Annotated in this window: 34 protein-coding genes and 1 pseudogene (1 of these 35 only partly in view); 16 read left to right on the top strand and 19 right to left on the bottom strand. The window is 69.5% G+C overall.

Features of this window, described 5'->3' with window-relative positions; all coding sequences use genetic code 11:
• On the top strand, positions 1-1593 hold a 1593-nt coding region (locus VFZ09_RS09565), incomplete at its 5' end, for a hypothetical protein (RefSeq protein ID WP_329727201.1).
• Positions 1590-2930: a hypothetical protein gene (locus VFZ09_RS09560; protein ID WP_329727200.1), complete on the top strand. Its 1341-nt coding sequence runs from the start codon at positions 1590-1592 to the stop codon at positions 2928-2930. The genes VFZ09_RS09565 and VFZ09_RS09560, both read left to right, overlap by 4 nt.
• 86 nt (positions 2931-3016) lie before the next feature.
• Here VFZ09_RS09560 and VFZ09_RS09555 read toward each other — a convergent pair whose 3' ends face one another.
• Genes VFZ09_RS09555 through metG form a run of 3 tightly spaced genes read right to left on the bottom strand, consistent with a single transcriptional unit; the run spans position 3017 to position 6899 of the window.
• The gene (locus tag VFZ09_RS09555; protein ID WP_329727199.1) at positions 3017-3808 is read right to left on the bottom strand and encodes a TatD family hydrolase; all 792 of its coding nucleotides are present in this window, start codon (positions 3806-3808) and stop codon (positions 3017-3019) included.
• Positions 3805-4785, bottom strand: a complete 981-nt coding sequence (locus VFZ09_RS09550; RefSeq protein WP_329727198.1) for a HEAT repeat domain-containing protein — start codon at positions 4783-4785, stop codon at positions 3805-3807. Before VFZ09_RS09550 ends, VFZ09_RS09555 begins: the two co-directional genes overlap by 4 nt.
• Before the next feature lie 2 nt (positions 4786-4787).
• Positions 4788-6899: a methionine--tRNA ligase gene (gene metG, locus VFZ09_RS09545; RefSeq protein WP_329727197.1), complete on the bottom strand. Its 2112-nt coding sequence runs from the start codon at positions 6897-6899 to the stop codon at positions 4788-4790.
• A gap of 115 nt (positions 6900-7014) precedes the next feature.
• On the opposite strand from metG, the gene VFZ09_RS09540 reads away from it, so the two are divergent.
• The 4 genes from VFZ09_RS09540 (at position 7015) to VFZ09_RS09525 (ending at position 9890) form a co-directional block, all read left to right on the top strand.
• Positions 7015-7809: an NRDE family protein gene (locus VFZ09_RS09540; protein ID WP_329727196.1), complete on the top strand. Its 795-nt coding sequence runs from the start codon at positions 7015-7017 to the stop codon at positions 7807-7809.
• Between the two features lie 90 nt (positions 7810-7899).
• Positions 7900-8442 (top strand): hypothetical protein, encoded by a 543-nt coding sequence (locus tag VFZ09_RS09535; protein ID WP_329727195.1) that lies wholly within the window; start codon positions 7900-7902, stop codon positions 8440-8442.
• A gap of 9 nt (positions 8443-8451) precedes the next feature.
• Positions 8452-9381 carry a DUF2381 family protein gene (locus VFZ09_RS09530; RefSeq protein WP_329727194.1) on the top strand — a complete coding sequence of 310 codons (930 nt, stop codon included), beginning with the start codon at positions 8452-8454 and terminating at the stop codon, positions 9379-9381.
• Positions 9382-9392: 11 nt separating this feature from the next.
• Positions 9393-9890 carry a serine/threonine protein kinase gene (locus VFZ09_RS09525; protein WP_329727193.1) on the top strand — a complete coding sequence of 166 codons (498 nt, stop codon included), beginning with the start codon at positions 9393-9395 and terminating at the stop codon, positions 9888-9890.
• A 166-nt stretch (positions 9891-10056) separates the two neighbouring features.
• On the opposite strand, the gene VFZ09_RS09520 is transcribed toward VFZ09_RS09525, so the two are convergent.
• The 3 genes from VFZ09_RS09520 to VFZ09_RS09510 form a co-directional block, all read right to left on the bottom strand.
• Positions 10057-11304, bottom strand: a complete 1248-nt coding sequence (locus tag VFZ09_RS09520; RefSeq protein WP_329727192.1) for a PLP-dependent aspartate aminotransferase family protein — start codon at positions 11302-11304, stop codon at positions 10057-10059.
• Between the two features lie 128 nt (positions 11305-11432).
• Positions 11433-12629 carry a sensor histidine kinase gene (locus tag VFZ09_RS09515; RefSeq protein ID WP_329727191.1) on the bottom strand — a complete coding sequence of 399 codons (1197 nt, stop codon included), beginning with the start codon at positions 12627-12629 and terminating at the stop codon, positions 11433-11435.
• Between the two features lie 25 nt (positions 12630-12654).
• Positions 12655-13512 (bottom strand): alpha/beta hydrolase, encoded by an 858-nt coding sequence (locus VFZ09_RS09510; protein WP_329727190.1) that lies wholly within the window; start codon positions 13510-13512, stop codon positions 12655-12657.
• Positions 13513-13678: 166 nt separating this feature from the next.
• Between VFZ09_RS09510 and VFZ09_RS09505 the strand changes: the two genes are divergently transcribed.
• Positions 13679-14233, top strand: a complete 555-nt coding sequence (locus VFZ09_RS09505) for an Lrp/AsnC family transcriptional regulator (RefSeq protein ID WP_329727189.1) — start codon at positions 13679-13681, stop codon at positions 14231-14233.
• On the opposite strand, the gene holA is transcribed toward VFZ09_RS09505, so the two are convergent.
• The 3 genes from holA to VFZ09_RS09490 form a co-directional block, all read right to left on the bottom strand.
• Positions 14193-15509 (bottom strand): DNA polymerase III subunit delta, encoded by a 1317-nt coding sequence (gene holA, locus VFZ09_RS09500; RefSeq protein ID WP_329727188.1) that lies wholly within the window; start codon positions 15507-15509, stop codon positions 14193-14195. The two genes, VFZ09_RS09505 and holA, sit on opposite strands and share 41 nt — an antisense overlap.
• Positions 15506-16534, bottom strand: coding sequence for a DNA polymerase III subunit delta' (gene holB / locus VFZ09_RS09495; RefSeq protein ID WP_329727187.1), 1029 nt, complete (start codon positions 16532-16534; stop codon positions 15506-15508). The genes holA and holB overlap by 4 nt, the downstream gene beginning before the upstream one ends.
• A 157-nt stretch (positions 16535-16691) precedes the next feature.
• Positions 16692-17621: a TIGR02757 family protein gene (locus VFZ09_RS09490; RefSeq protein ID WP_329727186.1), complete on the bottom strand. Its 930-nt coding sequence runs from the start codon at positions 17619-17621 to the stop codon at positions 16692-16694.
• A 250-nt stretch (positions 17622-17871) separates the two neighbouring features.
• Here VFZ09_RS09490 and VFZ09_RS09485 point away from each other — a divergent pair, with 250 nt between their 5' ends.
• A complete protein-coding gene (locus VFZ09_RS09485) occupies positions 17872-19836 on the top strand; it encodes a hypothetical protein (protein WP_329727185.1) in 1965 nt (654 codons plus the stop codon).
• Between the two features lie 96 nt (positions 19837-19932).
• Here the strand turns inward: VFZ09_RS09485 and VFZ09_RS09480 are convergent, their stop codons facing one another.
• From VFZ09_RS09480 to VFZ09_RS09465, 4 genes and pseudogenes are all read right to left on the bottom strand, one after another.
• Positions 19933-20958, bottom strand: coding sequence for a ribonuclease T2 family protein (locus VFZ09_RS09480; RefSeq protein ID WP_329727184.1), 1026 nt, complete (start codon positions 20956-20958; stop codon positions 19933-19935).
• A 218-nt stretch (positions 20959-21176) separates the two neighbouring features.
• Positions 21177-22178, bottom strand: a pseudogene (locus VFZ09_RS09475) (glycoside hydrolase family 6 protein); the annotation flags it as partial.
• Entirely contained in the window at positions 22179-23798 is a 1620-nt protein-coding gene (locus VFZ09_RS09470; RefSeq protein ID WP_414640685.1) for a mucoidy inhibitor MuiA family protein, read from the bottom strand.
• 1 nt (position 23799) lies between these two features.
• The gene (locus VFZ09_RS09465; protein WP_329727183.1) at positions 23800-26010 is read right to left on the bottom strand and encodes a DUF4139 domain-containing protein; all 2211 of its coding nucleotides are present in this window, start codon (positions 26008-26010) and stop codon (positions 23800-23802) included.
• Positions 26011-26141: 131 nt separating this feature from the next.
• Here VFZ09_RS09465 and VFZ09_RS09460 point away from each other — a divergent pair, with 131 nt between their 5' ends.
• Positions 26142-27905, top strand: a complete 1764-nt coding sequence (locus VFZ09_RS09460) for an NAD-binding protein (RefSeq protein WP_329727182.1) — start codon at positions 26142-26144, stop codon at positions 27903-27905.
• A gap of 66 nt (positions 27906-27971) precedes the next feature.
• Here VFZ09_RS09460 and VFZ09_RS09455 read toward each other — a convergent pair whose 3' ends face one another.
• Both VFZ09_RS09455 and VFZ09_RS09450 read right to left on the bottom strand, forming a co-directional pair.
• Entirely contained in the window at positions 27972-28439 is a 468-nt protein-coding gene (locus tag VFZ09_RS09455) for a MogA/MoaB family molybdenum cofactor biosynthesis protein (protein WP_047862654.1), read from the bottom strand.
• 172 nt (positions 28440-28611) lie between these two features.
• Positions 28612-28929 carry a Rieske (2Fe-2S) protein gene (locus VFZ09_RS09450; RefSeq protein ID WP_329727181.1) on the bottom strand — a complete coding sequence of 106 codons (318 nt, stop codon included), beginning with the start codon at positions 28927-28929 and terminating at the stop codon, positions 28612-28614.
• A gap of 126 nt (positions 28930-29055) precedes the next feature.
• Between VFZ09_RS09450 and polX the strand changes: the two genes are divergently transcribed.
• Positions 29056-30813, top strand: a complete 1758-nt coding sequence (gene polX, locus VFZ09_RS09445) for a DNA polymerase/3'-5' exonuclease PolX (protein ID WP_414640686.1) — start codon at positions 29056-29058, stop codon at positions 30811-30813.
• Between the two features lie 25 nt (positions 30814-30838).
• Here polX and VFZ09_RS09440 read toward each other — a convergent pair whose 3' ends face one another.
• Positions 30839-31549 carry an immunity 52 family protein gene (locus VFZ09_RS09440; RefSeq protein ID WP_329727179.1) on the bottom strand — a complete coding sequence of 237 codons (711 nt, stop codon included), beginning with the start codon at positions 31547-31549 and terminating at the stop codon, positions 30839-30841.
• A gap of 15 nt (positions 31550-31564) precedes the next feature.
• Positions 31565-33298, bottom strand: coding sequence for a Tox-REase-5 domain-containing protein (locus tag VFZ09_RS09435; RefSeq protein WP_329727178.1), 1734 nt, complete (start codon positions 33296-33298; stop codon positions 31565-31567).
• 254 nt (positions 33299-33552) lie between these two features.
• On the opposite strand from VFZ09_RS09435, the gene VFZ09_RS09430 reads away from it, so the two are divergent.
• Positions 33553-34155, top strand: coding sequence for a serine protease (locus tag VFZ09_RS09430; RefSeq protein ID WP_329727177.1), 603 nt, complete (start codon positions 33553-33555; stop codon positions 34153-34155).
• A complete protein-coding gene (gene mrtX / locus VFZ09_RS09425) occupies positions 34152-34874 on the top strand; it encodes a myxosortase MrtX (protein WP_329727176.1) in 723 nt (240 codons plus the stop codon). The genes VFZ09_RS09430 and mrtX overlap by 4 nt, the downstream gene beginning before the upstream one ends.
• A gap of 8 nt (positions 34875-34882) precedes the next feature.
• Here mrtX and VFZ09_RS09420 read toward each other — a convergent pair whose 3' ends face one another.
• The gene (locus VFZ09_RS09420) at positions 34883-35722 is read right to left on the bottom strand and encodes a class II glutamine amidotransferase (RefSeq protein ID WP_329727175.1); all 840 of its coding nucleotides are present in this window, start codon (positions 35720-35722) and stop codon (positions 34883-34885) included.
• Between the two features lie 213 nt (positions 35723-35935).
• Between VFZ09_RS09420 and dnaK the strand changes: the two genes are divergently transcribed.
• The 3 genes from dnaK to VFZ09_RS09405 all read left to right on the top strand — a co-directional run bounded on the left by dnaK (position 35936) and on the right by VFZ09_RS09405 (position 39895).
• Positions 35936-37552 (top strand): molecular chaperone DnaK, encoded by a 1617-nt coding sequence (dnaK, locus tag VFZ09_RS09415; RefSeq protein WP_329727174.1) that lies wholly within the window; start codon positions 35936-35938, stop codon positions 37550-37552.
• Positions 37553-38113: 561 nt separating this feature from the next.
• Positions 38114-39121: a J domain-containing protein gene (locus VFZ09_RS09410; protein ID WP_329727173.1), complete on the top strand. Its 1008-nt coding sequence runs from the start codon at positions 38114-38116 to the stop codon at positions 39119-39121.
• Between the two features lie 18 nt (positions 39122-39139).
• Positions 39140-39895: a CvpA family protein gene (locus VFZ09_RS09405; protein WP_329727172.1), complete on the top strand. Its 756-nt coding sequence runs from the start codon at positions 39140-39142 to the stop codon at positions 39893-39895.
• A gap of 12 nt (positions 39896-39907) precedes the next feature.
• Here VFZ09_RS09405 and clpX read toward each other — a convergent pair whose 3' ends face one another.
• The gene (gene clpX / locus VFZ09_RS09400) at positions 39908-40981 is read right to left on the bottom strand and encodes an ATP-dependent Clp protease ATP-binding subunit ClpX (RefSeq protein ID WP_329727171.1); all 1074 of its coding nucleotides are present in this window, start codon (positions 40979-40981) and stop codon (positions 39908-39910) included.
• A 223-nt stretch (positions 40982-41204) separates the two neighbouring features.
• Between clpX and speA the strand changes: the two genes are divergently transcribed.
• Positions 41205-42493 carry the 5' portion of a biosynthetic arginine decarboxylase gene (gene speA / locus VFZ09_RS09395; RefSeq protein WP_329727170.1) on the top strand. Its footprint extends 724 nt past the window's final position, so 1289 of the gene's 2013 nt are visible here — the first part of the coding sequence; it begins with the start codon at positions 41205-41207; its stop codon lies beyond the right edge, outside the window.

Genomic DNA, 42493 nt, shown 5'->3' with positions numbered 1-42493 from the left:
GAGTTGGAGGCGCGGGGCCTGAAGCTCTCGGCCCGTCCGGACAGGGACTTCCAATCCGGAGACCTGCTGCGGGGGGCAGGCCGCGCCGTCTCCGGCCTGCTCACCCACGAGCAGGAGAAGAACGCCTGGTACACCCACTACTCCCGGCAACGGGGCCAGCTCCCACCCTCATACCAGCAGGACCTCGACGAGGTGGAACAGGAGGCGGCGAAACAGCACTACTCGGCAGGCAACGTGCTGCTGGGCAGCGTGGACAATGTCACCTTCGGCGTGCCGCTGGGCTTCTACTACCTCGCGGCGGGGACGGGCCACGGGCTGTCCTCGCTGACTCAGGGCGAATACGAGCAGGCCATGCGCGAGCTGACGCCCGTCGCGCTGCTGGCAACCCTGTATGTGGGTGGCAAGGGCGTGCGCACCCTCTACGAGGCCCGGGGAGGAGGAGCCGGACTCCAGCGGGGACTCGAGACGGTGCGGGTGCGAGTGAGTCTCCTCGCGGAGAGGACGCGGGAACTGCAAGCACGGCTGGGCGCGGGCGTGGAGGGCATGCGGGAGCTGGCCCGCTACATACGAGCCAGACGTGAGGCGGGACGCTTCGTGGCCGTGGGAGGGGTGGACGCCGCGCTGGCGCTGTACGAAGCGCGGGGAAACGTGGCCAGGGCCCGGCCGCTCATGTCCAGGGCCAGGCCGGGGGCCTCGGGCTCCCCGCCCGTGAAGAGTGGTGAGGGGGCCAGCGCCGGGAAGGCCACCGCCGCGGCGGATGACGCCGCACGCCCCTCTCCGAAACAGGCCCCTGTCGCGGAGGGGCAGGGCACCCTGGCCTCGCTGGTGGATGACGGGGTGGGCCACACGCGGGAGGTGGTGGAGGCGAAGCTGGCGGCGGCGGAGCTCGAGGCCACGGGCCCGCGCCTGCCCAAGGACGTGAAGGTGCTGGAGCAGCACCGCCCCGCCCTCGAAGCCCCACCGCCCGAGGCCCAGGGCAGCCCGCGCTGGCGCGAGTACGTGGAGTACTACAACGAGCGCTTCAAGGAGGTGGAGAGTGGCACGGCCGCCGAGGGCCCCCTGAAGTGGGCGCCTTACGAGCAGTTGCGCGGGTGGTTTGCCCGGGGGCTGGCCTTCGAGCGCGACATGGTGAGGCTGCTGAAAGCGGACGCGGAGAAGCCGCGGGCCCAGCGCAGCCTCCTCGGGGATTTCGACAGGCCTCGCATCGAAATCCAGGTGGGCGTGAGGAAGCCGGGCACCGGCCTGCGCTTCGCGGATGTGCTCGTCGTTGAAGAAGGCGCGCTCGGGGGAGGGCCGCGGCGCGTGGAGTCGTTCAGCTTCAAGAGCCGAAATCTCTCGCTGTTGGACGAAGGAGCCCTGAGACGTCAGGTGATTGAGGACGCGAAGGAAGCTCTGCAGAAGTACGGCGGGAGTCTGGATATCCGCCGGGATTCCCTCCAACGTCCTTTCGGTGCGGCTGGCGAGGTTCCCGTTCAGCGGGTGCGCCTCATCTACGAGGGCGGCGACCTCAAACCCATCAATGTAAACGAGTTGAAGAGAGCCGTGAACGCGGCCAAGGCAGCCGTTCCGGGAGTCGAGGTGTTGTTCCAATGAAGCGACTGAGTGTGCACGACTTGAAGCCGGAGGATCGCCTTCGACTCACTTTCGACGGTGCCTTCGACCAGCAGGTTGCACTGGAAAGAGAGCTGGAGCCCTTTCTCCAAGCGCTTGAAAGGTACGCCGCCGGGTGGATGCCGGACGTCGCTGAAGGCAAGCGCCGACGCAAATACACCCGCGCTGCAATCTGGACGGCCCTAGAGGAGGGTCGTGACGATGTGTTCACGAGCCTAGGGTTCTATCGCACGAAGTGGCCCGCGCTGGACATGACCCTCTGGCTCTGGCTCCCTCCCCGACATCCCAAACTGGACATTACGGTCAACGTGCAGCCGCTTTCTTTCTTCGCCGAGGAGGAGCGCTGTGGCCAATTTGTCGAGATGGTGCGCGCGTGGGCCTTGCGTTACCCGGTCACCCATGCGGCGGCACACAGCAGTGATGACATGGAATTGACAGGCTCTCCCAATTTCGGTCGCGACGACGAGACTGAATACAGAGACGGGTACGACAAAATCTACGAGGTGTCCTGGCTCAACGTCTTCGGACCCAAACTGGTGGAGACGGTTGGCCGCGAGCGCATGTTGTCCACTCCAGCCCACCGGGTGGACGAACTGCCCAACGGCTCCATCCTCCTGGTGACGTGGCCAACAGTGGCGGATTTCGCCAGCGAGGAGGCACGGCTCGCACAGGCCCGCGCTCACGCCCACCTCCGGCCGGACCTCGACTTCGACACCATTCTGAGCACCTTGCATGAGCGCAGTGCCATGCTCGCCCCCGTGGAACCCCGCTTCCCGCCGGACCTGGCTCCGCTGCTCTCCCGTGTGGTGGACCGCGCCCCCAGCTACGAGCGCCAGCGCAGAATCGCTGAACTCAACGCGTGGCGACCACCCGAGCCCGAGGAGTGGCTCCCGGTAGATGCCGCCCTGCCTTCGGACGTAGAGAATGTAGAGCGCGCTCTCCAGCAGTACAGACTCTACGCCGAGCACCTCGTGGCCCTACTTCACTCGGAGGTGCCCTCAATCTTCGAGGCGACACCCGAGTCCCTCTCGGATGCCGACTTCTACTTCTGGCGGGAGGAGTTCCCGAAAAGTCGCCTTCGGGAGGCCATCGACGAGCACGCGGTGCCCGCCATTGGTGCGTACCTGGGTGAAGTGCTGGTGCGCAACCTTGACGGCAGGTGGATACCGCGCCAGAAGCTTGATGAGGCACAGGTACTGGTGGGCAACCGCGTCTGGCTTCCATTCGTCCGAGCCCGTAACTACATGCGCTCTCGACAGTCGCTGTTGGACTGCTCCCTTACGTACCTCTACCGCATGGCGGAGCGGTGCCGGGACTAACGGAGAACTGCACCGAGGCCGCAGCCATCTTCCCGGCTCTGGCTCCATGTGAACCCCGAATTTGGCCCTCCATGGTTGTTACCGCGTCACACCGTGAATCCAAACAATGCCGCCGCGTTGGCCGTGGTCACCTCGGCCACCCGCTCGAGCGTCACGCCCTTCAGCTCGGCGACCTTCTTCGCCGTCTCGACCACGTACGAGGGCTCGTTCTTCTTGCCGCGATACGGGATGGGCGCGAGGTACGGGCTGTCCGTCTCCACCATCAACCGGTCCAGCGGCGCGAAGCGCACCGCGTCCTGCAACGCCTCGGTCTTCTTGTAGGTGACCACGCCCGACAGCGACAGCAGGAATCCCAGGTCCAGGTAGCGCCGCGCCGCCTCGGTGTCCCCCGTGAAGCAGTGGATGACGCCCCGGCTCATGCCCTCCTCCTTCAGGATGGCCTCGCACTCGGGATGCGCGTCCCCGCCCTTCGTCGACTCGCGCACGTGCACCACCAGCGGCTTGCCCAGACGCTTCGCCAGCACGCACTGCCTGCGGAACACCTCCCGCTGCACGTCCCGCGCGGAGTGCTCGTAGTAGTAGTCCAGCCCCGCCTCGCCCACCGCGTGGATCTCCGGCCGGGCACAGGTGCGCTCCAGGTGCTCGAAGTCCGCCTCGGTGGCTCGGGCCGCCTCGTGCGGATGGATGCCGAGCGTCGCCGTGAGGAACTCCGGATGCGCGGCGGCGACCTCCAGCGCGATGCCCCAATCCCCCGGGCCCTGGAACTGGCCGACGATGACCGCGTGCACCAGCCCCGCGGCACGGGCCCGCTCCAGCGCGGCGTTCACGTACTCGGAATCGGCACGATCGAAGTGGCAATGTGAATCAACGAGCCTCATGGCATCTCCTGGATGAGCTCGGAGAGCTCGGCACGGGCTTCCTGCGACAACGAGGGCAGCACCGCGCGGACGCGGTCACGGCCCTCGGGAAGGCCGAGCAGCCACAGGCCCTCGGCGGCATCGAGCCGGTAGTCCTCGGGGACTCCGGGTTCATCCATCAACGCGAGCAACCACGGCAGGGCCTTCGGGTCCGCCAGGCGGCCCAGTCCCCGCGCCGCCGCGCCCCGGCAGTCGTCCTTCGGATCCGTGAGGATGGTGTGCAGCCGCTCGAGCGCGCCCGAGGCCTTCACCTCGCCACACAGCTCCACGGCGAGCGCACGGTCCTGCGCCCAGTTCCACCGCCGCCGCTCCGTCCGCTTGAGGAGCCAGGCGGCCCCCTCGGCATCCCCCAGCTTCGCGAGCACGCCCGCGGCCTGGGTCTTGTCGAAGGCGGGCAGCATCCACCGGCGGAACAGCCGCTGCACGGCCGGCAGTGCTCGCGCGTCCCCCAGCTCGGCCATCGCCCCGAGCGCCCGGAAACGCAGCAGCTCCTCGTCGAGCGCCTCCACGAGCACTTCCAGCCCCGCCGGGTGCTTGAGGGCGGCCATGCCCCGGGCGGCCTCGAAGCGGACCTCGAAGACGGGGTCCTCCAGGGCCTGCGCCAACAACCCCCGGCAGTCCGGCCGGGCGAGGTCCGCGAGGCGCCCGGCGGCCTCCAGGCGCACGAGGCTCTCCTGATCGGCGAGCTGCGTGGCGAAGAAGCCGGGGAGCTCCTCGGCGGCGAGCACCGCGGTGGCCATGCCCACGCCCGTGCGGCGCACGGCCACCTGCTTGTCGGCCAGCAACCGCTGGAACGACGCGGACATCTCGGGCGCGCGTGAGGCGTCCTCGGCGGCGAGGTGGAAGAGCAACTCCGCCGCCTCCATGCGCAACCCCGGGTGCTTCTCTCGCTCGAGGGCGAGAAGCGCCCGGTCCCGTTCGGCCCGCCAGTCCGTCACGCTCACTTCACCTCGGAGCCGGGAGGCATATCCCCCGGATCCAGCAAGGAGAGGTTCTTCCCGCCAGGTCCGGCGGTGAGGATCATCCCGCGCGATTCGATGCCCCTCAGCATGCGCGGCTTGAGGTTGGCCACCACCACCACGTTGCGGCCCTGCACCTGCTCGGGCTGGAAGGCCTCCGCGATGCCGGAGCAGATGGTGCGCGGCTGGCCCTCGCCCAGGTCCACGGTGAGCTTCAGCAGCTTGTCCGCCTTGGGCACGCGCTCGGCGGCGAGCACCTTGCCCACCTTGAGCACCACCTTGCCGAAGTCACCGATCTCGATCTCCCCGGGCGCGGCCTCGGCGGCGGGCGCGGCGGGCTTGGCCTCGGCAGCGGGCTTCGGCTCGGCGGCCTTCTTCTCGCCCTTGTCCCCCTTGCCCTTCTTCTCCTCCTTGGCCGGCTCGGCGGCGGCGGGAGTCTGGCCGAGGATGGCGTTGACGCGCTCCTCCTCCAGACGCGGCAGGAGCGGCTCGGGGGTGCCCACGGGCCGGCTGCGGTCCAGCAGCGGGTAGCGCGCGGTGGCGAGCGCCTCGAAGGTGAGCGGCGGCGCGTTGAGCTGCGCGAACAGCTTCTCCGTCACGCGCGGAATCACCGGCGTCAGCAGCGCGCCCAGCAGGTAGGCCACCTCGGCGGCATCGCTCAGGTCGGCGCGAGCGGCCTCGGGATCCGTCTTCACCTTGGCCCACGGGGCCGCGGTCTGGAGGAAGCCGTTCGCCGACTGGGAGATCTCCGTGATGACGCGGATGGCGTTGCGGTACTCCAGCTTCTCGAACGCCTCGCGCACCTCGGGGACCCGGGCCAGCGCGGCCTCCACCAGCGCCTTGCCGGGACCCTCCTTCGTGGCGGGAGCCAGACGCTTCTCCAGCGCCGCACCCGCCAGCATGGACAGGCTGCGGTTGGCCAGGTTGCCGATGTTGTTCACCAGCTCGCCGTTCACCCGCAGGCGGAAGTCCTTGAGGCTCAGGTCGAGGTCCTCGACTCCAGCGCCCAGCATGGCCGCGTAGAAGTAGCGCAGGTAGCTCGGATCCAGGTGCTCCAGGTAGGAGCGCACGGGGATGAGCGTGCCGCGGCTCTTGCTCATCTTCTCGCCGTTGACCGTGAGGTGGCCGTGCACCTTCACGCTCTCGGGCCGCTTGAGGCCGGCCTCCTTGAGCACCGCCGGCCAGAAGAGCGCGTGGAAGTAGACGATGTCCTTGCCGATGAAGTGGATGATGCGGGCGTCACTGTCCTCGGCCCAGTAGTCCAGGGCGCTCTTCGCCTTGCCCGTCGTCTTCGCCCACTTCTCCGTGGTGGCGATGTACCCGATGGGAGCATCCAGCCAGACGTAGAAGTACTTGTCCGTCTCACCCGGGATGGAGAAGCCGAAGTACGGGCCATCGCGGCTGATGTCCCAGTCCGCCAGACCCTGCTCGAAGAAGCCCTGGAGCTGGGTGGCGAGGCCGGGGTGGAGGAACCCGGGCTTGCGCAGCGTCTCCTGCAGGAAGTCCGCGTGGCGCGACAGCTTGAAGAACAGGTGCGAGGACTTGCGGCGCACCGGCGGCGTCCCGCACAGGGCGCACCGGGGCTCGATGAGGTCCGTGGGGGCGTAGGCCTTGCCGCACTTCTCGCAGGCGTCGCCGTACTGATCGGCCGCCTTGCAGTTGGGACAGGTGCCCTTGATGAAGCGGTCCGGCAGGAAGCGCTTGTCCGTCTCGCAGTAGGCCTGCTCGATGTCGCGCTTCTCGATGTCGCCCTGGTCCTTCAGCTTGCCGTAGATGAACTCGGCGTAGTGCTTGTTCTCGGGCGAGTTGGTGGAGTGGAAGTAGTCGACGCTGACGCCGAGGTCGCGGAAGTCCGCCTGGTGCGCGTCGTACCAGCGGGCGACGAACTCCTCGGGCTTGAGACCCTGCTTCGCGGCGTTGATCTCGATGGGAGTGCCGTGGGTGTCGTCGGCGCAGAAGTAGACGACGTCCTTGCCGCAGGAGCGCAGGAAGCGCACGTAGATGTCGGTCTGGACGTACTCGACGGCATGGCCGATGTGGATGGGGCCGTTCGCATACGGCAGCGCGCTGGTGACGAGGATTCTCTCCGCCATGGGTTCTCCTGAAGGGCGGCGGACATTAGCCGCTCGGAGGGCTCCGGTCATCGGGAAGTAATCAAGGAACGCACCTGATGCACCGGGGTCCCGGAGCTGTTATCGACCCCACACGATGTGCACCATCGCCATCCTCCGCCACATCCACCCCGAGTGGCCGCTCGTCCTGGCCGCCAACCGCGACGAGTTCCACGCCCGCCCGGCCGCTGGCCCCCAGGTCCTGTCCCTCTCTCCCCGGGTCGTCGGAGGCCGCGACCTGGAGCGTCAGGGGACGTGGATGGGCGTGACGGACGGGGGCTTCTTCGTGGGCCTGACGAATCAGCGCGGCTCCGCCAACCTGACGCGGGCCCCTCGCTCGCGGGGCGAGGTGGTGATGCGCGCCCTGCGGGCCCAGAGCGTGGAAGGGGTCGACCGCTACCTCGCGGGGCTGGATGCCCGGGAGTACAACCCCTTCAACCTCCTCTATGGGGACGCCGGGGTGCTCCGGGTGGCGTACGCCCGCCCGGACTCCGAGCGGATTCGCCAGGAGGACGTCCCGCCGGGCGTCCACGTGCTGCCCAACGACGAGCTCGACACCCCGGCCCTGCCCAAGGTGGCGAGGGCCCGGAAGCTGGCCGAGAAGGCCGCCCGGAAGCCCTGGCCCGAGGCCGTCGCGGAGCTCCAGGCCCTCCTCTCGGACCACCTGCTGCCCGAGCGCGTGCCGGAGCTCCTCCTCCAGGAGTTCCCGCCGGAGCTGCACGAGCGCCTCCGCCAGTACCAGGCGCTCTGCATCCACACGCCCGAATATGGGACGCGCTCGTCGGCCATCGTCGCGCTGGCGCCAGGACGGGTGGCCCACTACCTCGCCGCCGACGTGGCCCCATGCCAGGGGCCGTTCCAGGACGTCACGCCGCTGCTCTACCCGGGGTGACGGCCCCGGTCGCACGCGGGACCCGACCAACGAGGTCTCGACTTCCCACGGGAGAAGTATCATCCTCGCCTCGACTCTGGAGGTAGAGGCATGGACTTGAACGTGAGACAGGAGTTGAAGCGCGCGGGACTCGAGCCGGACTGGCCTGAACGGCTTCAGGTGCCCATCGAGTTCGATGCGCATGGACGAGCGCTCCCGCTGGGCGAGGAGGTGCCGGTGGCGGACGACTCGTGGAGGATGGTGCACGTGAAGCTCAAGCCCATCTCGCGGCTCTGGACGGTCGCGGAGAAGACGCCGTTGCCGCTGAAGGCCCCTCCGCGCCACGACGCCTTCCTGCATCTGCTGCAGTCGACGGCAGTCATCTACTGCACGGCCATGGACAAGCCCGAGACAGATGCCGAGTTCGAGCGGCTCTACCTCATGCTGCGTCTGCGTCCGGATGGCCTGGACTGCCACCCGCTCTTCTCGTACCTGCAAGGGGCGGCGCGCCTGTACCTGTCGCTGTGCAGCGTGAGCCGGGCCGAGTACGAGGACCTGCTGCAACGGCTCTGCAAGCTGGCCCAGCGCTTCCGCTCGCACCCGGACAGCACCGGCTACCACGACAAGATGCTCTCCCCTCACTTCGGCTCCTGAGACCCGGCCATGCGCCCCCTTTCACCCATCCGCTGCATGCCCTTGCTGCTCCTCCTGGCGTCCGTGGCGCAGGCCCTCGAGCCCGGCGCCAGGACGGAGATCAGGACGCTGCTGCTCTCGGAACACCCCGCCCGGACGGCGAACAACGTCTATGTATCCGGCCAGGTCTCCACCACCCTGCGCTTCGAGCAGGAACCCGATCCGGCCAGGACCCGCCTGCTGGGGTGGGAGGGGCGGTTCGAGCGTCCGCTCGTGGGAAGCAAGAAGGTGGTGCTGGAACCGCTGCGGGACCTGGGCGAGGACGAGTGGGTTCCCCTGCTCGTGACGCTCGTGGATGGGACCGAATTCTCGTTCCTCGTGAGGTCACCGCGCCGTGAGAAGTGGGGATGGACGGACCATCAGGTGAATGTGTTCAAGGACCGCGAGAGCTACAACGCGGTGCTGTCGGCCCTCAATGACTCACGCAAGAGAGAGCTCAAGCTGAGCGAGGAGAACGAGCGCCTCAAGAAGGAGGAGAACTCGGTGGACCACGCCTTCGCCACGCTGCTCGTCAATGGGCAGGTGGAGAAGACGCCTTTTCGGAGGAAGCGAGTGGCGGTCCTCAAGAGCGAGGACATGGACATGAAGGTCGAGGTTTTCGAGGGGCCAGGAAAGGCAGCAGCCTTGATTCACCTGACCAACACGTACAACGACGAGCCGTGGATATTCAGGGATGCCCGGCTGACCGCCGACCTCACGACATACACTGCTCGACCCTTCGCGCTTCGCGTGAGCCGGGCCGAGCTCTCCCCCGGTCAGTCGGGAAGAATCGCGGTGGTGGCGGACCAGAGTGCCTTCGAGTCGGAAGCGGGCCTCGTTGATCTGGTCCTGGAGATCTTCCGCGAAGACGGGGAGCTGCAGGTGCTTGTGAACCTGGATCAGAAGTTGATTCGGAAGTAGAGGTGACATCCATGCCCATGACCCAAGCGCTCTTCATCGGCTCCGTTGTGCTCTTCGGTGCGGCCTCTGGCTGCGTGGCGACCAATGTCGGTGTGGTAGCTCTGCGGCCGGATGGAACCCCAGGTCCCCAGGAATGCCCGGAGGAGGCCAAGAAGGCGATGCGCTACATGAAACTGCGCGTCGGGAATGGCGCATGGGTGGAACTCGACGCGAACCAGATCAAGTCAAAGCCCATCACGCTCTACGATGGTCCAATCGAGAGCATGCTGCAGGGTCAACTCGGTACGCTCGAGTCCACTACCCGTTTGTACGGGCAGGTCTGGACGGGCGGTCCGCAGGTCGTCATCCGGTACTACGAGGCCCACCCGCCGGACAGCGAGAAGGTGCCCATCTGCGCGGTAGCCCGGTTGAGCGAGAATCAGCTCCGGAAGCGGCCTGAATCGCTGCCTGGAACCGCCATCCTCGACTTCTCCGTGGCGGGGGTCGACATCGTCGACTCGTTCCGCTGAGGGCTGGCGCGGTCCACCGCCCTCCTCGGGATGCCGCGCCCGTTGTCAGGATTTTCCGCGCCTTTTCGTCTCTATCGGTAGCTGCCCGGCCGGAGATGCCGAACACGCACCGGTAATCGCCTGTAAAGCGATCGCGGTTCAACTCCGCCCTTGGCCTTGGAAAAGGTCACCCAACCCAAACGGCATCTCCACTCGGGCGGCGATTCTTCTCACTCCCCTCCCCCACCTCGGGGCCGAGCACCTGCACCCCCTCCAGGGCGCGCTGCAGATCGGCCCAGAGGTCCTCGGGGCTCTCCAGTCCCACGCTGACCCGGAGCATACCCGCGCAGATGCCACTGGCCTCGCGGTGCTTCTCGTCCACCACGCGGTGCGTGAGGCTCGCCGGGTGCTGGATGAGCGAGTCCACCGAGCCGAGGCTCACCGCGGGCGTGAGCAGCTCCACCCGCTCCATCACCTGGGCCGCCGCCTTCGCGCCCCCCACCACCTCGAAGGACAGCAGGCACCCGGGCCCGCGCATCTGCCGCCCGATGAGGCCCTCGGGATCACACCCCGCGAGCCCCGGGTACCACGTGCGCAACACGGCCGGGTGCGAGGCCAGCCGCTGCGCGAGGAACATGGCACCGCGCTGCGACTCGCGGACGCGCACGGGCAGCGTCGCGAGGCCCCGGTGCAGCATGTAGCCCGCCTCGGGGTGGAGCACGCCGCCCGTGGCGATGCGCACCTGGCGCAGCCGCGCCGCCCAGACGGCGTTCGTGGCCACCACGCCGCCCATGACGTCACCGTGCCCGCCGAGGAACTTCGTCGCGCTGTGCAGCACCAGCGAGGCCCCGAGCGCCAGCGGGTTCTGCAGCACCGGCGTGGCGAACGTGGAGTCCACCAGCACCGGCACCTCGCCCGCCTGCGCCACCACCCGGGCAACATCGATGAGCGCCAGCGTGGGGTTGGCCGGCGTCTCCACCACCACGAGCGCCGTGTCCGGACGCAGCGCCTTGCTCACGTGGTGCGGATGCGTCCAGGTGACCTCCACGCCCAGCAGGCCGCTGTCCAGCAGATGGTCCGTGCCGCCGTAGACGGGACGGCACGCCACCACGTGCTTGCCGCCCTGGCGCGCCGCGAGCAGCACCGCCGTCAGCGCCGCCATGCCCGAGCCGAACGCCACCGCCTCCTCGGCGCCCTCCAGCGCGGCCAGCGCCTTCTCGAAGCGCACCACGGTGGGGTTGTGCAGCCGGGCGTAGATGGGGTTGTCCCGCAGGGGACCGCCCTGGGCGAGCGCGTCGAAGCACTCGCCGATGCCCCCCATGCTGCCCACGGGATAGGTGGTGGAGAGATCGATCGGCGGCGCATGGACGCCGAGCCCGGCCAGGTCTTCCCGGCCAGAGTGGACCGCACGCGTTTCGAACCCGAGCTTCTTCATCCGAATTTCCTCCCGTCCAAGGGGCACGGGAAGAAATTACGCATCCATGCAGCGGAGAGACATCGAATAGGCTGCGGAACCGTGCGGCGCAAGGGGCCTGGGACCGAATCGGCTTCGGCCAGGGCCCGTCACTGCCGCAAGGGCAGCAGCAGGGTGAACCGGGTTCCGCGTCCCGGCTCCGACTCCACCGAGATGGAGCCGTTGTGGTTCTCCACCACCTTGCGGCAGATGGCCAGACCGATGCCCTGCCCCGGGCTGTCCGGATCCAGCTTCTTCAGCGCCTCGAACACGTAGTCGCTGTAGCGGTTGTCGAACCCCATCCCGTTGTCCGCGTAGAGGATCCGCGCGAAGTCGGTGTAGTGGTACCTGCCCGTGTTGGCCCGGTAGGTGTTGTGCTGGATGACGTGGCACTCGATGCCGATCCGCGGGCTCTCCTCGGGCCTGCGGAACTTCACCGAGTTGTCGAGCAGCTGGAAGAACAACATCATCAGCTGCCGGCGCCGGCCCTGGAGCACGGGGAGCGGCTCGCTGCGCAGCTCCATCATCGTGCCGGCCCTCTCGGTCACCAGCTGCCGGGCGCCACCCACCACATCGCCCAGCTCCACGTCCTCGAGCGGCTCCTGGGTGTCGTCCAGCGACACGAACTCCTGGAGCGCCATCACCAGCTGCTCCATCCTCGCGCTCTGGAGCTTGATCCGATCCAACGAGCGCTGGCCCGTCGCCGACAACACCTGGCGGTCCTGCTGGGTGAAGAGACTCGAGAACATGGAGAGCTTGCGGATGGGCTCTCGCAGGTCATGGGACAGGATGGTGCTGATGCGGGTGAGCTCCTGGTTCTTCTGCTCCAGCCGGCTGAGCTTCTGGTCCAGCTCCCGGGCATGCAGCTCCAGCTCCCGCCGGGCCCGGGTCAGCTCCTCGTTGTTGCGCAGCGCCTCTTCCGCCGTCCGCTTCGCCGCCAGCAGCTCGTCCTCGTACTTGCCGCGGTTGCGCACCGGGATGAGCGCGCACTGATTGACGACGCCCCCCTCGTGCTCCTTGCGCACGGCGTTGAGGAGCACGGGGATGCTCTCCCCGCTCCGGGAGCGCAGCGAGAGGAAGATCTCCTCCGCCTTGCCCTGCATCCGGAGCATCGGGAAGAGATGCGTCTGGTAGAACATGCGGCTGGCCAGCGTCAGGAACGACTCCACGCGGCCGCCCACCAGCTCTCCAGTGCCGTACCCGAGCATCTCCGCCAACGTGCCGTTGACGGCCACGAGGGTCCCGTCATCGGTGAACGAGAAGACCCCACAGGGCGCGGTGTTCAACGCATCGTCCATGGGCTGCATCGGCTCGACCTCTTCTCACGCGGCGTCAGGACATGGAGCCCTGACCCAGGTAGTCCTTGATGAGGGAGGTGGTCTCCTCGGGAGCACTCATGTGCGGACAGTGACCCGTGGCACGAGTGAGCCGCAGCGTGCTGCGCGCCAGGTTCCTGTGAAGGTAATCGCCCACCTGCCTGGGCGCGATCAAATCCTCCGAGCACTGGAGGATGAGCGAGGGCACGGTCAGCTTGGGGAGATCCTTCCGGTTGTCGGAGAAGAACGTCACCTCCGCGAACCGCCGGGCAATGGTCGGATCCGTGGAGCAGAAGCTCTCCGTCAGCTCCTGGTTCAGCTCCGGCCGGTCTGGCCGGTTCATCACCCTGGGCGCCAGGAAGTTCGCCCAGCCGATGTAGTTCTTGTCCATCGTCTGCAGCAGCTCCTCGATGTCCTGCCGCTCGAAGCCGCCCACGTAGTCGGGGGCCTCGTTGAGGTAGCGGGGCGAGGGAGCCACCAGGACGAGACGATGGAAACGCTCGGGCTCGCGGATGGCGGCCAGCAGCCCGATCATGCTGCTCACCGAGTGCCCGACGAAGATGATGTCCCTCAGGTCGAGCGCCCGGCAGATGTCGAGGATGTCCTCCGCGTAGCCATTCAGACTGGAGTACCGCTCGCGGTTGTACGCGTGGAGGTCCGATTTGCCCGAGCCGACGTAGTCGAACAGGACCACCCGGTAGTCCGCCTCGAAGGCGGGGGCCACGAAGCGCCACATGTGCTGATCACAACCGAAGCCGTGAGCGAAGAGGATCGGCTGGGTCCCCCGGCCCGTCACCTGGACGTTGTTGCGGGACAGGATGTCGTGGGCCAGGGGCTTCGAAGCCCGGAGAGACACGTCTTCACGGTGGAGCATGACATCATGCGCTACCACTTGAGCGCGGTCCCCACCAGGGAGGATGGCCACCTCGCCGGAACCGCCCCCTCTTTCTGTCCGTTGGACGGATTTCACTCCGCGGAGCAGGTTCAAGTTCGACACTTCGGCCGGGTGAACCCGCGCTGACCGGAATACGCTTCCCCACATGGAAGGAACCTCGAACCTGGACGCCATCGACTTCGCCATCCTGGAGGCGCTGCAGAAGAACGCGCGGCTGTCGAACAAGGAGCTGGCCGCGGAGGTGGGGCTCGCGCAGTCGAGCTGTCTGGCGCGGGTGACGCGGCTGCGCGAGACGGGCGTGCTCAAGTCCTTCCACGCCGAGGTGGAGCCGCGCGCGGTGGGAATCGGGCTGCAGGCGATGATCGCCGTGCGGCTGAGGCAGCACTCGCGGGAGATGGTGGAGGAGTTCCGGCACCACGCGCTGTCGCTGCCGCAGGTGCTGGCCGTCTACCACGTGGCGGGAGCCAACGACTTCCTCGTGCACGTGGCGGTGCGGGACGCGGACCACCTGAGGGACCTGGGCATGGACGCCTTCACCACGCGGCCCGAGGTGGCCCACCTGGAGACGTCGCTCATCTTCGAGTACGTCCGCAGCCCCGGGCTGCCGCTCTACGGGCCCCAGGGCGCCGGGCAGCGCGCGGCCCCCAGCGAAAAGCCCGTCAGGCGCTCCCGCAAACGGTCCAGAGCAGCCGCTCGATGACGAGCTTGCCGCTCGCGGAGGACTTGAGCGCCAGGTCCGCGTCGGCGCACGCCACCAGCGCGTCGAGCAGCTCGCGCCGCTTGTAGCGCGCCGCCCCCTGCATCGCGAGGAACGCCGCGTACGGGTGCGGGGCCTTGCCCTTGGCCGCCTTGGCCTCCTCCTCGACCCGGGGGAACACCCGCGACTTGAAGTCCGGGTATGAGCGCGGCAGCGAGCCGCCCGCGTACTTCTCCAGCCGCTCGTGGTTCTCCAGCATGCCGCGCGTGATGGAGGCCACCGCGCCCAGCAGCTGCAGGCCGTGCACCCCCTGTCCCATCGCGTCCATCGTGTAGTCCAGCGCCGCCTTGAAGTTGCGGTTCTGCAGCGCCTCGGACAGCTCGAAGAACTCCTCCTCGCGCGTGTGCGCCACCAGCAGCGCCACGTCCTGGGCCTCGATCACCGGGCCCTGCGCGTACGTGGCCAGCTTCTCCAGCTCCGACTGCAGGAGCCGCACGTTGCCGCCGATGCGCTCCTTGAGCTGCTCCGCCGCGCCCTTGCCCAGCTTCTTCTTGAAGGGCCGGAGAAACTCCTCGGCGAGCGGCTCGAGCTCGAAGTCCTTGTGGCGCGCCGCCACCTTGCGCTCGACGACGCGGCCCTTGTCCGCCGCCAGCTTCACCAGCGGATTCTTCGCGTCCACCTCCGAGGCCGCCAGCACCAGCGCGTGCCCCGGCGGCACGCCCTTCTGGAAGAGCTCCAGCAGCGCGCTCGCGTCACCCTCGGGCGCCGAAATCCGCTCCTCGCGGCAGAACGTGGCCACCTCCTTGAGGAAGACCAGGTCCGCCTCGGCGAGGTCCACGTTCAGCTCGTCCTTCCACTGGTCCACCGAGGGCGCGCCCGAAGCCCCCGGATCGAGCTGCTCCACGCCCCACCCCGCCCGCGCCGCCAGCGCCAGCAGCCGCCGCGCGCCCTCCTTGCGCTTGCCCGCCTTCCACGCCTCGCGCGCCTTGCCCAGCGCGTCCCCGCGGCCCTTCTTCGGCGCGAGGAACTCCGGATCGCGCACCAGCACCACCTTGCGCCCGGGGAAGAGGGGCAACGTGGCCAGCTCCTGCGCCACCTCGCGCGGCGAGCCCGCGTCCAGCACCGCGAAGTTCAACCCCGCCGACGCGTCCGGCAGCAGCACCTTCACCAGCTCGTCCGCGCCCCGCCGCACCAGGTACTCCTCGCCCGACAACAGGTAGAGCGGCGCCACCTTGCCGGCCTTCGCCTCGTCCAGCACGTCCTCGATGTCCGCGCTCATCGCCCCTCCAGCAGCTCGATGAGCATCCGCTCCAGCTGCAGCCTCGGCGCCGCGTTGCGCTCCACGATGGTCGCCTTCGTCTTCTCCAGCAGCGCGTGCCGGCGGTGCAGCACCGTCTCGTGCGTGCGCGCCGCCACCTCCCGCGCCAGCTCCAGCATGTCCTGGTTGGCCAGCCGCTCCACGCCCGCCTTCGCCAGCGACACGTCCCGCGTCCACATGGAGAGGATGGACAACGCCTGCTCGGCCTCCTCGCGCGAGGCGCCAAAGGTCTCGGCCCAGCGCAGCATGGCGCCCACCTCGCCGGGCTTCAGGGCCTCGAAGCCACTGATGACGTCCTTGCGCGCCGCGAGCGCCTCGAGGTCCAACGCCAGGGCGCGCCCCAGACTGCCGCCCGCCATCACCGCCGCGAGCTCCGCCGTCTGGGCGTCCAGCTTGCGCTCCTTCTGGAGCCGCTCGGCGACGAGCGCCACGGGCAGCGGGCCGAAGTGCACCTTGCTGCAGCGGCTGCGGATGGTGGGCAGCATCTTGTCCGGCGCCGAGGCCAGCAGGATGAGCGTGGTGTCCGAGGGCGGCTCCTCGAGCGTCTTGAGGAAGGCGTTCTGCGCCTGCGGGTTCATCATGTGCGCATCCACCACGATGGCCACCTTGCGCTTGGACTCGAGCCCGCGCAGGGTGATGCGCTCCAGCAGCCCGCGGATCTGCTCCACGCGGATCTCCCGGCTGGGAGTGCCCTGGATGTCCGAGCGCCCCGCGAGTCCACGCTCGACGCGCTGGGCATCGGGCATGAGCCAGGAGACGTCCGGGTGGGCGCCCTTGGCGATGCGGGTGCAGCTGGAGCAGGAGCCACAGCCCTCATCGGGCTTCTCCGGGCACGTGAGGGCCTGGGCGAGCCCCACGGCGGCGAGCTCCTTGCCGACCCCCTCGGGGCCGGCGAAGAGATAGGCGTGATGAACGGAGCCGCCGCGCAGAGCCGCGAGGAGCGCGTCGATGGCGCGAGGCTGTCCGACGACCGAGGCCAACGTCATGGGGCGTGTATCCCCGCTCGCGGCGTCCCCGTCAACCACTCAGGAGGTAGCCTTCCCCTCTCCCGCCGGGAGAGGGTCGGGGTGAGGGTATCGGACCCCTTGGGTTGCCCCCGTGTGTGCCCCCTCTCCCTCTGGGAGAGGGCTGGGGTGAGGGTCATCACTTCACGCGGCTCCGCGCCTTCACGGTCTTCTGTCCCACGGAACACGCGGGGAGCAACTTGCACCGGGAGCAATTCTCCGGAATGGGCTTCGTGGGGCACACGCCGCTCATGCCGTAGTGACACAGCGCGAAGTCGAAGCGCACGGGGTCCGAGGCATCCAGGGCGCGCAGGGAGGCCGTCACCTCCTCGGCGGTGCGCCAGCTCAGGTCATTGCGGCGGGTCAGCCCCAGGTGCTTCGAGATCCGTCCAATATGCGTATCCAGCGGGATGAGCAGCGCCGAGGGGCTCACCCGCGTCCAGATGCCGAGGTCCACGCCATCCGGGCCGCGCACCATCCACCGGAGGAACAGATTGAGCCGCTTGGCCGCGCCGGCTCCGAGGGGCGAGGGCAACAGGTGCTGCAACCCGCGCTCGGGCCCGAGCGCCTCGCGCAGGGGCTCCATGGGCACGTCCCGCAGAGCGGAGGTGAACGCATCCAGCGCGCCATGCCAGGAGCCCCGGGCCTCCAGCCCCTGGACGAAGAGCGCCTCCAGGCTCCCGAGCTCACGCAGGGCCCGGCCCATGCCCAGCAGCAGCACCGCCACGTCCGTGCCCACGTTGAAGCGGTAGACGAAGCCCGAGAGCAGCTCGCGCGCCCCGGCCACATCCAGCGCGCGCACGAAGGCGGCCGGGGACGGGCCCATGCGCGCGAGCAGAGCATCCACCTTGGGCCGGAACAGGTCCGCGCGCCCGTACGCCAGGGCCGCGGCCAGCAGCGCGCTCACCTCGATGTCCCTCGGGTCGCGGTAGCGGTGGGGAAACTCGAGCGGATCGAACGCGATGCGCGCCCGGCTGTCCGTCGACGCCAGGAAGGCATCCAGGCAGGGGCGCAGGCGAGCGGCGTCTCGCGGGCTCAGCCCTGTGGATCCTCGAGCTCTCGGGGGCATGGTTCAGACACTCCGTAGCCTGGAGCAACGCACTCCGCCACGGAGTTCATCCATGAACCCCTCCCCGGGGCCAGGAGGGGCCTGGAGGGATCACCCCGGCAGCCCGCGGCCGCGGCCTTCGCGGACACCGCCAACCATCTCCGCGAGGTATGGGCCGCCCGATTTCGCCTCCCCTTCTGGGGGATTTTCAGCGACAGTCCGGCCTCCACCAGGGCAGTGGCCGGCAGTCCCTGGCAGTCGAGGGAACTCCATGTCACGACCCTACCTGTCGCGCGCGGCGCTCGCGCTCGCGTGCCTGCTCACCTGGACGAATGGCTGCAAGCGGGAGGAGCCGCCCGCCCCGGACATCGAGAAGGCCCCCGCGTGTCCCACGGCCGCGGAGCTCGACGCACTCCCCTTGCCCGCCGCGGTCCCCACCACCGGCACCGGCTCGTGCCGCGATGGCTGGTGCTGGGTGAGTCATGAGCCCCAGGGCCACCACCTCCATGCCGTCTGGGCGCACCCCACCGGGGGGGTCTGGATGGCGGGCCAGGCCGGCACGGTGCTGCACCAGGCGCCGCAGGGCCAGTGGACGTGGCAGTCCACGCCCACCTCGCAGACACTCCGCGGCATCTGGGGCGCGAGTCCGGCCGACCTCTGGGCCGTGGGCGACGCGGGGACGCTCCTGCACTTCGATGGCTCCGCGTGGACGGCCGTCCCGGCCCCCGGGGACGCCGTGGACCTGCTCTCCGTGGAGGGCGCTTCGTCCCATGAGGTGTGGGCCGCGGGCAAGAGCGGGCGCCTGTTGCGCTGGAACGGCAGCGCGTGGGCCCTGGTGCCCAGCGGCACCTCGGCGAACCTGAGGGGCGTGTCGGTCCTATCGGCCGATGACGTGTGGGTCGGTGTCGAGGATGCCGGGCTGCTGCGCTGCACGCCCACGGGCTGTGCGGCCCAGGCCGTGCCTTCCGAGGTCGCCGCCACCACGACTCCCGTGGGCATGTGGGAGCGGAACTCCGGGCGGTGGGTGACCTTCGGCGCCCAACCTGAGTCCTACTTCTGGAAGGACGGAGCCTGGAGCGAGGAGCGCATCCCGCCGCCCCCCAGCTCGGGCATCAGCACCTACTCGGGCCTCTGGGTGGGCGGCGCCAACGACGCCTGGGTCTTCGTCTACCAGACCTGGGCCCCGAGCATGGCGTCCAAGCAGATCCTTCACTGGGATGGCAGCACGTGGACGACCCTCGAGGAGCCCAGGACGGACACGTCGACCCGGCGCACCTCCTCGCTGTGGAACGTGCACACCACCGGTGGGTCGGGCCCGTCCGACCTCTGGGCCGTGGGGGACGAGGGAGCCATCCTGCGCTGGGACGGAAGCGCCTGGCGGGACCAGCGCCAGCTGCGCGGCCTTCCCGCGGCCTACAGTCCCAGCACCCCCTCGGTTCGTGAGGCGTACTTCGTGGAGCTCTCGGCCAGCCCCGATGGGGCCGTGGTCTGGGCCAACCCGGGCGGGCCGTCCCGCGTCGACGTGGCCGCGTCGACGTGGGCGACGTCCGAGGGCACCTGGCATGCGCACCTGATCCCGCCCCCCCGCCGCACCGTCAGCTCCCCCCAGTTCACGGTCTCCGGCACGGGCATCCAACCGTTGCAGGGCCTGCTCCCCGGAGACCCGGAGCCCTGGAGGACCCGTGTCCACGCCAGCGCGCGGGACAACGTCTGGGCGATGGACCAGCAGCGCGTCTGGGCGTGGGAGGGCCAGGCGTGGCGCATCGCGCTCGAGGGCCAGGGCGAGCTGTTCGCCGTGTGGACCCACGGCCCGAAGGACACGTGGGTGGCCGGCACCGGGAAGCTGCTGCACTGGGACGGCGAGGGCTGGCAGGAGCACCCGACGCCCGGCTTCACCGCGTCCGCGTTGTGGGGCTCCTGGCGCCGTGACATGTGGGCCGTGGGCCGCAAGGGCGACACGGCGGGCCTCTTCCACTGGGATGGAAAGGACTGGAGCGAGGTGTCGAGCGACGCGCTCCAGGGCATCGAGCGCCTGCTGGCGGTCACGGGCCGCTGCACGAGCGAGGTGTACGCCGTGGGCACGGGAGGGGCGCTGCTGCACTGGGACGGCGCCTCGTGGCGGCGCATGGCCCTCCCCACCACCCTGGACCTCTACGGCGTGACGCCGGTGGGCAGGGAGCTGTGGGTCTCGGGGGCGCAGGGGGCCATCCTGCGCCAGCCTCGGCCAACGCCGTAGCGCCGAGGCGAGCGCGCTCTGGAGACATCCGGGGCGCCAGGCACCGTGACGAAGCCTGGCGCTCCCTCTCTCCCCGCGCTCGCGCCGGGCGTCCCCTCAGTCCTTGCCCGAGCGCTCGATGTAGATGGTGTCGGTGTTGCAGTTGCTCGTTTTCGAGCCCATCCGCGGCGCGCCCTGCGTCATCTTGGCGATGTCCGGGCTGGGAACGATGTCCCGCGGCAGGCTCAGCCGAACCTCCTGCAGGAACCGCCCTCCCGCGCACAGCAACTGAATCCGCTGCTCCACGTCGGGGCCGAGCTCACGCCGCACGTCGGCGAAGAAGTCGCTCACGCTCATCTCCTTGCCGATGTTGGAGCGGATGAACTCACCGATCGCGGAACGATCGACGAGCTCGGTCAACTGCTTGATGGTGAGGAAATACTCATCATCCTGCCGGGCCTGACAGGTGCCGTGCTTGTCCCATTCATGGGTGGCGAAATCCGTCCCGAACATGAGGTTCGGCATCCACGGCCCCACCTCCGCCAGGGTGTCCTCGGAGAGCGAGAGCGGAACCTGCCGGCAGTCTCCGTAGCGGGTTCCACAGGACTTCTTGTTGGGCCACAGCCCATGGATCGTGAGGTGCGAGATGGAGAGCTCACCGCTCTGGAGCGCCTGGCACTCCGGTTTCGTTCCGTGGAAGCTGGCGTGTTCGCAGAAGCCGGGCTGCCAGCTCATGGAGAGCACGTTGCTGTCGTAGGTGTTGGCGGTGTGGCACTGGGCCCGCCCGCCGGGTGTCTCTTGCTGGGGCGGTTTGACACCGGGCCCGGACGGACCGGTTTCCCCTGGAACGAGCTGGACCACGCCGCATTCCTTGGACACCCACCGGCTCGGCTCCCGCACGTCCGGGACGTTGACGCGTATCCAATCCCAGTTCTGCTCGTTGAGCTCCTCGATGGCATAGCTCTGTCCCGGCTCCAGCCGGACGAACCCGGGATTGGTGCCCTTCTTGAAGGACTTGAAGGCCTCACAGGAGCGCACGGCCTCGAAGGTGCCGGCGGCCCTCACGGAAGCGAACGCATGGGCCGAGAACGAGATGGCCAACAGGGCCAGGATTCGACGAGGGAAGAAATGCCTGGTTGCCATATGAAGACCCTCCACGACGAGATGTACGTCAAGGTGGCTTCGACAGGAGTGTGTCAACAATGCCCTCCCGGTACTCCCCTCGTGCTCATGGCATGACAACGGGACCCACCCTCAGGGCAGGAGACATCGCCCTGGAGGGTGGGTCCCAGATGACGGAGTTACACGTTCCGGTTCGAGTGACCGCCGTTCACGTCGCGCGGAACGTTTCCTGAGCCGGCTCAGGTGCCGTGGATGAGCCGCCAGGCGAGCTCCGGGTCGAACTGGCCCGCGGGCGTCCCCGGGGCGATGCCGCACTGGCCATCCGAGTCGCCGGGGACCTTCACCCACAGCAGCAACTCCGCGCCACCGCCCGCCTGCGTCGGAGTCCCCAGCTTGCGTCCGGCCGGGTTGCACCACTCCCCGTTGGAGCCATTGCCGTTGCGGCTGGTGTCCACCGCGAAGGGCCGGGTGTAGCCGTAGCGGCTGGACAGGGCGGCGTTGACCGCGTTGCCGTAGGTGACCGTCTCGGACGTGGTGTAGAAGTTGGAGACGTTGGCCACGAAGCCCCGGATGTTGCCCACCCCGGCCGACTGCAGCCGCTGCGCCATGGTGTCGGGTGCAATCCACCGCGCGTTGCCTCCGTCCATGTAGGCCCACGTGTTGGGCGCGCGATCGCGCAGTTGCTCGGTGGCGTAGCGCAGCAGATCCAACCGGGTCTGCCGGTCCCAGTCGCTCGGCAGGCAGTCGAGTTGGGCCAGTGCATCCGGCTCGATGAGCACGATGGCGGGACGGGCACCGAGGCCCGAGACGAAAGCGGAGATCCACGAGCGGTAGGCATCGGGAGAGCCCGCGCCGCCGCCCGAGTGACTGCCGCAGTCACGGCCGGGGATGTTGTAGGCCACCAGGGTGAGCGAGATGTCGTCGAGCCGGACGGTAAGGGCACCACGGCCGCCCAACTGGAAGGTCACCTGCCCCTGAGCGGAGCTCACGGACGAGGTGAAGGGGAACGAATAGCGCCGCGACGTGCCGTCGAGCGCGACCTGCTTGCTCAGGGTGGCCGTGTAGGGGGCGCTGTCCAGTTGCACCGTGGTGAGGATGCTCACGCTCGCCGAGGCGGAGGCGGTGAAGGACAGGGTGTACGTCTGGCCGCTCACCAGCGGGAGTCCACTCTGTCCAGCCATCGCGCCCCAGGCGTTGGTGGTGCCGCTGGCGGCGTCGAGCCGCCACAGGCCGTTCTCGACTCAGGCGCTCTGCACGCCCGGTGCCGTGGAGACCTTGAACACCAGGTGCAGCCGGGCATGACCGTTGGCGGGCAGCTCGACCTTCCATGTGCAGAAGCCGTTCTCGTCGAGCACCGGCACGCCGCTGGTCTTCTCGCGGTCCAACTCCACCTTCACGTGCTCGATCTCCGACACGGGCAGGCGCTCGGAGACCGCCACGGAGCGCGCGCTCCCCGACAGGTTGGAGAGGTAGAGGGTGAGCCGCATCGTGGTCTCGTTCCACTTGCTCACCGGGTGGAGCTCGCTCTCCCGCTTCGCCTCGCGCTGGATGCGGATGGACTCCTCCGGGCCGAAGCTCAGCTCGAACTTCTCCTGGGGCGCCACGAACAGCGTCTGGGTCCAGCCCACGAAGCCGTTCTCCTGCAGCAGCTCCACCGGCCCCGCCAGCACCGGGTTGGGCGAGGTGTTGCGCGCCACCGCCCGCAGGAACACCTGCGTCTCCAGCTCCGGGAAGGCCACGAGCGACGACTCCGCCTCGGCCTCGAAGGTGAAGAGCGGAATGATGTGGGGCCTCCCATCCGAGACGATGGTGTTCCGTCCGGGCGCCCTCAGGTTGCGCGTCTCCCCGCCATCATCCACGCCGGGCAGATCCAGGGCGGAGGGTGCCGCCGGAGCGGCCCCGCCCGAGGCAGGCGAACTGCCCAGTCCGGCCTTCTGCACCTGGACCTGCCGGGCCTGCACCACCACCGTCTCGCTCTTCTTCTTCACGGTGAGCAGGTCCGCCTGCAGCAGGGGCGGCTCGATGCCCAGCGAGGAGCGCGCCGTGGAGAAGCGCAGCTCCGCCTCCTTCCAGTCCTCGCCGGTGTCCTGCCAGACCGCGGCGGACGAGGCGAAGAGGATCCGCTTCCCCTCCAGCAGGCGCGCCGAGTGCAGCGGCCGCCACAGGGCGTTGGGCACCACGTAGTGGATGCGGACCTCCACCTCGCCCTCGGCCTCGGCGAGCACGTCCACCTCCAGCCAGCCCACCACCTGCTGGTCCACGCGAGCCATCGCCTGACGCTGGCGCGTCACGGCGGCGATCTCCTCGGCCAGCCGCTCCGCGGTGAAGGTGGCCTTCAGCGCCGCCTCGCGCAGCTGGCGGGCCTTGCGGAACAGGGAATCGAACGTGTCCTGCCACTGGGCCGCGGCACCCATGCCCCACCCCGCGTCCTCGGGAATCTCCGAGGCGCCGAGCACCAGCATCCGCTGGACGCGATCGAAGCGAGCACGGGCGCGGGCCTGGTCCTCCAGCACCTGCTCGCGCTCGCGCCGCAGGGCCTCGATGCGCTCCTCGAGCACCCGCGCCGCCTCGGGCTTGTCCGCCATCCGGATGCGCAGGCTGCGGCGGACGCGCACGTCCGCCACACGGGCCCGTCCGGAGATGACCTCGGCGCGCAGGGACACGTCCTGCATCACCGGAGCCACGCCCTGGACCACGACGCGGTTCTGCCCCGCGCGCACGCGCACCGTGCCGCCGCGAGTCACCTGCGCCCGATCCTCCAGCAACGTCACGACGCGCACCGGCGCGTCCAGGACGGGAGCCGCCTCGGGGAAGGCGGGCTCGTAGCGCTCCACACCCAGGGTCTGGATGGCCGTGCTCATGTCAGGCCTCCCGGCGGTTGCCGCCGTTGAGCTCGTTGTTGGCATACAGCTTCACCACGTACCGGGCGGACAGCTTGCTCGTCCCGTTGGCGGGGACGGTGAGGCGCCAGCGGCGTCCTCCCTCGAGCACACTGCCACGCTCCTCCTGCGCATAGGGCTCCCACGCGGGGGTGACGGTGCTCTCCTCGACCACCACCTCCGCGTTCGGCGCGGGCTGGGGAATGCGCTCGCGGACCTCGCAGACGATCTCCCGGTCCAGGTTGTTGACGAGGTCGATGAGGATGTCGTGCCACAGCTCCGTCGTCGCGACGATCTTCTCGCCGCTGCGGGCCTCGCTGAAGCGGGTGTTGCGCGCGCAGCGGATGGCCTGCTCCACGCCCAGGCCCAGCTTGAACTCGCCACGCGGGGGCACCGAGGGCAGCGTGGTGGAGAGCACATACTCGCCGCCCACGTAGACCTCGGCCGGGCCCGGCAGCATGGGAGCGGACAGCGGGTTCGTCACCTGCGCCTGGCGGTAGACGTTGCTGTCCTCGCGCGGGACGGCCACGTAGAGGACACTGGACTCGCCGGTGCGCGTGCCCACGGCCACGGAGTGGAAGGTGTTGTCGGACGGGACGTCCACCGTGGCATCGGCCGTGTAGCTGAAGTCGAAGTGGCCACTGGCCGCCCGGACGTCCGAGGTGCCGGCCGGAAGCCCCTGGTGGGCCGCGGCGAGGGCACGCCGCTCGGCCTCCTCCACCGCGGACATGACATCGAAATTCACCTCCACCTGGAACCGGGACAGCGACTCCAGATAGAAGCGCCGCGCGTCGACGGGCTGGAGCCGGTTGCGCATGCTATCGGCCGGCGAAGAGAGCCGCAGGTGGGTGAAGACCACCGCCTCCAGGCCGGCCTGCGAGGGGCCCCCACCACCGCTCGCGGGACCCCCCGGACCCCCGCGCGACACGCCCTTGGAGCGCGCGGGAGCAGGGCGGGCGGCCATGGGCGCGGGAGCCGGCGGAGGTGCCATGGGGTAGGCCGGCTCGTCCATCGCCGCCACCTCCCCCTCATCCGCGGAGACCTCGCTGTACACGGCCGACCTCTCGGCCATGACCATGTCATCGTCCAGTGCGTCGAGGCTCGGGCGCGAGACCTTCTTGCTCCGCCTCCGCTCCTCGCGTTGCTCGATGACGTCACTCACTCCGCCGAAGACGACGCCCTCCTCCAGATCCGAGGGGGCCGCCAGCGCGGGCGGCGAGTACGACGGCATGAACGGCGCCTGGACGGTCAAGGACTGGCGGTCGCGGTCATAGTCGGAGAAGAGCGCGGTGGCGCCCTTCGGGGGCGGGCGGAAACCGGCGCGAGCGGGCAACGGAGGCTGGGCGCGGCCGATGCGGATGGAGGACAGCTCCGGCAGCTCCGTCCAGCTCATGGGGGCGGCGGTGGAGAGCACCAGCTTCACGCCGCGCCAGTCCTCTCCCGAGTCCTGGCAGATGAGGGCACGCGTGACCAGCTCCGCCTGCCGGCAGTCCCGCGACAGGCGGCACTGGTAGGAGGGAACCCAGCGGGCGCCGGGGATGAAATACTCGAGGGAGAGCTCCGCGCGCCGGAGCTCGCCGCCTGCGTGGCGCAGCTGCACGTGGACGGACTTGTGGAGCTCCCGCGCGGTCACCTCGCGCGCGGTGGAGGCCCTCGCCATCCGGGCCTCGAGGTCGGCCACGTCCTCCCTCAGCTTGCGGAGCTGCTCGCGCAGGGCACGCGCCTCCACGAGGCGGGACTGCACCCCGTCCTGGGAGAACTGCTCCAGGGCGAGCCGTGCGCCCAGGGGAGCGGGCGGCGGGGGCTTGCCCTCCTCCGGCTCCGGACGCTCCGGCACGGGGATGCCGGCGAGGATGGACATCTCCCAATCGAGCTGCCGCAGCTGGCTCTCCACGGTCCGCACCTGCTGGCGCAGGGAGCGCAGCGCGGCCTCGTCCACCGTGTCCAGGGGGGCTTCCCGGGGAGGGATCCACAACCCCACGCGCACGTTGGTGGCGGAAAGGTCCGCCTGGGGATTGTCCGTGGACAGCACGCGCACGCGCACGGTGGCGTCGAACAGGGACAGCGGCAGCCGGGGGATCTCCAGCACCGTGGGCGGCTTGCCCCCGGGACAGTCCAGCGAGAGCAACCGGGTTACCCGCGCGCCCTGATGGTAGAGCGTCACGGTGTCGAGGCGGGACTCCACGATGGACATGCACCCTCCCGAAATACGTTGCGCGGCACGCTAGAACGCGGCTCCTCGACCGAGCAAGGCTCCAGGACGTTCCCCTGGCTGCTTCCCACCCGCTCCTTCCGCTCCGGCGGGCGAGGTAGACTCGCGGGCACATGCGACGTCTCCTTGCCTTCCTCCGCGATCATGAGCCCGGAATGGTCGTGGCGTGGGTGCTCTCCACCCTCGGCCTGGGTGTGGTGGGGCTCCGCGACTACCTGGGAGATCCCCTCTTCGGTGCCTCGGACCTGCTCTACCAGTCGGTGCAGCTCTTCGTGCTGCAGCTCCAGGTGCTGCCGGGCAGGACGCCCTGGACGCTCGACGTGGCCCGCTGGTCCTCCGCGGCCGTGTCCTTCTACGCGGTGCTGCGCGCCGGCTCCGTGCTCTTCGCGGGCGAGCTCGAGCGGCTGAGGCTGCGCCGGCTCTCCGGCCATGTGGTGGTGTGCGGCCTGGGGCGCAAGGGGCACCAACTCGCCCAGGACCTGCTGTCCCGGGGCGAGCGGGTCGTCATCATCGAGAAGGACGAGGAGAACGACTCCCTGCTCGCGGCGCGGGAGTCGGGCGCGCTCGTGCTGCTGAGCGCGGCGGCCGACGAGGCCATCCTCCGTCAGGCCCGCGTGGCCCAGGCCGCGCTCCTGTTCGCGGTCACCGGCGATGATGGCGCGAACATCGAGACAGCCCTCGCCGCGCGCCGGCTCGTGCGAGAGCAGGCCCCCGGACGCACCACGCCCCTGCGTGTCCTCGCCCACGTGGGAGATCTCCAGCTGTGCGGGCTCATCCGCGCCTCGAAGGTGCTGACGGGCCCGGAGCCAGTGGAGGCCCAGCCCTTCAACATCCACGAGGCGGCGGCCCGTGTGCTGCTGCGCGACCACCCGCTGGACCGGGAGCGGGTGGGGCCTGGAGACCCGCGCTTCGTGCACCTGTGCGTGGTGGGGTTCGGGCAGATGGGAGAAAGCGTGGCGCTGCAGGCCGCCCGCCTGACGCACCTGGCCAACGGCTCCCGCCTGCGGGTGACGATCGTCGACCGGAAGGCCGAGGAGCGGCGGCAGCGGTTCCTCGGCAGGTGCCCGGGGTTCACCGAGGTGGCGGACCTGGACGTGCTCGAGGGCGACGTGGAGTACGCCGAGGTGCTCACGCGCCTGGAGGCGTGGGGACAGGATCCGCACCGGCTCCTGGACATCGTGGTGTGCTTCGACGACGACCGCCGCGGCCTAGCCTGTGGACTGACGCTGGTGGAGCGGCTGCGCGGACGGCGGGTGCCGGTGCGGGTGCGCATGTCGCACGAGGCGGGGATGTCGGCCCTGGTGCAGGGCGCGGGCGAGGGCCGCTGGAACGGACGGATCAGCGTCTTCGGGATGATCGACCGGCTGTGCAACCGCGAGAGCATCCTGGGCGAGACGTTGGATCTGCTCGCGCGCACGGCGCACACGGACTACCTGCGGCGCAAGCTGGCGGAGGGAGAAGTCCTGGGGGCGCGTGCCTCCCTGAGGGAGTGGCCCGAGCTCGACGAGTTCTTCCGCGAGTCGAACCGTCAACAGGCGGACCACATCCCCGTCAAGCTGCGAGCCGTGGGGTGCGGGCTCGAACCCGCCTCATCGAGCACGGAAGGGTTCGCCTTCACCCCCGACGAGGTGGAGCTGTTGGCGCGCATGGAGCACGACCGCTGGTGCGCGCGGTACCTGCTCGATGGGTGGCGCAAGGGCCCTCGAGATGACGTGGCGAAGACGCACCCGTGCATCGTTCCGTGGGCCGAGCTCGAGGAGACGTACCGGGACAACGACCGGGCCGCGATCCGGCAGATTCCCGAGCTGCTCGCGCTCATCGGCCAGCGCCTCGTCCGGGAGGACTCGGAGGAAGCGAGGCCGCGGCGCGCGGGATGACGCAGCGGACCGGCCAGACCTCGCGCGGAGAGGAAGGCCCGCGAGGCCCGGCCGGAAGTCCGTGGCTCAGCGCGTCAGCTCACGCACCGCGTGACCCAGCTCGGGGAGGATGAGCTTGCGCAGCGCGAGCCGCACCGCCTTCGGCGAGCCCGGGAGCGAGAAGAGGATCATCCCCTGGTACGTCCCCGCGGTGGCCCGCGACATCATCGCCGCGCTGCCGATCTCCTGGAAGGACAGCATCCGGAACAGCTCGCCGAAGCCGGGCAGTGTCTTCTCGAAGAGGCCCTGCAGCGTCTCCACCGTGCTGTCCCGGCGGCCGATGCCCGTTCCGCCGTTGAAGATGACGGCCCGCGCACCGGACTCCTGCGCCTCCTTCAGCATGGCGCGGATGGACTCGGGCTCGTCCTTGATGACGCGGTAGCCGCTCACCGAATGGCCCTCGGCCTCCAGCAGCTCGCGCAGCACCCGCCCGCTCTCGTCCTTCGACTCGTCGCGGCTGTCCGAGCACGTCACCACGAACGTGCTCACGTGCACCGGCGCGTGCGCCTTGTGCTCCGCCACCGGCCCGGAGCCGTGCTCGTGTCCGTGGGAGTGGTCATGGCCGTGGTCGTGGCCATGCTCGTGCCCGTGGGGGTGATGGTGATGCCCGTGACCATGCCCGTGGTCATGGTCGTGATCGTGTCCCTCGTGTCCCATGGCGAGCCTCCTACACGTCCTGGTCGGGCAACTCGACGACCAACTGCCCTTCGGCGATCTCGACCTTCACGGTGGGCTGGTCATCGCACACGCCCGGCGAGGTCTCGTTCTTGCCGGTGTCCATGTCGAAGCCGACCTCGTGGCAGGGGCAGACGACCATGTTCCCCTCCAGGCGGCCCCCGGAGAGCAGACAGCCCGCGTGGTTGCACCAGTCATCGAGCCCCTTGTAGCGCCCGTTGATCCTGGCCACGCACAGGCTGCGCTTGCCCACCTCGTAGCCCCGCATCTCCTTTTCGGCGAAGTCCGCCGGTCCGAGCTTGATCTTCATCGACTCCGTCTCTCGTGGCTCACTGGAATGAACGACCCGAGCCCTTGTATCCCGGCCGGGGCCGGGCGGGGAGTGCTTGTATGTGAACCTCACGTTTCCGCTCGCCTGCACCCCCGTTCCAAGGGCATTACCTTCCCCCCTGTGACGCCTCCCGATAAAGCCGCCGTGGTCCAGGTCCTCCGGGACATCTCGCTCCTCCTCCAGATGAAGGGGGAGAACCCGTTCCGCAGCCGCGCATACGACACCGCCGCCGACCGCATCGCCGGGCTCTCCGACGACTTGGGGGCGCTCGTGCGCGAAGGCCGCCTGAAAGAGCTGCCGGGGATCGGCCAGGCGATCGCCGACAAGGTCTCCGAGCTGCTCACCACCGGTAAGCTCGCCTACTACGACACGCTGCGCGCCGAGTTCCCCCCCGGGGTCCTGGAGCTCGTCCAGGTGCCGGATCTGGGCCCGAAGAAGGCCCTGGCCCTGGCGCGCCAGCTGGGCGTGGACGGGGTGGACGCACTGGAGAAGGCCTGCCGCGAGGGCCGGGTGCGGAAGCTCTCGGGTTTCGGGGAGAAGAGCGAGGCGAAGATCCTCGCGGGCGTGGAGCTGTACCGGCGGACCCGGACGTCCCGGCGGCTGCTGGGAGACGTGATGCCCGTGGCCGAGCGGCTGCTCGAGTCCATCAAGGCCACGCCTGGCGTCATCCGCGCGAGCGTGGGAGGCAGCCTGCGCCGCCGCGCGGAGACGGTGGGAGACGTGGACCTCATCGCCTCGGCGCCGGATGCCAACGCGGTGTTCGACGCCTTCGCCCGTGCCCCCGAGGTGGCCCACATCATCGGCCGGGGCGAGAGCAAGTGCTCGGTGCGGTTGCACGAGAAGGATCTCCAGGTGGACCTGCGCGTCCTGCCGGACGAGGACTTCGCCACCGCCCTGCACCACTTCACCGGCTCCAAGGCCCACCACGTGCGGCTGCGGGGCATTGCCCATGACAAGGGGCTGAAGATCTCCGAGTGGGGCGTGCACCGCGCCGATGGCACCAAGCTGAGCGTGCCGGACGAGGCCGCGCTCTACGCGCTGCTCGGCATGCAGTACGTCCCGCCCGAGCTGCGCGAGGACACCGGGGAGATCGAGGCCGCGCTCGAGGGCCGGCTGCCCACGAACCTGGTCACGCTCGAGGACCTGCAGGGTGCCGTGCACGCGCACAGCACCTGGTCGGACGGGAAGAACTCGCTGGAGGAGATGGCGCGCGCGGCGCAGGCGTTGGGGCTGAAGTTCCTCACCGTCACCGAGCACAGCCAGGCGGCCATCTACGCCGGAGGCCTCAAGGAGGATGACCTGCGCCGCCAGTGGGACGAGATCGACCGCGTCAACGAGACGGTGAAGGGCCTCCGGCTGCTCAAGGGCATCGAGGTGGACATCCTGGAGAGCGGCGCCCTGGACTACTCGGACGGGGTGCTGGAGAAGCTGGAGGTGGTCATCGGCTCCGTCCACGTACGGCACAGCATGGACGAGGAGCAGATGACGCGCCGGCTGCTGGCGGCCTTCGACAATCCGCACCTGCACATCCTCGGACACCCCACCGGGCGGCTCATCCACAGCCGCGAGCCCTACCCCGTGCGCATGGAGGCGGTGCTCGACAAGGCCGCCGAGCGGGGCGTGGTGGTGGAGGTCAACGGCAAGCCGGAGCGGTTGGACCTGAAGACGGAGCACGTGCGCATGGCGCTCCAGCGCGGGGTGAAGCTGGTGGCGAGCTGCGATGCGCACAAGGTGTCGGACCTGGGCAACCTGGCCTTCGCCGTGGCCACCGCGCGCCGGGGCTGGGCGCGGAAGGAGGACCTCCTCAACACCCTCCCCGCCGAGCAGTTCGTCTCCACCCTCCGCAAACTGCGAGCCGCCTGAGGAGGGCCTGAGGCAGCGGGCGGCCCTACGGGTTGTACCCGGTCAACAACCCCGCCCGCTCCAGCAACGTGCGCACCTCGTCGGCCAGGGCGATGTGCGCCGGGTTGCCCACGGTGAAGCGCTCCGGGGTGAGGATGATGAGGGTCCCCTTGTCTTCTACGGATTCGACGCGCACGGGCTCTGGTAGAGGCGGCACCTCCCCACGGTTGCGTGAGAGATACATGAGCCAACCAGTGTAGGGCTTGCTCGCGGGCTCATCTCTCAGATCCTGGTAGGCTTTCGAGAAGACTCCACCATCAGCTGGCTCCCAGGCCAGGACCATCGCGCGAAGCACCTGAATCAGGACTTGCGTGGTGAGTACATGCTCGGCACCTGGTTCCTCCGCGGGCAGGTGGAGAAGACAATTGTTTGGAGGGGGAGTCACAGCAGAGCCACAACTGAGCGCCACCATCCCACCCTGCCCATCCTCCTTGTGCCCCGTCCAAGCACCGAAGCTGAACCCAAACGCCCCCTCATTGTATTTCCTGCTCATGAAGAATCGCAGGAACGTCTCGTAGGTGGGCTCGAACTGGAGTTGCAGCGCTTTTTTGATTGAGTTCGCCTGCTCGAACCAATTCGTGAAGAGGGAGTCACAATCCGAGAGGAGACGAAAGAAGGTCTCCGCGCGTCGTGCGCACTGCTCAGCAGACTCGCGACGCGCCGGCCAATAAGCCCCGGTGTAATAGGTCTCTCTCATGTCTATCGTACAGAACTAGGGTGGCGTGTGGACCACCTCTATACCTTCGACTCGTTCCTGCTTGAACAATCTCTTGAGAATGTCCACCATTCTGGCCTCGGCGACGTGCCAACGAATGCGGACACCCTTGGCCACCCGGAGTTGCCGCTGGGCCTGCCTGACGAGCCGCCTGGCGCCTCGGAAATACTTCCTGGCATTGAGGTCGGCATCGAAGTGCTTGTCGTAGCCCAGGCCCTTGGTCTCCGTCAGGATGCGCTGGTCCAGGTCGAAGCCGTCGAAGTCCGCCTTCTCGCCATTGCGCCATACCCGGTACACCCAGCCCGCGGGCGCTTTCGTCACCTTGTGCTGGAAGGCACGTGAGCGTGGCGACATCCGCTCGTTCTTGGGCACCCACTGCCCCGGTCCCCCCACCGGCGGCACCCAGCCGCCACCTTGGCCCGAGCCCACCTTGGCCAGGTGCAGGCCCCAGGCGACGCTCACTCCCTGGCCCGCCACCGTCACGGCCCGCCCGGGCACCGCCACCAGCCGCAGCACCAGTTCGCCCTTCTTCGTCAGCGTCAGCAGGGGCACCGACAGCCGGCCGAGCTTCTCGCCCCACCCCACCGCCTTCACCGCCCCCGCCCCCGAGGTGCCCACCGTCAGCAGCGCGTTGGCCAGCAGCCGCGACATCTCACGCACCTGCTCGCCCCGCGGCCTCTGGCGGAAGGTCTCCCAATACTCGGGCGCATTCTGGAAGAGCACGCGCACCGCTCCCGGCAGTTGCGTCAGGCTCTCCAGGCTCTCGCCCGGGTGGAAGACGAGCCGGCACAGCCCCTCGAGCATGTCCCCCAGCGCCAGCCCCGCTCCTTCCAGCGCTGGCAGCACCACCCCGTCATCCGGCACATAGGGGCCCAGAGGCTTCGCACCCCGGGGCACCTCCAGCCCCGAGTCCACCGGCCACAGCTGCCCGTCCTCCACCGCGTAGAAGGGGCCCACCTCGTAGCGGCCCGCCCGCAGCGTGCCGTCCGGTTCCAGCCGCACTTCCCCCGCACGCTGCACGGCCTCGCCCGTCACCGCCCGCACCAGGTAGCCGTCCGGCCGCACCACCCTCAACCGGTGGAAGCGGTCCATGCGCGCGTGCAACTCCTCCCGCGTCACCGGACCCGCGCCCGTGGCCACCTCCAGCAGCAGGTGCGCCGCCATGCGCTGGCGGGGAAACTCCCCCAACCCCGCCTCCGCCTCCAGCAGGTGCGCCAACAGTTGTACCGCCTGCTCGGGAGACAGGGTGCTCCCGTCACTCAGCATCACCTCCTCGGGTACGCCCACCTGGTGCAGCAGGCCCCGGAAGTAGTCCAGGCTGAAGGGCACCGGGGCAGGGCGGCCGTCCCCCACACCATCGGGCCAACCCACCGGGACCCCACCTTCGTCCTCCAGCGGCGCGTCCTCCTCCCGCCTCGGGCGGCGCCCCCGCGAGCCGGACACGTCCCCAGGTGCGTCCGCCGTCACTATCGGGACGCCGAGTTCCTCCTCGACGCCGTCTTCCGGGTCGTCGTCCTCGTCGAGCGTGGGGGAGTCCTCTGGCTGTGCGGCGCTCCGGCTTGCCTCCGTACGCAAGGAAGGCGTCATGCGATGGGGGCGTGGGCTCGCCAGCAGCCCGGCCGGAGACGCACCCGTGGTGCATCCGCTCAGCACCCACAGGGCCAGCATGAGCACTCCCCAGGCGCAGCGCTCCCTCGCGCGGAAGGAGGCGTCAGAAGAACGCAGCGGCATGAGTGGGCGTGTCCAAAATCCAGGGCGGCATCTGCGAGAACGCGGTGCGTTGCGCAGGGTCGACATCGTTGCAGTGGTAGACGTCTACCAGTCACACCACAGCTTACCCACATTAACACACACCAGTGGTAGACGTCTACCACTCAAGCCCGCCAGAGCGGTTTCGTGCCCCACCGGCAGAAGGGCGCGCACCCTCCCAACTTGTGGTGGTCACCTCGCCTGGCCCCCCCTGGATGCTCTAGGCTCGCGGCGCCTTGCCGCGCCGACTGCTCCCGCTCGTCCTCGTCCTGCTCGCCACCCGGGTCTCCGCCTCGGAGCCGGAGCGCCCCTCGCGCGCCGATCTCCAGCGGGCGCTCGCCCAGTACGAACAATCCGTCGTCCGGGTGCGAGGCTCCCGGGCCGCCGGCCTCGGCATCATCGTGGGCACCGAGGGCCAGGTGCTCACCTCCGTGCGCCACGTCAACCTGGATGCCGCGCAGGTGGAGTACGGGGGGCGGACGCTGCCGGCCACGGTGGTGCTCGCCAACGCGTACCTGAAGGTGGCCGTCGTCGCCGCCCCCGCCGGCACCTACCCCGCCGCGGCCGTGAAGCCCAACACCGGAGACCTCACCGGCAAGTGGCTCATCGGCATCATCCCCGGCAGGGGCAAGCGCAAGGACACGCCGGCCTCGGCCCTCGCGCGCAAGGCGCCCGCGCCCTTCGTCGACGTGGACCTGGCGCTGCCCCCCGGCAGTCCCCTCTATGACGAGACGGGCCGGCTCGTCGCCGTGTCCGTCCAGCGCAAGGGACGCGGCTGCCGGGCCCTGTCGCTGGACGTCGTCCGGCAGCAGCTCGCCACGAAGGTGGCCCGCCCGTGAGCGTCTCCGCGGCCACGCCCTGGCGCCCCACCGCCGTGCAGGAGGTGCTGGGCCTGTGGGGCCTCGGCTTCCTGGGCATCATCGTCTCCTTCCTCCTCTTCGGAGGCTCCGGCGTGCCCAAGCTGGTGGCCACGGTGGGCTTCCTCTACCTGCCGCTCATCCCCATGCGCTGGCGCGGCGAGGACTACCGCGACTACGGCCTCTCCCTGCGCACCTGGCGCCAGGACGTGCGCCTCTTCCTCGTCATGAGCGCGGTGGTGTTCCCCCTCTTCTTCGGGGCCTTCGTCCTGTGGACGGAGGTGCTGCAACACCTGCCCGCGGAGCTGGCGCGCCTGCTGGCGCCCTTCCGGGGCTCGGCGCACTTCACCCCGCGGCTGCCGCCCCGCTTCGCCGAGTGGGTGGTGGATCAGCTCTTCGTGGTGGCCCTGCCCGAGGAGTTCTTCTACCGGGGCTACATGCAGGCCCGCCTGCGCGACGCCTGGCCGCACGGGCGGCGCTTGCTCGGCGTGCGGCTGGGCCCCGCCTTCTGGCTGACGGCGCTGCTCTTCGCGCTGGGCCACCTGGCCATCTTCCAGGTGTGGCGCCTGTCCGTCTTCTTCCCCGCCCTGCTCTTCGGCTGGATGCGCGAGCGCACCGGCAGCGTGGTGGGCGCCGCCCTCTTCCACGCCGCCGCCAACCTCTTCGTGCGCTTCCTCGAGGTGTCCTTCTTCGGCTTCTGACCCGGGCGTCAGGAGGCGGACGGAAGGTGGCGCACCCGCAGGTCCGCCTCCACCGTCAGCGTGGTGCCCTCGGCCAGCTCCACCCAGCCCGCCGGGCGCTTGAGGTGCGTGGCCACCACCACCGAGCGCCGGCGCCGGTGCGCCCCCATGGCCTGCAGGGTGTCCGGCATGTCGGGCGTGAGGCCGCACACCTCGCAGCGGTCCGTGCCCTCCAGGCGCGAGTAGTACACCGGCTGGCCACCCAGGCGCGTGGCCACCAGGACGTACCCATTGGTGGCGAAGAGGTTCACCGTGGAGGTGCGCGCGGCGCCCGCCCGGGCCGAGGCCTGCGACAGGCTCCTCGCCGTGTCCGCCAGCAGCCGGCCGGCCACCTCCGCCGGGAGCCTCGGGTCATCCCCGTGCCCCGTCTCCCACAGCCGCTTGAGGAAGAGCGCGAAGGCCACCTCGCTGTCCGTCTCCCCGCGCACCTGGCGCTTGAGGAAGTCCGGCACCTCGTCCAGCAGCCCGGCCCGGAGGCGGGCGAAGTCCTCCACCTGCCCCTGGTGCGCGAACAGCCAGCGCCGCGAGCGGAACGGCTGGGTGTTCTCCTCCAGCGACAGCCCCACCGGCAACCGCCGCCCGTGGAACAGGAGCGCCTCCGTCTCGTGCCGCGAAGCGAGCGATTCCAGGGTCAGGTCCGCGTCCCGGGGGAAGCGGCGCAGCAGGACGTCATCCTGCGCGTAGGCGCCGATGCCCACGGCGTTGGACCGCCCCTCCTCCCCCTGGAGCGCCACCTGCCCCTCCAGCCGATGCAGCTCGCACCGCACCAGGTTCGGGTCGGACGTCAGGACAGCCAGCGCGACGGACATGCGGAAAACCCCCTTGGTGCCTCTATAGATAATGACGCCCTCCAGGCCCCTCAACCCGGGTTGCCCCCCGCCGATACCCCAGCCAACCCCTTGAAAGGACTGAGGTTTACCCACACGGAACGTTTGACAGCCCAAGTGCGAGGTGACTAACATCCCGGCGCTTTCCAGAGGGTTGGGGATTCAACGCCCCTCCATGGCTACACCGGAGACGGAATGTCGGACGACATCGCGATCGGCATCGACCTGGGCACCTCCACCTCGTGTGTCTCCGTGGTGCAGGACGGTCAGCCGTTCGTCATCCCCAACGAGTGGGGTGAGACGACCCACGCCTCGTGCGTGTCCTTTCTCGAGGACGGCTCGGTGCTGGTGGGCAACGCGGCCAAGCGCAACATCATCACCAACCCCGAATGCACGGTGTACTCGGCCAAGCGCCTCATCGGGCGCTACTTCTTCTCCGACGAGGTGAAGAAGGCCCAGGCGGTGATGCCGTACCAGATCGTCGAGGGCGAGAACAACTCGGTGCGCATCGCGGTGCGGGGGCACGACTACTCGCTGCCGGAGATCTCCGCGCTGGTGCTCAAGGAGATGAAGGCCATCGCGGAGCAGTACCTGGGCCGAGAGGTGACGAAGGCGGCCATCACCGTGCCGGCCTACTTCAACGACAACCAGCGCCAGGCCACCAAGGACGCGGGCCGCATCGCCGGGCTGGAGGTGCTGCGCATCCTCAACGAGCCCACCGCGGCGGCGCTCGCCTACGGCTTTGGCCGCGAGGTGAGCCAGCGCGTGGTGGTGTACGACCTGGGCGGCGGCACCTTCGACGTCTCCATCCTGGAGATCGGCAAGGACGTCTTCGAGGTGCTGTCCACCGCCGGTGACACCTACCTGGGCGGCGACGACTTCGACGACCGCATCATGACGTGGCTGGCGGACGACTTCCTCAAGCGCACGCGGCTGGACCTGAGGCAGAACAAGTTCTGCCTGCAGATGCTCAAGGACGCGGCCGAGCGGGCGAAGATCGACGTGGGCAGCACGGGCCTGGCCGAGGTGAACTGCCAGGGCATCTGCCAGGACGCCAACGGCAACGTGTTGGACCTGACGGGCCGGCTCACGCAGGACCAGTTCAACCGGATGGTGATGGACCTGGTGCAGCGCACCTTCAAGGTGTGCGACGAGGCGCTGCAGTCCGCGCGCATGACGGCGGCGGACATCGACGCGGTCATCCTGGTGGGAGGCCCCACGCGCCTGCCCATCATCCGCAACTCGGTGCGCCACTACTTCCAGAAGGAGCCCAAGGAGGGCATCAATCCGGACCAGGTGGTGGCCATGGGCGCGGCGCTGCAGGCCAACGCGCTGCTGGACGCGGCCACCGAGACCTTCCTGGTGGACGTGACGCCGCTGTCGCTGCGGATTGGCACGGTGGGCGGCTACACGGAGAAGGTCATCGACAAGAACACGCCGGTGCCCATCGACCGCTCGAAGACGTTCACCACCAGCCGCGATGGCCAGGAGAAGGTGAAGATCCGCGTCTACCAGGGCGAGTCCAACCGCGCCGACGAGTGCGAGATGCTGGGTGAGTTCGAGTTCTCGGGCTTCCGCATCGGCTACCGGGGCGAGGTGAAGATCGACGTGACGTTCGAGATCAACACCGACGGCCTGGTGAACGTGTCGGCGACGGACCAGGAGACGGGGCAGAAGACGTCCACCACGCTGACCATGTCCTCGGGCATGTCCGAGGCGGACATCCAGGCTTCCATCCAGGCCAACAAGCAGATTCAACTCGCGGGGCATGGGGCGGATCTGCCCGCCGTGGCCACCAGTCGAGGGAGATAGACGAGCGCGATGTCCCAGCCTCCCCAGAACGGCGCCGGGAAGCCCCCCGCCCCTCCGGCAGAGACCCAGCCCGCGGCGCCGGGCTCGAGGACGGGTCCGTCGGCAGCCACCGCGCCCGCCGTGTCCCCCGCTCGCCCTCCGCCGCCCCCGGGTGCCACACCCGCCGCGGCTCCCGCCCGGCCTCCGGTAGCCGGAGCGCCCGCCCAACCTCCCGCTGCCGCGCGTCCGACCGCTCCCGGTGCACCCGCCGCGGCCTCCGGCGTCCGCCCGGCCACCGCCGGTGCACCCGCCGCGGCCTCTGGCGTCCGCCCGGCCACCCCCGGTGTACCCGCGACGCCCGGCACGCCCGCGGCGGCCCGTCCCGCCTCGGCCCCCGGCGCACCCACGGCGCCTGCAGCGGCACGGCCACCTTCGTCCCCGGGCGCTCCCGCCGCCACCTCCGGAGCCCGTCCGGCCGTGCCTCCGGGTGCGCCCGCTGCCCCGGGTGTGCCTCCCGCCACGCCGCCGCGTCCTCCGGGGACGCCCTCGGCGACGCGCCCCTCCGCCACTGGAATTCCGAGCGTGGCGTCCGTTCGGCCACCGCCTCCTCCTGGTACGCCCCCCGCGCCCCCGGCGGCGGCCAGCGCGCCCCCGCCTCCGCCCGCCGCGGCCTCGCAGTCCCGCGCGCAGCCGCCCACGCTGGCGCCCGGGGCCGTGCCTCCACCGCCTCCCGTGAGCACCACGCCGGGCTCGGGGCCACGTCCCGCCGTGCGGCCCACCACCTCGCTGCCGGCCGTGGCGCCCGCGGGGACCACACCCGCCGCGCGGCCTCCGTCCGGAGCCGGCCCGGTGCGTCCACCACCGCCGCCTCCCGCCGCGCTCCAGCCGCCTCCTCCGCCCGTGGCGCCGGCCATCGCGCCGCTCGTGCCCCCGGTGGCTCCGGCCATCCCGCCCGCGCCGCCCGCCGCCGCCATCCAGCCCCCTCCCCCGCCGCCCGCCGCGGCCGGGAAGACCCTGGACATCGACCCGAGCCAGATGACCGAGCTCTGGGATCGCTGCGCCCGGTTGGATCAGATGGACTACTTCGAGGTCCTCATGGTGGACCGCGCGGCCGCCCCGGCGGACATCAAGAAGGCCTTCTACCGCGAGAGCCGCACCTACCACCCGGACCGCTTCTTCCACCTGGACAACAAGGAGCTGAAGGACCGGGTGCACGACCTCTACAAGCGCGTCACCGAGGCCTACTACGTGCTCCGGGACGACGCGAAGCGCCGGCAGTACACGGCGAACATCTCGGGGCCGGAGCGGGCCCAGAAGCTGCGCTTCACCGAGTCCTCCGAGGCCGAGACGCGTGCCGCCTCCAAGCGCCAGGTGGAGGAGCAGATCGGCGTGCACCCCAAGGGGCGGCAGTTCTACCAGACGGGCGCGGCGGACGCGGACGCGGGCCGCTGGGCCTCGGCCGAGCGCAACCTGAAGATGGCGCTCACCTATGAGCCAGCCAACACCCGCTACAAGGAGAAGCTCGCCGAGGTGCAGAAGGTGCTACTGGAAGAGTCACGCAAGCAGGGCGACGCCTTCAAGATCCGCTGACACGAAACGGGGGAGCGCGTGACCATCGACCTGATCATCCTGGGGCTGGTGCTGCTCTTCGCGGTGGCGGGAGCCATCAGCGGAGGGGCGAAGCAGATCGCCAACCTGGTGGCGCTGGCGGTGGCCTGGTACGTGTCGCGCAAGCTGGGCACGTACGTGGGGCCCAGGATGGCGGCGGCCCTGGGTGGCGCGCCGCTGCTCATCGGAACGGTCGCCGGGACGATGGTGGTGTTCATCACCGTGCTGGTGGCGGTCCGCTACGCCCTCACCTACTTCCTGCAGCGGCTCTTCGGCGGGCCGGATCCGGACAAGCGGGGCGTGGACAGCGCCCTCGGCTTCGTGCTCGGCGGGGCGAAGGTGGCGCTCATCACCTACGTGGTGCTCAGCGCGCTCGTCTTCGCCGAGCAGTACATCATCGTCGCGGGCAAGCGCATGGGCGTGTCGCCCAGGGACTCGGTGTCCTTCGGCCTGGCGCGCCGCTACAACCTCTTCGAGATGACGCAGTTCGCCGCGGTGAAGGACATGGTCGCGGTGGCCAGGGTGTCCGGCAACCCGGAGAGCGCCCGTCGCATGGCGAACGATCCGGCCTTCAAGTCGCTGAAGCAGGACCCGCGCTTCCAGCGGGCCCTCTCCGACAAGAACCTGCGCGAGGCGCTGGAGAAGGGCGACACGCAGGCGGCGCTGCGCAGCAACCTCGTCCTCCAGCTCCTGCAGGACCCCCAGTTCGTGGCCCGGCTGGGGGCCGCCGCCCGGGCGTCCGAGCGCGGCCCGTAGCCAGGCAAGGGCTCAGGCGCCCAGCCCGGCGCTCGCCTCCAGGCCGGCCAGGCGGGTGCGGACGAAGCCCTGGTCCACGGTGACCTGGCGGCGGCGGTGCTCGGGGGCCTCGAACATCACGTCCGACATCACGTGCTCGAGGATGGAGCGCAGGCCGCGCGCCCCCAGGCCCTTGTCGATGGAGAAGCGCACCACCTCGCGCAGGGCGTCGTCGGTGAGCTCCAGCTCGATGCCGTCCAGCCCCAGCAGCTCGCGGTACTCGCGGACAATGGAGTCCGGGGGCTCGGTGAGCACGCGCAGCAGCTCCGGCTCGCCGAGCAGCTCCAGCTGCACCACCACGGGCAGGCGGCCGAGGAACTCGGCGAGCATGCCGAAGTCCACCAGCTGCCTGGTGGTGACGCGCCGGCGCACCTTCTGGAGGTCCTGGGCGCCGAAGCCCATGGGCCGGGTGTCCACGTTGCCGCCGTACTCGTGCAGGTCCGAGAACGTCCCCGCGCAGATGAACAGGATGTCCCGGGTGTCGATGGGCACGAAGTCCCCGCGGTTGAACGTCTGCGTGACATTCATGGGGACGAAGACCTCGCGTCCCTCCAGCAGCTTGAGCAGGGCCTGCTGGACGCCCTCGCCGCCGATGTCGCGGCTGCCGGCCCCGTTGCGCGCGCCCTGCGAGCGCCGGGCGATCTTGTCCACCTCGTCGATGAAGATGATGCCCCGCTGCGTGTCCTCCACCGAGTGGTTGGCCTTGAAGAGCAGGTCCGCCACCATCACCTCCACGTCCTTGCCGTAGTAGCCGGCCTCCGTGTACTCGGTGGCGTCCACGGTGGTGAACGGGACGGAGAGGATCTCCGCCAGGTTGCGGGCGATGTGCGTCTTGCCGCTCCCGGTGGGCCCGATGAGCAGGATGTTGCTCTTCTTGAGCAGCGAGGTGCGCCGCAGCCGGCGCGCCTGGATGCGCTTGAGATGATTGTGGGCAGCGATGGCCACGGCCCGCTTGGCCGCCTCCTGGCCGATGACGAACCTGTCCAAACGCTCGTAGATTTCCCTCGGGGTCATCAACGGCGAGTCCCTGCGTGCGGACGACTCCATGTACCCTCCCCTTGGCTCCATGCGGGCTCCCGGACCTCCTCTGGGGAAGGGTAGGAATCCGCTGGGAGACAGCCCACTCATTGCGCTGGGAAGGGGGCCTGCCCCCACGTCTGGCCGGCCGCCCCTCAACCAGGAGTTGAACCCCGGGGAGTTTCCCGATACTTCCCGCGCTGTCCGCTGTTGGACACCGTCCCACCCCTAGACCGGGAGATCAGGAACGCCGATGCCGCCCATCACTCCTCAGCACCGCTGGACCCTCGCCGATGCCCAGGACACCTACGGCATCCGGAACTGGGGCGCCCCCTACTTCGGCGTCAACGAGAAGGGGCACGTGTGTGTCCATCCGGATGGCCCCACGGCCCCGAACATGGACCTGAAGGAGCTGGTGGACGAGGTCCGCCGCCGTGGCATCGGCCTGCCGTTGCTCATCCGCTTCACGGACGTGCTGCGCCACCGCGTGGTGCACCTCAACCAGGCGTTCCGCAAGGCCATCTCCGAGCACAACTACAAGGGCGTCTACCAGGGCGTCTACCCCATCAAGGTCAACCAGCACCGGTACGTGGCGGAGACCATCGTCGAGACCGGCAAGCAGTTCGGCTACGGCCTGGAGGCCGGGAGCAAGCCGGAGCTGCTCGCGGTGATGGCGCTGTTGGATCAGGAAGACGCGCTCGTCATCTGCAACGGCTACAAGGACGAGGAGTACGTCGAGACGGCGCTGCGCTTCAGCCGCCTGGGCCGCAAGGTGGTTCTGGTGGTGGAGAAGCCCTCGGAGCTGCCCCTCATCGCCGAGGTGGCGCGCAAGACGGGGATTGCCCCGCGCATCGGCATGCGCGTGAAGCTGTCCTCGCGAGGCGCGGGCAAGTGGGAGGCCTCGGGCGGAGACCGCTCGAAGTTCGGCCTGTCCTCCTCGGAGCTGATGAGCGCCATCGGCTTCCTGAAGGAGACGGGGCTGCTCTCCTCCTTCGAGCTGCTGCACTTCCACCTGGGCAGCCAGATCTCCAACATCCGCAACGTGAAGAACGCGCTGCGCGAGGTGGGCCGCTTCTTCGTGGAGGTGGCGCGCCAGGGGGCCCCGCTGAAGTACCTGGACGTGGGCGGCGGCCTGGGCGTGGACTACGACGGCTCGCAGACGAACTTCACCTCGTCCATGAACTACACGACGGAGGAGTACGCCAACGACGTGGTGTTCGCGGTGATGGAGGCGTGTGACTCGGCGGGCGTGCAGCACCCCACCCTGGTGTCCGAGTCGGGCCGCGCCATCGTGGCGCACCACGCCGTGCTGGTGGTGGACGTGCTGGGCACCAGCGAGTTCGATCCCGTGAGCGTGCCGGAGAAGACGGACGACAAGGCGCCCTCGGTGGTGCGCAACCTGCTGTCCACCTTCAAGGAAGTGACGAACAAGAACCTGCTCGAGGCCTACCACGACGCCCAGGACTACAAGGAGGAGACGCTCACGCTCTTCTCCCTGGGTCACCTGTCGCTCGAGCAGCGCGTGATGGCCGAGAACATCTT

This window comes from Archangium sp. (assembly GCF_036277355.1).
GTDB lineage: Bacteria > Myxococcota > Myxococcia > Myxococcales > Myxococcaceae > Archangium.
Note: the sequence above shows the minus strand (reverse complement) of the source record. Positions and strands in the feature narration are given on the sequence as shown.

Excerpts from the sequence above, each read along its gene's own strand:
- clpX (WP_329727171.1), bottom strand. The coding sequence starts at position 40,981 with ATGGAGTCGTCCGCACGCAGGGACTCGCCGTTGATGACCCCGAGGGAA.
- VFZ09_RS09460 (WP_329727182.1), top strand. The coding sequence starts at position 26,142 with ATGCGACGTCTCCTTGCCTTCCTCCGCGATCATGAGCCCGGAATGGTC.
- VFZ09_RS09510 (WP_329727190.1), bottom strand. The coding sequence starts at position 13,512 with ATGCTCCACCGTGAAGACGTGTCTCTCCGGGCTTCGAAGCCCCTGGCC.
- metG (WP_329727197.1), bottom strand. The coding sequence starts at position 6,899 with ATGGCGGAGAGAATCCTCGTCACCAGCGCGCTGCCGTATGCGAACGGC.
- VFZ09_RS09535 (WP_329727195.1), top strand. The coding sequence starts at position 7,900 with ATGGACTTGAACGTGAGACAGGAGTTGAAGCGCGCGGGACTCGAGCCG.
- VFZ09_RS09420 (WP_329727175.1), bottom strand. The coding sequence starts at position 35,722 with ATGTCCGTCGCGCTGGCTGTCCTGACGTCCGACCCGAACCTGGTGCGG.
- VFZ09_RS09440 (WP_329727179.1), bottom strand. The coding sequence starts at position 31,549 with ATGAGAGAGACCTATTACACCGGGGCTTATTGGCCGGCGCGTCGCGAG.
- VFZ09_RS09435 (WP_329727178.1), bottom strand. The coding sequence starts at position 33,298 with ATGCCGCTGCGTTCTTCTGACGCCTCCTTCCGCGCGAGGGAGCGCTGC.
- VFZ09_RS09525 (WP_329727193.1), top strand. The coding sequence starts at position 9,393 with ATGCCCATGACCCAAGCGCTCTTCATCGGCTCCGTTGTGCTCTTCGGT.
- VFZ09_RS09490 (WP_329727186.1), bottom strand. The coding sequence starts at position 17,621 with ATGCCCCCGAGAGCTCGAGGATCCACAGGGCTGAGCCCGCGAGACGCC.
- VFZ09_RS09520 (WP_329727192.1), bottom strand. The coding sequence starts at position 11,304 with ATGAAGAAGCTCGGGTTCGAAACGCGTGCGGTCCACTCTGGCCGGGAA.
- holB (WP_329727187.1), bottom strand. The coding sequence starts at position 16,534 with ATGACGTTGGCCTCGGTCGTCGGACAGCCTCGCGCCATCGACGCGCTC.
- holA (WP_329727188.1), bottom strand. The coding sequence starts at position 15,509 with ATGAGCGCGGACATCGAGGACGTGCTGGACGAGGCGAAGGCCGGCAAG.
- VFZ09_RS09555 (WP_329727199.1), bottom strand. The coding sequence starts at position 3,808 with ATGAGGCTCGTTGATTCACATTGCCACTTCGATCGTGCCGATTCCGAG.
- VFZ09_RS09505 (WP_329727189.1), top strand. The coding sequence starts at position 13,679 with ATGGAAGGAACCTCGAACCTGGACGCCATCGACTTCGCCATCCTGGAG.
- VFZ09_RS09450 (WP_329727181.1), bottom strand. The coding sequence starts at position 28,929 with ATGAAGATCAAGCTCGGACCGGCGGACTTCGCCGAAAAGGAGATGCGG.
- VFZ09_RS09540 (WP_329727196.1), top strand. The coding sequence starts at position 7,015 with ATGTGCACCATCGCCATCCTCCGCCACATCCACCCCGAGTGGCCGCTC.
- VFZ09_RS09465 (WP_329727183.1), bottom strand. The coding sequence starts at position 26,010 with ATGTCCATCGTGGAGTCCCGCCTCGACACCGTGACGCTCTACCATCAG.
- VFZ09_RS09560 (WP_329727200.1), top strand. The coding sequence starts at position 1,590 with ATGAAGCGACTGAGTGTGCACGACTTGAAGCCGGAGGATCGCCTTCGA.
- VFZ09_RS09485 (WP_329727185.1), top strand. The coding sequence starts at position 17,872 with ATGTCACGACCCTACCTGTCGCGCGCGGCGCTCGCGCTCGCGTGCCTG.
- VFZ09_RS09530 (WP_329727194.1), top strand. The coding sequence starts at position 8,452 with ATGCGCCCCCTTTCACCCATCCGCTGCATGCCCTTGCTGCTCCTCCTG.
- VFZ09_RS09470 (WP_414640685.1), bottom strand. The coding sequence starts at position 23,798 with ATGAGCACGGCCATCCAGACCCTGGGTGTGGAGCGCTACGAGCCCGCC.
- dnaK (WP_329727174.1), top strand. The coding sequence starts at position 35,936 with ATGTCGGACGACATCGCGATCGGCATCGACCTGGGCACCTCCACCTCG.
- VFZ09_RS09515 (WP_329727191.1), bottom strand. The coding sequence starts at position 12,629 with ATGCAGCCCATGGACGATGCGTTGAACACCGCGCCCTGTGGGGTCTTC.
- VFZ09_RS09480 (WP_329727184.1), bottom strand. The coding sequence starts at position 20,958 with ATGGCAACCAGGCATTTCTTCCCTCGTCGAATCCTGGCCCTGTTGGCC.